This window comes from Vibrio sp. V15_P4S5T153 (genome assembly GCF_963874485.1).
GTDB lineage: Bacteria > Pseudomonadota > Gammaproteobacteria > Enterobacterales > Vibrionaceae > Vibrio > Vibrio anguillarum.
In genome coordinates this window covers 1,455,841-1,513,511 of sequence record NZ_CAWNHR010000011.1, presented here as the reverse complement: position 1 = coordinate 1,513,511, position 57,671 = coordinate 1,455,841, and the positions used below count along the sequence as shown (strand labels likewise).

Annotated in this window: 53 protein-coding genes and 2 tRNA genes (2 of these 55 only partly in view); 36 read left to right on the top strand and 19 right to left on the bottom strand. The window is 44.8% G+C overall.

Translation table 11 applies throughout. The features are described 5' to 3' along the window. Nucleotides 1-1,876, bottom strand: the 5' portion of a protein-coding gene (gene glnD, locus AACT42_RS08860; protein WP_094132477.1) for a bifunctional uridylyltransferase/uridylyl-removing protein GlnD. It extends 749 nt beyond the left edge of the window; 1,876 of the gene's 2,625 nt are visible here — the first part of the coding sequence; its start codon is at nt 1,874-1,876; its stop codon lies beyond the left edge, outside the window. Nucleotides 1,877-1,993: 117 nt separating this feature from the next. Then, nucleotides 1,994-2,836, bottom strand: a complete 843-nt coding sequence (map, locus tag AACT42_RS08855; protein WP_081245045.1) for a type I methionyl aminopeptidase — start codon at nt 2,834-2,836, stop codon at nt 1,994-1,996. A gap of 384 nt (nt 2,837-3,220) precedes the next feature. Here map and rpsB point away from each other — a divergent pair, with 384 nt between their 5' ends. The 21 genes from rpsB to AACT42_RS08750 all read left to right on the top strand — a co-directional run bounded on the left by rpsB (nt 3,221) and on the right by AACT42_RS08750 (nt 25,791). Further along, nucleotides 3,221-3,952 carry a 30S ribosomal protein S2 gene (rpsB, locus tag AACT42_RS08850; protein WP_013856204.1) on the top strand — a complete coding sequence of 244 codons (732 nt, stop codon included), beginning with the start codon at nt 3,221-3,223 and terminating at the stop codon, nt 3,950-3,952. A gap of 128 nt (nt 3,953-4,080) precedes the next feature. Next, complete coding sequence (gene tsf, locus AACT42_RS08845; RefSeq protein ID WP_013856205.1) at nt 4,081-4,926, top strand: translation elongation factor Ts; 846 nt, start codon at nt 4,081-4,083, stop codon at nt 4,924-4,926. Between the two features lie 152 nt (nt 4,927-5,078). Then, entirely contained in the window at nt 5,079-5,810 is a 732-nt protein-coding gene (pyrH, locus tag AACT42_RS08840) for a UMP kinase (RefSeq protein WP_010320123.1), read from the top strand. A gap of 35 nt (nt 5,811-5,845) precedes the next feature. After that, nucleotides 5,846-6,403, top strand: coding sequence for a ribosome recycling factor (gene frr / locus AACT42_RS08835; RefSeq protein ID WP_010320122.1), 558 nt, complete (start codon nt 5,846-5,848; stop codon nt 6,401-6,403). A 95-nt stretch (nt 6,404-6,498) separates the two neighbouring features. Further along, complete coding sequence (locus AACT42_RS08830) at nt 6,499-7,254, top strand: isoprenyl transferase (RefSeq protein ID WP_094132475.1); 756 nt, start codon at nt 6,499-6,501, stop codon at nt 7,252-7,254. A gap of 13 nt (nt 7,255-7,267) precedes the next feature. Continuing rightward, nucleotides 7,268-8,110 (top strand): phosphatidate cytidylyltransferase, encoded by an 843-nt coding sequence (locus AACT42_RS08825; RefSeq protein ID WP_013856208.1) that lies wholly within the window; start codon nt 7,268-7,270, stop codon nt 8,108-8,110. Between the two features lie 48 nt (nt 8,111-8,158). Then, a complete protein-coding gene (gene ispC, locus AACT42_RS08820) occupies nt 8,159-9,367 on the top strand; it encodes a 1-deoxy-D-xylulose-5-phosphate reductoisomerase (RefSeq protein WP_088732790.1) in 1,209 nt (402 codons plus the stop codon). Continuing rightward, on the top strand, nt 9,364-10,722 hold the full coding sequence (gene rseP / locus AACT42_RS08815; RefSeq protein ID WP_094132473.1) for a sigma E protease regulator RseP: 1,359 nt from the start codon (nt 9,364-9,366) through the stop codon (nt 10,720-10,722). The genes ispC and rseP overlap by 4 nt, the downstream gene beginning before the upstream one ends. A 48-nt stretch (nt 10,723-10,770) precedes the next feature. After that, on the top strand, nt 10,771-13,203 hold the full coding sequence (bamA, locus tag AACT42_RS08810) for an outer membrane protein assembly factor BamA (RefSeq protein ID WP_094132471.1): 2,433 nt from the start codon (nt 10,771-10,773) through the stop codon (nt 13,201-13,203). A gap of 15 nt (nt 13,204-13,218) precedes the next feature. Then, nucleotides 13,219-13,728: an OmpH family outer membrane protein gene (locus AACT42_RS08805; RefSeq protein ID WP_013856212.1), complete on the top strand. Its 510-nt coding sequence runs from the start codon at nt 13,219-13,221 to the stop codon at nt 13,726-13,728. A 7-nt stretch (nt 13,729-13,735) separates the two neighbouring features. Continuing rightward, a complete protein-coding gene (gene lpxD / locus AACT42_RS08800) occupies nt 13,736-14,767 on the top strand; it encodes a UDP-3-O-(3-hydroxymyristoyl)glucosamine N-acyltransferase (protein ID WP_094132469.1) in 1,032 nt (343 codons plus the stop codon). A gap of 116 nt (nt 14,768-14,883) precedes the next feature. Then, nucleotides 14,884-15,315, top strand: coding sequence for a 3-hydroxyacyl-ACP dehydratase FabZ (gene fabZ / locus AACT42_RS08795; protein WP_026027636.1), 432 nt, complete (start codon nt 14,884-14,886; stop codon nt 15,313-15,315). A 1-nt stretch (nt 15,316) separates the two neighbouring features. Continuing rightward, nucleotides 15,317-16,105, top strand: a complete 789-nt coding sequence (lpxA, locus tag AACT42_RS08790; protein ID WP_064625809.1) for an acyl-ACP--UDP-N-acetylglucosamine O-acyltransferase — start codon at nt 15,317-15,319, stop codon at nt 16,103-16,105. 105 nt (nt 16,106-16,210) lie between these two features. Continuing rightward, complete coding sequence (gene lpxB, locus AACT42_RS08785; protein WP_094132467.1) at nt 16,211-17,359, top strand: lipid-A-disaccharide synthase; 1,149 nt, start codon at nt 16,211-16,213, stop codon at nt 17,357-17,359. Between the two features lie 65 nt (nt 17,360-17,424). Then, nucleotides 17,425-18,036, top strand: a complete 612-nt coding sequence (gene rnhB, locus AACT42_RS08780) for a ribonuclease HII (RefSeq protein ID WP_081245052.1) — start codon at nt 17,425-17,427, stop codon at nt 18,034-18,036. Nucleotides 18,037-18,117: 81 nt separating this feature from the next. Then, nucleotides 18,118-21,597: a DNA polymerase III subunit alpha gene (dnaE, locus tag AACT42_RS08775; RefSeq protein ID WP_094132465.1), complete on the top strand. Its 3,480-nt coding sequence runs from the start codon at nt 18,118-18,120 to the stop codon at nt 21,595-21,597. 47 nt (nt 21,598-21,644) lie between these two features. Continuing rightward, nucleotides 21,645-22,604 carry an acetyl-CoA carboxylase carboxyl transferase subunit alpha gene (gene accA, locus AACT42_RS08770; protein WP_013856219.1) on the top strand — a complete coding sequence of 320 codons (960 nt, stop codon included), beginning with the start codon at nt 21,645-21,647 and terminating at the stop codon, nt 22,602-22,604. A 132-nt stretch (nt 22,605-22,736) separates the two neighbouring features. Next, the gene (tilS, locus tag AACT42_RS08765) at nt 22,737-24,047 is read left to right on the top strand and encodes a tRNA lysidine(34) synthetase TilS (protein WP_094132463.1); all 1,311 of its coding nucleotides are present in this window, start codon (nt 22,737-22,739) and stop codon (nt 24,045-24,047) included. A gap of 60 nt (nt 24,048-24,107) precedes the next feature. Beyond that, nucleotides 24,108-24,419: a c-type cytochrome gene (locus AACT42_RS08760; protein ID WP_026027913.1), complete on the top strand. Its 312-nt coding sequence runs from the start codon at nt 24,108-24,110 to the stop codon at nt 24,417-24,419. Nucleotides 24,420-24,529: 110 nt separating this feature from the next. Next, entirely contained in the window at nt 24,530-24,868 is a 339-nt protein-coding gene (glnB, locus tag AACT42_RS08755; protein ID WP_010320105.1) for a nitrogen regulatory protein P-II, read from the top strand. Between the two features lie 80 nt (nt 24,869-24,948). Further along, entirely contained in the window at nt 24,949-25,791 is an 843-nt protein-coding gene (locus AACT42_RS08750) for an endonuclease/exonuclease/phosphatase family protein (RefSeq protein WP_176429074.1), read from the top strand. A 7-nt stretch (nt 25,792-25,798) separates the two neighbouring features. On the opposite strand, the gene AACT42_RS08745 is transcribed toward AACT42_RS08750, so the two are convergent. From AACT42_RS08745 to gloB, 3 genes are all read right to left on the bottom strand, one after another. Then, complete coding sequence (locus AACT42_RS08745) at nt 25,799-26,485, bottom strand: YIP1 family protein (protein ID WP_013856224.1); 687 nt, start codon at nt 26,483-26,485, stop codon at nt 25,799-25,801. Continuing rightward, nucleotides 26,482-28,053 carry a lytic transglycosylase gene (locus AACT42_RS08740; protein ID WP_017043992.1) on the bottom strand — a complete coding sequence of 524 codons (1,572 nt, stop codon included), beginning with the start codon at nt 28,051-28,053 and terminating at the stop codon, nt 26,482-26,484. The genes AACT42_RS08745 and AACT42_RS08740 overlap by 4 nt, the downstream gene beginning before the upstream one ends. Before the next feature lie 72 nt (nt 28,054-28,125). Further along, nucleotides 28,126-28,884, bottom strand: coding sequence for a hydroxyacylglutathione hydrolase (gene gloB, locus AACT42_RS08735; RefSeq protein ID WP_094132459.1), 759 nt, complete (start codon nt 28,882-28,884; stop codon nt 28,126-28,128). 36 nt (nt 28,885-28,920) lie between these two features. On the opposite strand from gloB, the gene AACT42_RS08730 reads away from it, so the two are divergent. Further along, complete coding sequence (locus tag AACT42_RS08730) at nt 28,921-29,685, top strand: methyltransferase domain-containing protein (RefSeq protein WP_013856227.1); 765 nt, start codon at nt 28,921-28,923, stop codon at nt 29,683-29,685. Here AACT42_RS08730 and rnhA read toward each other — a convergent pair. Further along, complete coding sequence (rnhA, locus tag AACT42_RS08725) at nt 29,670-30,137, bottom strand: ribonuclease HI (RefSeq protein ID WP_013856228.1); 468 nt, start codon at nt 30,135-30,137, stop codon at nt 29,670-29,672. The two genes, AACT42_RS08730 and rnhA, sit on opposite strands and share 16 nt — an antisense overlap. Before the next feature lie 56 nt (nt 30,138-30,193). On the opposite strand from rnhA, the gene dnaQ reads away from it, so the two are divergent. Beyond that, a complete protein-coding gene (gene dnaQ / locus AACT42_RS08720) occupies nt 30,194-30,937 on the top strand; it encodes a DNA polymerase III subunit epsilon (RefSeq protein WP_094132457.1) in 744 nt (247 codons plus the stop codon). 8 nt (nt 30,938-30,945) lie between these two features. Continuing rightward, nucleotides 30,946-32,196, top strand: a complete 1,251-nt coding sequence (locus AACT42_RS08715; protein WP_161441835.1) for a TIGR03503 family protein — start codon at nt 30,946-30,948, stop codon at nt 32,194-32,196. 93 nt (nt 32,197-32,289) lie between these two features. Here AACT42_RS08715 and fadE read toward each other — a convergent pair whose 3' ends face one another. After that, nucleotides 32,290-34,734: an acyl-CoA dehydrogenase FadE gene (gene fadE, locus AACT42_RS08710; RefSeq protein ID WP_017049704.1), complete on the bottom strand. Its 2,445-nt coding sequence runs from the start codon at nt 34,732-34,734 to the stop codon at nt 32,290-32,292. Nucleotides 34,735-35,081: 347 nt separating this feature from the next. Here fadE and lpcA point away from each other — a divergent pair, with 347 nt between their 5' ends. Then, nucleotides 35,082-35,657: a D-sedoheptulose 7-phosphate isomerase gene (gene lpcA / locus AACT42_RS08705; protein ID WP_094132455.1), complete on the top strand. Its 576-nt coding sequence runs from the start codon at nt 35,082-35,084 to the stop codon at nt 35,655-35,657. Nucleotides 35,658-35,720: 63 nt separating this feature from the next. Further along, complete coding sequence (locus AACT42_RS08700; RefSeq protein WP_010320094.1) at nt 35,721-36,554, top strand: class II glutamine amidotransferase; 834 nt, start codon at nt 35,721-35,723, stop codon at nt 36,552-36,554. A 110-nt stretch (nt 36,555-36,664) separates the two neighbouring features. On the opposite strand, the gene purN is transcribed toward AACT42_RS08700, so the two are convergent. Then, nucleotides 36,665-37,306: a phosphoribosylglycinamide formyltransferase gene (gene purN / locus AACT42_RS08695; RefSeq protein WP_017047307.1), complete on the bottom strand. Its 642-nt coding sequence runs from the start codon at nt 37,304-37,306 to the stop codon at nt 36,665-36,667. Between the two features lie 3 nt (nt 37,307-37,309). Beyond that, complete coding sequence (gene purM / locus AACT42_RS08690; protein ID WP_010320092.1) at nt 37,310-38,350, bottom strand: phosphoribosylformylglycinamidine cyclo-ligase; 1,041 nt, start codon at nt 38,348-38,350, stop codon at nt 37,310-37,312. Nucleotides 38,351-38,518: 168 nt separating this feature from the next. Between purM and upp the strand changes: the two genes are divergently transcribed. Next, complete coding sequence (gene upp, locus AACT42_RS08685) at nt 38,519-39,145, top strand: uracil phosphoribosyltransferase (protein WP_026027908.1); 627 nt, start codon at nt 38,519-38,521, stop codon at nt 39,143-39,145. A 138-nt stretch (nt 39,146-39,283) separates the two neighbouring features. On the opposite strand, the gene rluF is transcribed toward upp, so the two are convergent. Continuing rightward, nucleotides 39,284-40,261, bottom strand: coding sequence for a 23S rRNA pseudouridine(2604) synthase RluF (gene rluF / locus AACT42_RS08680; protein WP_094132453.1), 978 nt, complete (start codon nt 40,259-40,261; stop codon nt 39,284-39,286). Between the two features lie 391 nt (nt 40,262-40,652). After that, complete coding sequence (locus AACT42_RS08675; protein ID WP_010319399.1) at nt 40,653-40,793, bottom strand: DUF3149 domain-containing protein; 141 nt, start codon at nt 40,791-40,793, stop codon at nt 40,653-40,655. 275 nt (nt 40,794-41,068) lie between these two features. Between AACT42_RS08675 and AACT42_RS08670 the strand changes: the two genes are divergently transcribed. After that, nucleotides 41,069-41,145 (top strand) — tRNA-Pro (locus AACT42_RS08670). 719 nt (nt 41,146-41,864) lie between these two features. Next, on the top strand, nt 41,865-44,516 hold the full coding sequence (locus AACT42_RS08665; protein WP_094132451.1) for a beta-N-acetylhexosaminidase: 2,652 nt from the start codon (nt 41,865-41,867) through the stop codon (nt 44,514-44,516). Nucleotides 44,517-44,581: 65 nt separating this feature from the next. Here the strand turns inward: AACT42_RS08665 and AACT42_RS08660 are convergent, their stop codons facing one another. Together AACT42_RS08660 and AACT42_RS08655 are read right to left on the bottom strand one after the other, a co-directional pair. Further along, nucleotides 44,582-45,031 (bottom strand): DUF411 domain-containing protein, encoded by a 450-nt coding sequence (locus AACT42_RS08660; protein WP_081245276.1) that lies wholly within the window; start codon nt 45,029-45,031, stop codon nt 44,582-44,584. 13 nt (nt 45,032-45,044) lie between these two features. Beyond that, complete coding sequence (locus AACT42_RS08655) at nt 45,045-47,570, bottom strand: heavy metal translocating P-type ATPase (RefSeq protein ID WP_176429081.1); 2,526 nt, start codon at nt 47,568-47,570, stop codon at nt 45,045-45,047. Between the two features lie 238 nt (nt 47,571-47,808). On the opposite strand from AACT42_RS08655, the gene gltX reads away from it, so the two are divergent. Both gltX and AACT42_RS08645 read left to right on the top strand, forming a co-directional pair. After that, nucleotides 47,809-49,236 carry a glutamate--tRNA ligase gene (gene gltX / locus AACT42_RS08650; protein WP_094132448.1) on the top strand — a complete coding sequence of 476 codons (1,428 nt, stop codon included), beginning with the start codon at nt 47,809-47,811 and terminating at the stop codon, nt 49,234-49,236. A 260-nt stretch (nt 49,237-49,496) separates the two neighbouring features. After that, entirely contained in the window at nt 49,497-50,483 is a 987-nt protein-coding gene (locus AACT42_RS08645) for an OmpA family protein (protein ID WP_176429080.1), read from the top strand. Between the two features lie 104 nt (nt 50,484-50,587). On the opposite strand, the gene AACT42_RS08640 is transcribed toward AACT42_RS08645, so the two are convergent. From AACT42_RS08640 to AACT42_RS08630, 3 genes are all read right to left on the bottom strand, one after another. Next, nucleotides 50,588-51,094, bottom strand: a complete 507-nt coding sequence (locus tag AACT42_RS08640) for a Fe3+-citrate ABC transporter substrate-binding protein (RefSeq protein WP_094132444.1) — start codon at nt 51,092-51,094, stop codon at nt 50,588-50,590. A 165-nt stretch (nt 51,095-51,259) separates the two neighbouring features. Further along, a tRNA-Arg gene (locus AACT42_RS08635) sits at nt 51,260-51,336 on the bottom strand. 54 nt (nt 51,337-51,390) lie between these two features. Then, a complete protein-coding gene (locus AACT42_RS08630; RefSeq protein ID WP_013856243.1) occupies nt 51,391-52,524 on the bottom strand; it encodes a flagellar assembly protein FlgT in 1,134 nt (377 codons plus the stop codon). 161 nt (nt 52,525-52,685) lie between these two features. Here AACT42_RS08630 and AACT42_RS08625 point away from each other — a divergent pair, with 161 nt between their 5' ends. Continuing rightward, nucleotides 52,686-53,321 (top strand): FlgO family outer membrane protein, encoded by a 636-nt coding sequence (locus AACT42_RS08625; protein ID WP_013856244.1) that lies wholly within the window; start codon nt 52,686-52,688, stop codon nt 53,319-53,321. Between the two features lie 9 nt (nt 53,322-53,330). After that, the gene (gene flgP, locus AACT42_RS08620) at nt 53,331-53,762 is read left to right on the top strand and encodes a flagellar assembly lipoprotein FlgP (RefSeq protein ID WP_017043110.1); all 432 of its coding nucleotides are present in this window, start codon (nt 53,331-53,333) and stop codon (nt 53,760-53,762) included. Nucleotides 53,763-53,860: 98 nt separating this feature from the next. Here flgP and AACT42_RS08615 read toward each other — a convergent pair whose 3' ends face one another. The 3 genes from AACT42_RS08615 to flgA form a co-directional block, all read right to left on the bottom strand. Continuing rightward, complete coding sequence (locus AACT42_RS08615) at nt 53,861-54,286, bottom strand: flagella synthesis protein FlgN (RefSeq protein WP_094132030.1); 426 nt, start codon at nt 54,284-54,286, stop codon at nt 53,861-53,863. A 31-nt stretch (nt 54,287-54,317) separates the two neighbouring features. Then, the gene (gene flgM, locus AACT42_RS08610) at nt 54,318-54,638 is read right to left on the bottom strand and encodes a flagellar biosynthesis anti-sigma factor FlgM (protein ID WP_013856247.1); all 321 of its coding nucleotides are present in this window, start codon (nt 54,636-54,638) and stop codon (nt 54,318-54,320) included. Between the two features lie 128 nt (nt 54,639-54,766). Beyond that, complete coding sequence (gene flgA / locus AACT42_RS08605) at nt 54,767-55,513, bottom strand: flagellar basal body P-ring formation chaperone FlgA (protein WP_013856248.1); 747 nt, start codon at nt 55,511-55,513, stop codon at nt 54,767-54,769. 77 nt (nt 55,514-55,590) lie between these two features. Here flgA and AACT42_RS08600 point away from each other — a divergent pair, with 77 nt between their 5' ends. From AACT42_RS08600 to flgB, 3 genes are all read left to right on the top strand, one after another. Beyond that, complete coding sequence (locus AACT42_RS08600) at nt 55,591-56,517, top strand: chemotaxis protein CheV (protein WP_013856249.1); 927 nt, start codon at nt 55,591-55,593, stop codon at nt 56,515-56,517. A 10-nt stretch (nt 56,518-56,527) separates the two neighbouring features. After that, entirely contained in the window at nt 56,528-57,355 is an 828-nt protein-coding gene (locus tag AACT42_RS08595; protein ID WP_064625794.1) for a protein-glutamate O-methyltransferase, read from the top strand. A gap of 266 nt (nt 57,356-57,621) precedes the next feature. Next, nucleotides 57,622-57,671, top strand: partial view of a flagellar basal body rod protein FlgB gene (gene flgB / locus AACT42_RS08590; protein ID WP_013856251.1) — the 5' end (the start) only. Its footprint extends 346 nt past the window's final position; 50 of the gene's 396 nt are visible here — the first part of the coding sequence; the start codon lies at nt 57,622-57,624; its stop codon lies off the right edge, out of view.

Below are 57,671 nucleotides of genomic sequence, written 5' to 3'. Positions count from 1 at the left end.
GGTTGTGGCGAATGCGATCGCGCACATCTACCGGGTTTTCAAGCCCACGCCTAAGTGCCCGCTGTGTTGAGTGATATAGCTCTGCCAGCAAGGTGCGTTTCCAACTGTTCCAAAGCTCAGGGTTAGTAGCGCAGATGTCCGCGACAGTCAGGCAAACAAGATGTTCGAGATACTCTTCATCGCGCACTTTTTTGGCAAATTCGGTAATGACATCAGGGTCGTAAATGTCGCGTCTTTGCGCCGTTACCGACATCAAGAGGTGGTTTTGTACCAGCCAAGAAACTAATTTTGCTTCAGGTTTTGATAAACCGTGTTCAATACAAAAATCATAGGCTTCTACCGCACCGATTTCAGAGTGATCGCCGCCACGCCCTTTGGCAATGTCGTGAAAAATAGCGGCCAGAATCAGCATCTCCTTTTTCTGGAGGCGTGGGTAAACTTCGCAACAGATGGGGTGTTTATCGTGATTTTGTGCGTAGCTAAAGGTATTGATGTGTTTGAGAAGACGAATGCTGTGTTCATCAACCGTATAAACATGGAATAGGTCGAACTGCATTTGTCCAACAATTTGGCTCCATTGGGGAAGATAAGCGGCGAGCACGCCTAATTTATGCATCAGGCTGAACGCACGATGTAGTGCGTTAGGGTGACGTACCAATGCCATGAATTTTTCACGCGCTTCGGGAATGGTGTGCAGGAATTTATTGAGCCGCCTTCTGGCTGTACGCAACTGGCGCATGGTTGTGGGTGCGACACTTTCGATGCTGGAATCATTGGCGATATGAATAAACATATCTAAGATCGTTTCAGGGCGAGCTTGGAAAAGCGCGGGTTTACGAGCTTCTATTAAGTTGCCACGACGTTGAAAATCATCATCTAAAATTTCTGCCACGGCTTCTTCGCCGTTATTGAGTATGGCTTGATCAAACAGACGCAGGAGCATTTTGTTGAGTTCTGCAACACGACGTAGCGTACGGTAGAACTCTTTCATCATCATCTCGACTGCGCGATTCCCTTCACCCGTAAAGCCCAGATGTTCTGCCACTTGAGCTTGATGAGCAAAAATAAGCCGATTGTCATAGCGTTTTAATTCAATGTGCAGCGCAAAGCGCACGCGCCATAAAAAGTCTTGGCACTCTACTAGCTCACGATATTCAGCATCAGTTAAAAAACCAAAACGACTCATTTCAAACAGTGATGTTGCACCAAAGTGACGTCTAGCGACCCAGCTTAAAGTATGAATGTCCCTCAAGCCTCCAGGAGTCGATTTGATATCGGGTTCAAGGTTATAAGTGGTGTCATGGTAACGAGCGTGTCGGTCGCGCTGCTCTTGAATTTTGGCGCGGTAAAAGGTTTCGCTTGGCCAAAACGATTCGGAATGAATCAACATCTTGAGTTTATAAAATGTCTCTTCGCTACCACATAATAGCCGAGCTTCTTGTAAGTTTGTTGCGACGGTTAAATCTTCACGGCCAATTTCAGCGCACTGTTGCACGGTACGCACGGCATGGCCTACTTCTAAACGCAAATCCCACAGCAGGGTAATAAATTCACTAATTTTACTGCCGAGTTCAGCGGGTAAAGTATGATTGGAGACGACCAGAATATCGATATCCGAAAGAGGATGAAGTTCACCGCGGCCATAGCCTCCGACGGCCACTAAACTGATGTCTGGAACCTGCGAAAATGAATAATGTTCCCATAACCTGTAGAGCAGTTGGTCCATATATTCAGAGCGGCCTAGTACCAGGTCGTTGACCGGATGGTGGTGCAAAAATTGATGTTTCTGATACTGAGTGAACTGTTCAAGTTGTTGTTTAAGCTCGCCGATAGTGAGTTGTGTGTCAGTAAAGGTGAGGGGAGACTGAAAAGGCATAACGGCAATCCATGCTAGTGATATGTCACAACGTAGACTGACTGTATCAAATCACTGCAGATAAAAAAATATCCCTGCAAGAGGGATATTAATTGATAAGGTTTTGGTTCGATGTAATTAGGCGTTATGCATCAGACGTGGAATGGTTTCTTCTTCACGCAGCGTCAGCACTTCACAGCCAGTGGCGGTAACCAAAATGGTGTGTTCCCACTGCGCTGAGTTTTTGCCATCGGCGGTGTAAACCGTCCAATTGTCTTCATCATCAAGGCGGCAACCAAATTTACCCGCATTAATCATTGGCTCGATAGTGAAAATCATCCCTTCACGCAGTACGGTTCTGTCGCTGTTTTTATAGTGAACCACTTGTGGTTCTTCATGAAATTGAGCGCCAATACCGTGGCCGCAATAATCTTTCACAATCGAAAATTTAAGGCGTGGGTTATTTTTATTATTGGTTTTAATGTGTTTTTCGATCGCAGTACCAATCTCACCCAATTGAACTCCGGGTTTGACCTTCTTCATGCCGATATAAAGACACTCTTGCGCAACAAGACATAGGCGCTTATCTGCTGGCGACACTTCACCGACAAAGAACATCTTTGAGGTATCACCGTGGTAGCCATCTTTAATAACCGTGATATCAATGTTCAGAATATCACCCTCTTTCAGTACCGCTGGACGCTGTAATTGCCCATACTGCGTATCTTGAGTTGCCGGAATACCGTGACAAACAATGTGATTGATAGAGGTACAGATCGATTTAGGAAAACCGTGGTAATTCAATGGTGCTGGAATAGCTTGCTGTACTTCAGTGATGTACTTGTGGCAGATCTGGTCAAGTTCTTCAGTGGTGATGCCCACTTTTACATGCGGTTCAATCATCTCAAGGACATCGGCAGCCAGTTTACCCGCGACGCGCATTTTGGCTATTTCTTCAGCAGTTTTGATTTTTACAGACATCGGCTTTCTCTATGCATTAATTCTTAAGCACTTAACTGTGCGAATGGGCGTTATTCTAGCAGTGCATGGATGAATCGCAAGGGATCCCTGTCGGTAAGTAAGAATTGTTTGCATAACTACAGCTTACCTAAGCCATGATGTGTCGTATTTTTTTCTAGCCAGAGAAGGGCTAAATATGGTATAAAGCGCGCCGGAATCGAAGTGCGTTTTCTTCTGAAATGACGAAGCCCACCTTCCTTTCTAAACACATTATCTTTAAATCACACACATTCCGACACGTGTTCCGGGGTGCTCCAACAATAAAACTATCGGCAACAACCGAATAGATGTTAGGGGTCGGATACATGGGGAATGTGGAGGCCTAACCCCATAGAGGATTTTTAAATGGCAACTGTATCAATGCGCGACATGCTAAAAGCTGGTGTTCACTTCGGTCACCAGACTCGTTACTGGAACCCAAAAATGAAGCCATTCATTTTTGGTGCTCGTAGCCGTGTTCACATCATCAACTTAGAAAAAACTGTTCCTATGTTCAACGAAGCTCTAGCTGAGCTACAAAAAGTTGGCGAGAAAAAAGGTAAAGTTCTTTTCGTTGGTACTAAACGCGCAGCATCTGAAGCTGTTAAAGAAGCGGCTATCGCAAGCAACCAATTCTACGTTAACAACCGCTGGTTGGGCGGCATGCTAACTAACTGGAAAACTGTTCGTCAGTCAATTAAGCGTCTAAAAGAGCTTGAAATTCAAGCAACAGATGGCACTTTTGATAAGCTAACTAAGAAAGAAGCTCTAATGCGTACTCGTGAAATGGAGAAGCTAGAGAAATCTCTTGGTGGTATCAAAGATATGGGCGGTCTACCTGACGCACTATTCGTTATCGATGCAGATCACGAGCACATTGCAGTTAAAGAAGCAAACAACCTAGGTATCCCAGTTTACGCTGTTGTTGATACTAACTCTAACCCAGATGGCGTTGACTACATTATCCCTGGTAACGACGACGCAATCCGTGCAATCCAGCTTTACCTAAATGCTGTTGCAGAAACGGTTAACGAAGGTCGTAACAAAGATGCAGCTGCACTTGCTGCTGCAAAAGACGGTTTCGTAGAAGCAGAATAATAGCGGCTCTGAGTCACACTTGATTATATGTGTCACACGATTGATGCATTGAACAAGTTATAGTTAGCATCAGGGGCCAAACAATCGGCCCCTGATTTTTACCACCAGAATCAACTGAGGAATAGAGAATGGCAACTGTAACTGCTGCTCTAGTAAAAGAACTGCGCGAGCGTACTGGCGCAGGTATGATGGAATGTAAAAAAGCGCTTGTAGAAGCAAACGCTGACATCGAACTAGCAATTGAAAACATGCGCAAAAGCGGCGCAGCTAAAGCAGCGAAAAAAGCAGGTAACATCGCAGCTGAAGGTACTATCCTAATTAAAGAAGCTGATGGTTTTGCAGCACTTCTAGAAGTGAACTGCCAAACTGACTTCGTAGCAAAAGACTCAAGCTTCCTAGCGTTCGCTAACGAAGTTCTAGCGGTTGCACTTGCTGAGCGTCTAGATATCGCAGCACTTCAAGCTAAATTTGAAGAAGCGCGTATTGCTCTTGTTGCTAAAATTGGTGAAAACATCACTATCCGTCGCGTTCATTACATCGAAGGCGCTAAAGTAGGTTCATACCGCCATGGCGACCGTATCGGTGTTGTGGTTGCTGGTGAAGCGGATGAAGAGACCATCAAACACGTAGCAATGCACGTTGCTGCTGCAAAACCTGAGTACGTGAACCCTGAAGATGTACCAGCAGAAGTTGTGGCTAAAGAGCGTGAAATCCAAATCGAAATCGCAATGCAATCTGGCAAGCCAGCAGCAATTGCTGAGAAAATGGTTGAAGGCCGCATGACTAAGTTCACAGGTGAAGTATCACTTACTGGTCAAGCGTTCATCATGGATCCTTCTCAAACTGTTGGCGCAATGCTGAAAGCTAAAGGCGCAACCGTTACTAACTTCGTACGTCTAGAAGTTGGTGAAGGTATTGAGAAAGCTCAAGAACTTAGCTTCGCTGAAGAAGTTGCAATGGTTCAAAAAGGTTAATCCTAGCGATTTTGCCTAAAAAGAGACCGTAGCCAAGGCTGCGGTCTTTTTACGAATGGCATATTGAGACTAATTGTGATGATTTAGAATTCAGTATTCAGTTTTAAATCATGACTGTTAATTAACAACTCTCTATTTGGAAGGTAAGCTCCATGACTACGAACCCTAAACCAGCCTATCAACGTATCCTGTTAAAACTTAGCGGTGAAGCGCTACAAGGCGAAGAAGGTTTTGGTATTGATCCTGCGGTGTTAGATCGCATGGCACAGGAAGTAAAAGAACTGGTTGAACTGGGTGTTCAAGTGGGTGTTGTCATCGGCGGCGGTAACTTATTCCGTGGCGCAGGTCTTGCTGAAGCGGGCATGAACCGTGTTGTGGGCGACCACATGGGAATGCTGGCAACCGTAATGAATGGTTTGGCAATGCGTGATGCTTTGCACCGTGCTTATGTGAATGCGCGCGTGATGTCTGCCATTCCTCTTAAAGGTGTGTGTGACGATTACAATTGGGCCGATGCTATCAGCCAACTACGTCAAGGCCGTGTTGTGATCTTCTCAGCGGGTACTGGTAACCCATTCTTTACAACTGATTCTGCTGCCTGTTTGCGCGGTATTGAAATTGAAGCGGATGTGGTTCTAAAAGCGACAAAAGTAGATGGCGTATTTAGTGCAGACCCAGTGGCAAACCCAGACGCAGAACTGTATGATAAGCTGTCTTATACAACCGTGCTTGAAAAAGAGCTAAAAGTGATGGACTTGGCCGCGTTTACGCTAGCGCGTGACCATAAAATGCCAATCCGCGTATTTAATATGAACAAACCGGGCGCACTACGTCGCGTGGTAATGGGTGAAGCGGAAGGTACACTAATTAGCACCGCTGACTAATCACTCCAAAACAAAAAAACAAGTAGGTGATATTTGTGATTAACGAAATCAAGAAAGACGCTCAAGAGCGTATGGATAAGAGCGTAGATGCCCTGAAAAACAACCTTTCTAAGGTACGTACCGGTCGCGCTCACCCAAGTTTACTCTCCGGCATTTCTGTCGATTACTATGGTGCTTCGACACCGCTGAATCAAATCGCTAACGTTGTAGCTGAAGATGCACGTACTCTCGCGATCACTGTTTTTGATAAAGAGTTGACGCCAAAAGTTGAAAAAGCGATTTTGATGTCTGATTTGGGTCTAAACCCAATGTCTGCAGGTACGGTTATTCGTGTACCACTACCACCACTGACCGAAGAACGTCGTCGTAATTTGGTGAAAATTGTTCGTGGTGAAGCCGAAGGTGGTCGCGTTGCAGTTCGCAACATTCGTCGTGATGCCAATGGCGACTTAAAAGCTCTACTGAAAGATAAAGAAATCTCTGAAGACGAAGATCATAAAGCTCAAGAAGAGATTCAAAAACTTACCGATGTAGCGATTAAGAGAATTGATGAAGTTCTTGCTGCAAAAGAAAAAGAGTTAATGGAAGTTTAATTCGCTCTTTTTAGCCTTTCTAAAACGCTGTGCTCACAGTGCAGCGTTTTTTTATGCTATTTTGCCCTATCAGTTTGGTAATCAATTAATTTCTTATGCAAAACTCATCCCTCTCATCTGATGTATTACCCCAACACATCGCAATCATTATGGACGGAAATGGCCGTTGGGCTAAAGCACAAGGTAAACCTCGTGTATTTGGTCATAAGAATGGTGTAGCAGCGGTCCGAAGAACGATTTCTACTGCAGCGAAATTGGGTATTAAAGCCGTTACTTTGTTTGCCTTTAGCAGTGAAAATTGGCGGCGTCCGGAAGCTGAAGTGGGCGTGTTGATGGAGTTATTTATTACTGTGCTATCCACAGAAGTAAAAAAGCTGCATAAGAACAATCTGCGTCTTAGAGTCATTGGTGATAAAACACGTTTTAGCTCACGCTTACAAACAAAAATCGCTCAGGCAGAAGAGTTAACCTCATCAAACAGTGGCATGGTCGTTAATATCGCCGCAAACTATGGCGGAAAATGGGATATCACAGAAGCAATGCGCTCTATCGCGGTCAAAGTGGCGAACGGTGAGCTTTCTCCTGATCAGATTGACGAGACGTTGATTACACAGTCGCTAACGATGTCTGATATTCCTGAAGTGGATTTGCTCATTCGTACCAGCGGTGAATGTCGTATTAGTAATTTTATGTTGTGGCAATTGGCCTATGCAGAGATGTACTTTACGCCGATTTACTGGCCTGAGTTTGGTGAAGAAAGTTTAATTGAAGCAGTGACTTGGTTTGTTAACCGTGAACGCCGTTTTGGCTGCACAGGGGAACAGGTTAAGGCATTGATGGAACAGAAATAAAGGATCCATTAGTTTGAAGCAACGAATTATCACGGCGCTCATATTAGCTCCACTGGTGATGCTGGGCATTTTTGAACTGCCACTCCCCCTATTTATGGCCGTTTTGGCCCTTGTGGCGCTCGTCGGTGTATGGGAATGGACGCAGTTTATCGATTCGACATCTAGGTATCTGGCGCTGTTGCCAGCCATTATTATTGGTGGAGCAAGTTACCTACTGATTTCCCCTGATGCAGTTAGCCTAGCCAGCATGAACTCGAATCACTATGTGATATTAAGTATTGGGGTGGCTTGGTGGCTGTTTTCTAGCTTTTTAGCTATTACCTATCCTAAATCCCGCCCATGGTGGGAAAAGTCTAATCTACTTAGGCACCTCTTTGGTGTGCTTACGCTACTTCCTTTCTTCTGGAGCGTCCTTTTTTTACGCGCAGAAGCCTTTTTGAGTGAGCCATACCACGGTGCTAAGTTGGTGCTATTTGTCTGCTTAATTGTTTGGGCTGCAGACAGTGGCGCTTATTTTGCGGGCAAAAGTTTTGGTAAGCACAAAATGGCACCAGCAGTCAGTCCAAATAAAACCATTGAAGGGTTGATTGGTGGCATTATTACGGCATTGATTGTGGCGTGGTTTACTGCTGATTGGTTTGATATCCGGTTTACAAACACGCTGTCGATGGTCGGTATTACATTAGCGACTGTGATTATCTCTGTGCTCGGTGATCTGGTCGAAAGTATGTTTAAGCGCGTTTCAGGAATTAAAGACAGCAGTAATATTATTCCTGGGCATGGTGGCGTTTTGGATCGTATCGATAGCCTGACGGCTGCATTTCCTGTTTTTGCTCTACTGTATTTCATTTTCTAATGCTTGGGTTAAGCTGTCTTACCCCAATCTTAATTCACGGTTGTTGCTATGCGTAAGTTAACGATTCTCGGGGCCACAGGTTCAATTGGGGCAAGCACATTAAAAGTCGTGGCTCAAAATCCCGAACACTTTTCCGTTGTGGCTTTAGCCGCGGGAAATAATGTCAATAAAATGCGTGAGCTATGCCAGCGTTGGCAGCCAGTTTATGCGGTAATGGCAAACCAAAAGGCGGCGGATGAGCTTTTAGCTCAATTGCAGTCACTGAACTTAAAAACAACCGTATTATTTGGTGAAGACGCCATGTGCCACGTCGCCGCATTAGATGAGGTGGATACGGTGATGGCGGCGATTGTTGGTGCAGCAGGTTTGTTACCAACCATGGCCGCGGTAAAGGCGGGCAAGCGTGTTTTGTTGGCAAACAAAGAAGCCTTGGTGATGTCTGGCCAGTTGTTTATTGATGCGGTCGAAAAACACGGTGCGGAATTGCTCCCTGTCGATAGCGAACATAACGCGATTTTTCAATGCTTACCCCCTGAAATTCAAGGCTCTTTGGGTCGCTGTGATTTACAAGAACATGGTGTGCAACATATTCTGCTCACGGGTTCTGGCGGCCCTTTTCGCTATAGTGATTTATCCTCGTTAGCTGATGTTTCACCACAGCAAGCGATTGCTCATCCTAACTGGTCGATGGGGCCGAAAATTTCGGTTGATTCCGCTACCATGATGAACAAAGGTTTGGAATATATTGAAGCTAAGTGGTTGTTTAATGCATCGAAACAGCAATTAAAAGTGTTAATCCACCCACAATCGGTGATCCACTCTATGGTGCAGTACCGCGATGGTTCGGTGCTTGCGCAAATGGGGGAACCCGATATGTCCACGCCAATTGCTTTAACTCTCTCTTATCCAGAACGCATTACTGCGGGTGTTCCGGCACTGGATTTTACCAAATTAAGTAATTTGAGTTTTATGGATGTGGACTACGAGCGTTATCCTTGTTTGGGACTGGCGATTGATGCTTGCTATCAAGGGCAACATGCCACCACCTCTTTAAATGCAGCCAACGAAATAGCCGTTGAAGCTTTTTTAAATAAGCAAATTCGTTTTACCGATATCGCACAAGTTAATGAACGTGTATTGTCAAAAGTGTGTGCAGCACATACTCAGTTACATTGCTATGACTTGGAAAGCTTGTTAGAGCTCGATAGAATGGCGCGCACTATTGCCCAGCAAATCATACAAGAGCATTTATTATGAGTGGTATTTTGTGGAATTTCGTCTCTTTCATCATTGCGTTAGGTATATTGGTTGCTGTGCATGAATTTGGCCATTTTTGGGTAGCACGTCGCTGCGGAATTAAAGTCGAAAAATTTTCCATTGGCTTTGGTAAATCACTTTGGAGCCGAATAGCCAAAGATGGCACCGAGTACAACCTCTCAATTATTCCTCTCGGCGGCTACGTTAAAATGCTCGATAGCCGTGTTGATGATGTTCCAGCTGAATTAAAACCCTTAGCTTTTGACCAAAAACCATTATGGAAACGTGCCGCTGTCGTGAGTGCTGGGCCTGCTTTTAACTTTTTCTTCGCCATTTTTGCCTATTGGCTCGTGTTCTTAATTGGTGTCCCAGCGGTAAAACCTGTGATTGGCGAAATTGCCCCGCAATCAATCGCCGCTCAAGCGGGTTTAGAGTCAGGAATGCAGATCAAAGCAGTCTCAGGAGTGAATACCTTAGATTGGGAATCGGTCAATATGGGGCTGATTAGCCATATTGGTGATGAACAATTAACGCTCACCGTCGGAACCAATAATGAAATTGGTGTGGATGAAATCAAAACATTAGATATCCGTTCTTGGAACTTTAACCCAGAAACAGAGTCTGCTATGGGAGCGTTGGGTTTTAAACCATTTGTCCCTGAAATATCGCTGACGCTAACCAATGTTTCTCAAGGCAGCGCCGGAGAGAAGGCCGGGTTAGAAGTTGGCGACACCTTGATCGAAGCCAACGGTGCGAAGATAAACCATTGGCAGCAAGTTGTGGAGTTGATACAAAGCCATCCCAATCAGCCAGTTTCATTGGTTGTTGTGCGTGATGAACAACGCTTGACTATCGAGCTTACGCCTGACGTTCGTGAGTTACCGCAAGGCAAAACGATAGGTTTTGCGGGAATCGCTCCTAAAGTCGCAGAATGGCCGGAAAGTTATCGATTTGAGCTGCAATATGGTGTATTTGAATCAGTCGGAAAAGCGGTTGAAAAAACACAGCAAGTGATCAACCTAACCGTCAGTATGTTGAAAAAACTGGTGGTCGGTGATGTGGGGTTGAATAATCTGAGTGGGCCAATTTCGATTGCCAAAGGAGCTGGAACTACCGCTGACTATGGTTTGGTCTATTTCTTGGGTTTTCTGGCTCTGATTAGTGTCAACTTAGGCATTATCAATCTAGTACCACTGCCAATGTTAGATGGCGGACACTTACTGTTTTTTGCAATTGAAGCCGTTATTCGTCGTCCTGTCCCAGAGAAGATTCAAGAAATGGGATACCGAATTGGTGGGGCGATCATCTTTTCTTTGATGGCTGTGGCAATATTTAATGATTTTAGTCGCCTGTGATTTGTAACCATTAGGCAGAAGTTGTAGCAAGGAATAACAAGAATAAATATGGCAATGAAACAGATCCTTTTCGCGACACTATTGGCAACCAGCCTCTCAGCACATAGTGCCGAGAATTTCGTAGTGCAGGATATTCAAATTGAAGGGCTTCAACGCGTTGCGCTCGGCGCTGCATTGCTTAAAATGCCCGTTCGAATTGGTGATACCGTTGATGCACAAGATGTCGCGGATATTATCAAAGCACTTTACACTTCGGGCAACTTTGAAGACATCAAAGTATTACGAGACAACAACGTTCTGATCGTTCAGGTTAAAGAACGTCCAACCATTGCAAGTGTTTCCTTCTCTGGAAATAAAGCGATCAAAGAAGAGCAGTTGCAGCAGAATCTTGATGCATCCAATATCCGCATCGGTGAAGCGCTCGATCGTACGACCTTGAGCAACATTGAAAAGGGGTTGGAAGATTTTTACTACAGCGTGGGTAAGTACAACGCGACCGTAAAAGCGGTGGTGACACCTTTACCTCGCAACCGTGCTGACCTTAAATTTGTGTTCAGTGAAGGGGTTTCTGCGAAAATCCAGCAAATCAACTTTATTGGCAATGAAGTGTTTAGTGACCAAGATTTACTGTCACGCTTCAATTTGAATGTCGATGTTGCGTGGTGGAATTTCCTCTCTGATGATAAATACCAAAAGCAGGTCTTAGCCGCTGATATTGAAGCTTTGCGCTCTTTCTACCTCGACCGTGGCTACTTAAAGTTTCAAGTCGATTCCACGCAAGTTGCTATTTCTCCTGATAAAAAAGGCGTTTATATCACTTTAGGCATTAGCGAAGGTCAGCCTTATAAAATCAAAGACGTTAAATTCCGCGGAGAGCTGATTGGCAAAGAGGCTGAATTTACCGCTTTGATCCCGTTTGAAGCCGAGGAAACCTATAACGGCTCACTGGTGACCAAGCTTGAAGAAGATGTAAAACGAGTATTGGGTGAAGCTGGCTATGCTTATCCTCAAGTTCGAACCATCCCAGAATTTAATGATGAAACGCAAGAAGTTTCCTTGGTTGTTCATGTGGAAGCGGGTAAGCGTATCTATGTCCGTGATATTCGCTTTGTCGGTAATAACTCAACCAAAGATGAAGTTTTGCGCCGCGAAATGCGTCAAATGGAAGGCAGTTGGCTGAGCTCTAAAGCGATTGATACAGGTAAGAGCCGTTTGAACCGTCTTGGCTTCTTTGAAACAGTGGATGTGCAAACCGTACGTGTACCTGGCAGTGAAGATCAAGTCGATCTGGTGTACAACGTGAAAGAGGCCAACTCAGGTAGTGTTAACTTTGGTGTCGGGTATGGTACAGAATCAGGCGTGAGTTTTCAGGTTGGTTTACAACAAGACAACTTCATTGGTTCAGGTAATCGAGTTGGCATCAATGCCATGATGAACGACTATCAAAAGAACATCAGTTTAGATTACCGTGATCCCTACTGGAACCTTGATGGTGTCAGTTTGGGTGGTAAGATTTTCTATAACCAATTTGAGGCTTCTGAAGCTGGTATTGTTGATTATACCAATGAAAGCTACGGCACAAGTTTAACGTGGGGTTTCCCATTTGACGAATTAAACCGTTTTGACCTCGGTATCGGTTACACGCACAACAAGATCGGTAATATCGATGAGTATGTGCAAGTTAGTCAATTCTTACAGTCTCAAGCGAGTAATCGTAGCGATGATGGCAGTTTGATCACCAATGACTTTGACGTCAACATCTCATGGACGCGCAATAATTTAAACCGAACCATTTTCCCAACGGCGGGGAATCACCAACGCGCTTTCTACAAGATGACCGTGCCGGGTTCAGACGTAAAGTATTTCAAAGCGCAGTACGATGTTCGCCAGTATTTCCCATTAACCAAAAAACATGAGTTTTCACTCTTGCTAAGAGGACGCTTAGGGTATGGTAATGGTTACGGGAAAACGGATGGTAACGATAACTTGTTCCCATTCTATGAAAACTATTATGCAGGTGGCTTTACCACTTTGCGTGGTTTTGGATCTAACTCGGCTGGACCGAAAGCGATTTATAACGATGCGACAGGCTGTAATGGCAATAATGGTGGCAACAACCGCTGCTATAGTGCAACAGATGACTCTGTCGGTGGTAACGCGGTCGCGCTAGCCAGTGTAGAGCTGATTGTACCGACGCCATTTGCCTCTGATGAAACTCGTAGCCAAATTCGCACCAGCATCTTCTTCGATATGGCCAGCGTTTGGGATACAGAGTTCGATTACAAAGATGTGAAACTCGGTTATGGTGATCAGTATTATTACGATTACTCAGATCCAATGAATTACCGTTCCTCTTATGGTGCGGCACTACAGTGGATGTCACCTATGGGGCCATTGGTATTTTCAATTGCCAAACCTATTAAAATTTATGAAGGTGATAATGAAGAGTTCTTCACTTTCACGATCGGCAGAACATTCTAATTAGAGGAAAGTATTTTGAAAAAAGCGATTCAAGCGGCAGGATTGGGCCTAGTTGTACTGAGTTCATCATTTTTTGCGCAAGCCGCTGAGGCGGCGCAGAAAGTAGGTTACATTAATACCGCGCAAGTATTCCAAGCATTACCTCAACGAGAAGTTGTGCTGCAAAAATTACAAGAAGAGTTTAAAGATAAAGGGGCAGAGCTACAGTCAATTCAAGCTGAAGCAAAAACCAAAATTGAAAAACTTAAACGTGATGGCGAACTGCTAGGTCAAGATGAGATCGAGAAGCTGCGTATTGAAATTGGTCAATTAGACAGCAAGTACAAAATCAAAGCGCAAGCGTTAGAGCAAGCCTCAGCGCGTCGTGAGAGTGAAGAGAAGCAAAAACTCTTCATGGTGATTCAAGACGCTGTGAAGAAAGTTGCGGAAAAAGAAGGTTATGACATCGTTGTTGACGTGCAAGCTATGCAATATGGTAAGCCGGACTACAACCTATCAGAGAAAGTAATTAAACAACTAAAATAATATTATTATGGCAAAACTGACTTTAGCCGAATTGGCAACCATCACCGGGGGAGAGCTGTTTGGTGATGGCTCTGCGACAGTTTCCGCTGTCGCACCTATGGATAAGGCGCAGGAAGGTTACGTAACTTTCCTCTCTAATCCCAAATATAACAAACACCTTGGTCAATGCCGCGCAACGGTGATTATGGTCAAGGCTAGTGAACGTGAATTGTGTACAACCAATGTATTGGTCGTCGCTGATCCATACGTTGCTTTTGCAAAGGTGGCGCAAGCGCTGGACACGACACCGCGACCTGCGAGTGATATCAGCTCTTCTGCGGTTGTTGCACCGGATGCCCAGCTAGGGCAGAACGTTTCTATTGGTGCAAACGCGGTCATTGAGACGGGCGTGCAGCTGGGCGATAACGTCTCCATTGGTGCTGGCTGTTTCATCGGTAAAAACGCCAAAATTGGCGCTAACACCCAGTTGTGGGCAAATGTCAGCATTTACCACGAAGTGGAAATTGGCTCGGCGTGCCTTATTCAGTCAGGTGCCGTGATTGGTTCTGATGGTTTTGGCTATGCCAATGAGAAAGGTGAGTGGATTAAAATTCCGCAAATTGGCACAGTCCGGATCGGTAATCGAGTTGAAATCGGTGCCTGCACGACAATTGATCGTGGCGCATTAGATGACACGATTATTGAAGATAACGTCATTCTCGATAACCAATTACAGATTGCACATAACGTCTGTATTGGCTATGGCACTGCAATTGCTGGCGGTACCATCATTGCTGGTAGCACCCACATAGGTAAATATTGCATTATTGGTGGCGGTGCGGTGATCAATGGCCATATCGAGATTGTCGATGGGGTCACTATTACTGGCATGGGGATGGTGATGCGTAGCATCACCGAGAAAGGCATGTTCTCTTCTGGTATTCCGTTGCAACCGAACAAAGAATGGCGTAAAACTGCCGCTCGCGTTCACCGTATCGAAGATATGCACAAGCGACTTAAAGCACTTGAAAAGTACTTAGAGCAGGAAGCGGAATCCTAATTCTACTTTTTCCCGATTAGGCTCGCCAATTGCGAGTCTTTTTCGTCTATAATGCCAAATAATTTTTGAAAGTTTTACTGTATAGGAATATGACTTTGACGACTGAAACGAAAACGATGCACATCACTGAAATTCAGAGGCTGCTTCCTCACCGTTACCCATTTCTGTTGATTGACCGTGTAATTGACTTTGAAGAAGGCAAATACCTTGTTGGCTTGAAAAATGTGTCAGTTAATGAACCTCAGTTCACTGGTCATTTTCCGCAGTTACCTATTTTTCCAGGTGTACTGATTTTAGAAGCAATGGCACAAGCAACGGGCCTGCTAGCATTCAAAACCTTTGGTGCACCGAAAGATAACGAATTGTATTACTTTGCTAGTATTGATAATGCGAAGTTTCGTAAACCTGTAGGCCCTGGTGACCAACTGATCATCGAAGTGCAGTTCATTAAAGAGCGTCGTGGTATTGCGTTATTTAATGGCGTAGCGAAAGTTGATGGTGAGGTTGTGTGTTCAGCTGAAATGAAATGTGCTCGTAGAGAGTTTTAATATGATTCATGAAACTGCACAAATCCACCCAAGTGCGGTGGTTGAAGATGGCGCTATCATCGGAGCTAACGTCACTGTTGGTCCATTTACTTACATCACCTCTGGGGTAAGCATTGGCCAAGGTACGGAAGTGATGTCACATGTGGTCATCAAAGGAAACACCGTCATTGGTGAAGATAACCGTATTTTCCCTCACGCCGTCATTGGCGAAGAGAACCAAGATAAGAAGTATGGTGGTGAAGATACACGAGTCGTCATTGGTGATCGCAATGTTATTCGTGAAGCGGTGCAAATTCACCGTGGTACTATGCAAGATAAAACACAAACAGTTGTTGGCAACGACAACCTATTGTGTGTGAATGCCCATATTGCACACGATGTGATTGTTGGTAATCATACGCACATTGGTAACAACGCAATTCTTGGCGGCCATGTGACGGTCGGTGACTATGCGGGTGTTATGGCGTTGTCGGCGATTCATCCTTTCTGTAGTGTTGGTGCTTATGCCTATATCGGTGGTTGTTCTGCTGTTGTGCAAGATGTCCCTGCTTACGTGTTAGCACAAGGTAACCATGCTTCACCATTTGGCCTTAACCTTGTTGGTTTGAAGCGAAATGGTTTTGAAAAAGCCGAAATTCGCGCGCTACAAAAAGCGTATAAAGAGATTTACCGATCAGGTAAAACGCAAGCAGAGGTCTTACCTATATTGGTTGAGATGGCGAAAGAGTACCCATCGATTCAGCGTTTTACTGATTTACTAGAAAAAACTGAGCGTGGCATTATTCGTTAGTTCGCCACTGAATTTTGATTAATATCCGAAGATCGCTACTTGTTTAGCGATCTTTTGTCTTTTTGACGCCGCATAACGGCTGAGCGGATTCTGTTAGGAAACGATATGCACTCACATGAAAATCCCCTAAGAATCGGTATTGTTGCCGGAGAGCTTTCTGGCGATACATTAGGAGAAGGCTTCATTCAAGCCATCAAGCAGCAATACCCCAATGCACAATTTGTCGGTATTGGTGGCCCTAAGATGATTGCTCAAGGTTGTGAATCTTTATTTGATATGGAAGAGCTAGCCGTGATGGGTCTGGTTGAGGTGCTTGGCCGCTTACCGCGTTTACTAAAAGTTAAAGCGCAGTTGGTGAAGTATTTTAAAGCCAATCCGCCGGATGTGTTTGTTGGTATTGATGCACCAGATTTTAATTTACGACTAGAGCTTGATCTCAAAAAAGCGGGCATCAAAACCGTCCACTACGTGAGCCCATCTGTATGGGCATGGCGTCCCAAACGTATTTTTAAAATCGATGCGGCGACCGATCTAGTGTTGGCATTTCTTCCGTTTGAAAAAGCGTTTTACGACAAGTATCAGGTTGCGTGCGAATTTGTCGGCCATACACTGGCCGATGCCATTCCACTGCAACCCGATAAAATCGCCGCTCGTGAACTGTTGAAATTAGAGACAGATAAACAGTGGCTGGCTGTGCTACCCGGTAGCCGAGGGGGAGAAGTCGGTTTAATTGCCAAGCCATTTATTGAAACATGTCGACAAATCAAACAGAAATACCCTGATATTGGTTTTGTGGTAGCTGCCGTCAATCCCAAACGTAAACAGCAGTTTGAAACCATTTGGCAGGAGATCGCCCCAGAGCTTGATTTTGTTATTGTTGAAGATACCGCGCGCAATGTCATCACGGCCGCAGATGCTGTACTGCTTGCCTCTGGCACGGTCGCACTGGAGTGTATGTTGCTCAAACGGCCGATGGTGGTGGGATACAAAGTGAACTGGCTCACCGGATGGTTGGTTCAGAAGCTTGCGATAACCGAATTTGTTTCACTACCCAATATTTTAGCCGGAGAAGAACTGGTTCCTGAGTTCATTCTTGATGAATGCGACCCGCAACATCTGTTTCCTGCGGTCGATAGCATGCTCAGCCGTGATAATTCCTCTTTAATTGAACGTTTTACTGAAATGCATCACTGGATCCGCAAAGGTGCGGATCAACAAGCCGCCAAAGCGGTTTTAAGCTTGATTAACCATTAACCATTAACCAAACCATTAACGATTAAAAAGAGCGATTGAAAAATAACGAGAGGAAAATAGACGAGATGGCAGAACAAACACTGACTCCTTTTGAATACCCTAAGGGCTACGTTTTGATTGCAGGAGTGGATGAAGTTGGCCGAGGTCCATTAGTGGGCGACGTAGTGACTGCCGCGGTAATCTTGGATCCGAATAATCCGATTGAAGGTTTGGCCGACTCGAAAAAGTTATCAGAAAAAAAACGCCTAGCGCTTTTTCCTGAAATTCAACAAAAGGCGCTCGCTTGGTCTGTTGGCCGCTGTTCACCAGCTGAAATTGATCAGCTTAATATTCTTCAAGCGACTATGGTGGCGATGCAACGCGCGATTGCAGGTCTAGCGATTCAACCTGATTTGGCTTTAATTGATGGCAACCGTGTCCCACAATTACCGATGCATGGTATCGCAGTCGTCAAGGGTGATATGCGTGTGGCGCAAATCAGCGCCGCCTCAATCATTGCCAAAGTGGTACGCGATAAAGAGATGGAAGCGCTCGATAAATTGTACCCACAATTTGGCTTTGCTCAACATAAGGGCTATCCAACTAAAGCGCATTTTGCCGCGATCGAACAACATGGCGTCATCGCAGAGCACCGTAAAAGCTTTAAGCCAGTGAAACGCGTGCTGGGAATTGACTAATTGCGGGTGTCAGCCACGAGCAGATTCGCGTAGAATAACCGCCAAATCTTGTACCAAACCTAGCATCTAGGATTTTATTGCATGCCAGAACCAAAGTTTGTCCACCTTCGTGTCCACAGCGACTTTTCTATGATCGATGGCTTGTCCAAAGTGCCACCGCTTGTGAAAAAAGTGGCCGAGATGGGGATGCCTGCCGTAGCGTTGACCGACTTCACGAACTTATGTGGTTTGGTCAAATTTTATGGTACCGCTCATAACTGTGGGGTAAAGCCGATTATCGGTGCAGATTTTGTCATGCAATCCGAGGAGTTTGGTGATGAGCTCACCAAGCTGACGGTTCTAGCGAGTGATAATGTTGGTTACAAAAATCTGACCTTACTGATCTCCGATGCTTATCTACGCGGTCATGTGCAACACCTACCTGTGATTGATAAAGCGTGGCTAGTGAAATATGCCGAAGGCTTGATTGTGCTTTCGGGGGGAAAAAGTGGTGAAATAGGCAAAGCACTGCTTAAAGGTAATCAGGCGTTAGTCGATAAATGTGTCGAGTTTTATCAAACTCATTTTGTCGATCGTTTTTACCTTGAATTGACTCGCACAGGGCGAGCCGACGAAGAGAGCTATCTGCACTTTGCTCTAGAATTGGCTGAAAATAACGATCTGCCCGTCGTTGCAACCAATGAAGTGGTGTTTCTCAGCGAAGAGTTTTTTGAAGCGCATGAAATTCGAGTAGCGATTCATGATGGCTACACCATGGAAGATCCTCGTCGGCCAAAAAATTACAGCCCACAGCAATATTTGCGCACCGAAGCGGAAATGTGTGAGCTGTTTGCCGACATTCCTGAAGCGCTGCAAAACAGTGTTGAGATTGCCAAACGGTGTAATGTTACCGTCCGTTTGGGGGAATATTTCTTGCCCGCCTTTCCAACGGAAGGAATGAAAGAAACCGAATACTTGGTGATGAAATCACAAGAAGGCCTTGAAGAGCGTCTTGAATTTCTGTTCCCCGATCCTGATGTTCGCGCACAACGTCGCCCTGAATATGATGAACGGCTGCAAATAGAGCTCGAAGTGATTAATAACATGGGGTTCCCCGGTTATTTCTTGATTGTGATGGAGTTCATCCAGTGGTCAAAAGATAACGATATTCCGGTGGGACCGGGGCGCGGATCGGGTGCGGGTTCATTGGTGGCTTATGCGCTCAAAATTACCGATTTAGATCCACTACAATATGATTTACTTTTCGAACGTTTCTTGAACCCAGAACGGGTCTCAATGCCCGATTTTGACGTCGATTTCTGTATGGATAAACGTGACCAAGTTATTGATCACGTTGCTGAAATGTATGGTCGTGATGCGGTATCACAGATCATCACCTTTGGTACTATGGCTGCCAAAGCGGTCATTCGTGACGTGGGACGCGTGCTTGGTCATCCGTTTGGATTTGTCGACCGCATTTCAAAGCTTATTCCACTAGATCCAGGAATGACACTCGAAAAGGCGTTTAAGGCTGAACCCGCGTTACCTGAGCTGTACAACAATGACGAAGACGTCAAAGAGCTGATTGATAAGTGCCGAATTCTAGAAGGTTGCACGCGTAACGCCGGTAAGCATGCGGGCGGGGTGGTGATCTCCCCAACCACCATTACCGACTTTTCGCCGATTTATGCGGATGCTGAAGGGCATTTCCCCGTCACTCAATTTGATAAGAACGATGTTGAAACCGCAGGCTTAGTCAAGTTTGACTTCTTAGGTCTACGTACCTTAACCATTATCGATTGGGCACTAGGGCTGATTAACCCGCGCTTACAACGAGAAGGCAAAGAGCCCGTTCGTATTGAAGCTATCCCGTTAGAAGACCCAGTTTCATTTCGTGTATTGCAAAATTCTGAAACCACCGCGGTATTCCAGTTAGAATCGCGCGGCATGAAAGATCTGATCAAACGTCTCCAGCCAGACTGCTTCGAAGATATCATTGCACTAGTGGCCCTGTTTCGCCCTGGGCCTTTGCAATCTGGGATGGTGGATAACTTTATCGACCGTAAACATGGCCGAGAGGCGATCTCCTACCCAGATGAAAAATGGCAACATGAGTCATTAAAAGAAATTCTAGACCCAACCTACGGCATCATCTTGTACCAAGAGCAAGTGATGCAGATCGCCCAAGTCCTAGCCGGATACACATTAGGCGGCGCGGATATGCTGCGCCGTGCGATGGGTAAGAAAAAGCCAGAAGAGATGGCCAAGCAGCGGGCGATTTTTGAAGAAGGTTCGATAAAAAACGGCGTGGATGGCGAATTGTCGATGAAAATCTTCGACTTAGTAGAAAAATTCGCCGGTTACGGGTTTAATAAATCGCACTCTGCGGCTTATGCTCTGGTTTCTTATCAAACCTTATGGTTAAAAACCCACTACCCAGCCGAATTTATGGCGGCCGTAATGACGGCCGACATGGACAACACCGAAAAGGTGGTTGGCTTAGTGGATGAATGTTTGCGTATGAATCTTAAAGTGTTACCACCGGATATTAACGCCGGCTTGTACCGCTTTAACGTCGATGAAAATGGCGCGATTGTCTATGGTATTGGCGCGATCAAAGGTGTGGGTGAAGGGCCGATTGAAGCGATTTTAGAAGCGCGCACAGCAGGCGGCCATTTTAAAGATTTGTTTGATTTTTGCGCCAGAATTGATCTGAAAAAAGTCAATAAGCGTGTGATTGAAAAGCTTATTTATGCGGGTGCTTTGGATCGTTTAGGCCCACACCGTGCTGCAATGATGGCCTCATTAAATGATGCTGTGAAAGCGGCCAGCCAATTCCACCAAGCTGAAGCCTTTGGTCAGGTTGATATGTTTGGTGTATTGACTGATGCGCCAGAAGAAGTAGAACATAAATATACGCAAGTCCCCGAGTGGCCTGAGAAAGTTTGGCTTGAAGGTGAGCGCGATACATTAGGCCTTTATTTGACCGGGCATCCAATAAACGCACATATTAAGGAACTTGCGAAGTACACCAGTTGTCGACTAAAAGATGCCACGCCAACGCGACGCGATCAATCCGTCACTTTAGCGGGGTTAGTGATTGCTGCTAAAGTCATGACCACCAAGCGTGGCACGCGGATTGGCATCATGACGTTAGATGATCGTTCAGGACGTATGGAAGTGATGTTATTCTCTGATGCGTTAGAGCGGTATGCAGAGCTGTTAGAAAAAGATAGAATTTTAGTGATTTCTGGACAGGTCAGCTTTGATGACTTCAATGGTGGCCTTAAAATGTCGGCGCGCGAAGTCATGGACTTGGGCAGTGCGCGTGAAAAATATGCCCGTGGCTTGTCGATATCGATTGAACAATCACAGATAGACAGCCAGTTTTTTGAGCGCTTTAGTCAGATCTTAGAGCCTCACCGAGCAGGGACTATACCTGTCAATGTATACTACCAACGCGCAGAGGCGAGAGTGCGACTCACTCTTGGTACGCAGTGGCGTGTAACCCCAAGTGATACATTGTTAGACGAATTGAAACAGCTACTTGGCAAAGATCAGGTAGAACTCGAATTTAACTAAAATTTGGCGTCAAATATGTTGAACGCTGAGTATAAAAGGATCGGTAGATGAGCCTAAATTTTCTAGAATTTGAAAAACCAATTGCTGAACTTGAGGCTAAAATTCAGGCGCTACGCGACGTGTCTCGCCATGGTGGTGATAAGTCCGTTGATCTCGACAAAGAGATAGAACAGCTAGAAAAGAAAAGCTTAGAGCTTAAGAAGAAAATCTTTGGTGATTTAGGGGCATGGCAAGTGGCTCAATTGGCACGCCATCCACAACGCCCTTACACGCTTGATTACATCAACCATGTCTTCACTGAGTTTGACGAGTTGGCTGGTGATCGCGCTTTTGCTGATGACAAAGCGATTGTCGGCGGCATCGCTCGTTTAGAGGGACGTCCGGTGATGGTGATTGGTCACCAAAAAGGACGTGAAACGAGAGAAAAAGTAAGACGTAACTTCGGAATGCCAAAACCAGAAGGTTATCGTAAAGCACTGCGTTTAATGAAAATGGCTGAACGTTTTGGCATGCCTATTATTACCTTCATTGATACCGCAGGTGCCTATCCTGGTGTTGGCGCTGAAGAACGTGGCCAATCTGAAGCGATTGCTACAAACCTAAAAGTGATGTCAGGCTTGAAAGTGCCTGTAATTTGCAATGTTGTTGGTGAAGGTGGCTCTGGTGGTGCTTTGGCGATTGGCGTGGGTGACTACGTGAACATGCTGCAATATTCCACTTATGCGGTAATTTCGCCAGAAGGATGCGCTTCAATCTTGTGGCGAGATTCAGATAAAGCACCGCAAGCGGCTGAAGCGATGGGCTTAGTCGCTCCTCGCTTAAAAGAGCTTGAGCTGATTGATGAAATTATCGAAGAACCATTAGGTGGCGCGCATCGCGATCCAATACAAATGGCCGCCAATATGAAAGCAACACTGCTAAAACAGCTTGCTGATTTAGAGCCGCTGAATGAAGAAGCATTATTGGCTCGTCGTTATCAACGTTTGATGAACTACGGCTACTGCTAAACAGCAGAGCGGACAATAAATAAAAAGGGTTGGATTCTGTCCAGCCCTTTTTTATCTGCCCGATTTCAAGGCTGGTTTGCTTGGCGCGTTTCAAGGTAAACTGGCATCAATTCCTCTTAGCACTGAAAACCCATGTCTGAACTTTATTCGCTATTTTCACACGTTATCAATCGTCATCGCTTAGCAAGCAGCCAATTAGTCTTGGGTTTTAGTGGTGGCATGGACTCGCGGGTGATGCTTGAACTATTGGCGCAATATCGTGACGAAACCTCCTGTGAGTGCTGCGCTGTTTATGTTCATCATGGATTAAGTCAACATGCAGATGCGTGGGCCAAACAGTGCCAGCGCTGGGCCCAACACGCCGCGATCCCTTTTTTTATTGAACGGGTGCAACTCGATACCGCTAGCGGTGAAAGTGTGGAGTCATTGGCGCGTACGGCGCGTTACCAAGTTTTAGCGAAATACATTAACACTGACGATTTGTTACTAACTGGACAGCATAGCGATGATCAGATCGAGACATTTTTGCTCGCGTTAAAGCGTGGTAGTGGACCCAAAGGACTCTCTTCGATGGCACAAGCGATGCCATTTGGCGCGGGGAAAATCGTCCGTCCTTTGCTTGCGGCGACTCGCGTACAGATCGAAAGCTTTGCCGTAACCCAGAATTTGGATTGGGTCGAGGACGAAAGTAACCAAGATACCCGTTTTGATCGTAATTTTATCCGCCATCACATCACGCCAGTTCTTACGCAGCGCTGGCCGCATATTCACCAAGCGGTTGCTCGTAGTGCGACATTGTGTGCTCAGCAGCAGGTGTTGCTTGAAGAGCTGCTACAAGAGGCAATGCAAGAGGCAAAAATGCCTGATGGTAGTTTATCAATTACCGCGCTTTCTCATCGCAGCGAATTAGCACGCTATCAATTGCTAAGAATGTGGCTTGCTCAATTGGGGGAGCCAATGCCGACTCAAGAACATTTAGCGATGATTTGGCAACAAGTGGCGTCTGCGCGTATTGATGCGAATCCTCGTCTTAAACTAGGGCAAAGTGAGATCCGCCGCTTTGACCAAAAGCTATATTGCATCCAAACTTATCAAGACATTTCAGATTGGCAGGCGATGATCGTGCCCGATCAATCATTAACCTTGCCTGATGGACTAGGAAATCTGAGGTTATCGTCTCATGGTGGTAGCAAGGAAATAGCCTTGCCTGATAATTGCCATCAATTAAGCGTTACGTTTAATCCTGAAGGGCTGGCAGCATGCCCTGTCGGACGAGTGGGAAGTCGAAAGCTAAAAAAATTGTTCCAAGAGTATGGCGTGCCCAGTTGGTTACGACGAAGAACGCCAATATTGATGCATCGGAATCAAGTGGTTGCGATTGCAAATTTATTTGTTGATCGTGACTTCAGTGGGCAAGATTGTGAACTCATCTGGGACAAATGAACGCTTTTCATGCAAAATTCGTATAAAACATACCATGAATATGGACATAAAGGTGGAGCAATGAAAAAAGTCGCGATTGGAATAGTTATGGGTTTTACGTTGTTAGCGGGAAGCGCGTTTGCTGGAGATCCAGCCGCAGGGCAAGCCAAAGCGGCTATCTGCGCGGCGTGTCACGGCGCAGACGGGATAGCCCTTATTCCGGGATATCCAAATCTAAAAGGGCAAAATGAGCAATACCTTATCTCATCAGTTAAAGCCTACAAGAATAAAGAGCGTAATGGTGGTTTAGCCGTCGTAATGCAAGCGCAAGCGGCAATGCTCAGTGATGCCGATATTGAAAACTTAGCGGCCTATTTCGCAAGTCTTAAGTAAATGGCAGTGAACGGGTTTCAATCAGCCCAGGCGTTGCTTGGGCTTTTTATTGATTGTTTTTTTTTGCTAGCAGATAATGCCACCAATTGACGAAAGTGTAAGGGATGAACATGAAAAAAATCGAAGCCATTATTAAGCCATTTAAACTTGATGACGTCCGCGAAGCGTTAGCTGAAGTCGGGATCACGGGTATGACTGTTTCTGAAGTAAAAGGATTTGGTCGTCAGAAAGGGCATACTGAATTGTACCGTGGCGCTGAGTACATGGTGGATTTCTTACCTAAAGTGAAGCTTGAAATTGTAGTGACTGACGATGTCGCTGATCGCTGCGTTGACACCATTATTGAGACGGCGCAAACGGGAAAAATTGGTGATGGTAAAATTTTCATTACCAATATTGAACGAGTGGTACGAATTCGTACCGGTGAAGAAGACGAAGACGCTATTTAGCCGTACACCGAGAAGAAGGGAGCCAATGGCTCCTTTTTTGTCTCTTTATTAATACATCCCTACCAATTTTGTTGAACGTTATGAAAAGAAAATATCTGCTTGTTTTGCCGCTGTTGCTGATTACCGCGGCTGTGGTTAGTTTTTTCTCTATTTTTACTATTCCTTCAACGCCGCAATTGTTGACTATTGATGGGAAAAACGCTTCATCTCCACTGATTTGTTACGATAATCCAAACGCTCGCGCAATTGATGTGCGTGGTCAGCTTAATGTACTGGTTTGGAATATCTATAAACAAAATAGAGCAACATGGCAAAGTGAGCTGGATAAATTCAGCCAAGATGCCCAATTGGTGTTGCTACAAGAAGCGAGCATGACCTTGTTATTGAAAGAGTGGATCAGCCAAAAGCAGTGGGGGGGGACGCAAGCGGATGCTTTTCGTATTTTTGGTGAATCAGCCGGAGTGTTAAATCTTGGCAAGCAGATGCCAGTATTAGCGTGTGCTTACACCGAATTAGAGCCTTGGTTGCGCTTACCCAAATCGGCGATTTACGCCCTATATCGTTTAAGTGATGGTCAGACTCTGGCGGTTGTAAACCTGCATGCAGTGAACTTTACCTATGGAACGCAAGAGTATACCAATCAGCTGGAAGCGTTACTCGTTCAATTAAAAACACATCAAGGGCCGGTGATTGTCGGTGGCGATTTTAATAGCTGGAGTCAAGCAAGAATGGACACATTAACCACTGCATTAAATCGTGTGGGTTTGAAGGACGTGTCGTTCGAACCCGATCACCGTGTTCAGTTTGTGACGGGCTTGGTGCTTGATCATCTTTTTTATCGTGGTTTAACACTGCTCAATGCAAAAGCGCCCGTAACGGACGCTTCTGATCATAACCCACTATTGGCGAGTTTTAGTTTATAACCACTTTCTAACTGATGGCGATGTACAGCGCCCAAATCAGGTAATAGCCAATCCAAGGCAGCGCCGAAATCACCAGAGCTTGGCCGCGTTCCAGCTCTGTCCATGCGCCCACCGCCGCGTAGCCAAGTACGATGTACCAAGGCAAAAGCAGTGGGAAGGAGCTGGCAAATTGAGACCAATCATTAGTCAGTGGCAACTTAATTAGGCCATTTAAACTATTAAGGTCAGCAGCGTAAGTCATCACGTGGCCATGTTTGAGTAATAAGCTCGCGTAACTGGCGAGATCGCCCAACACGGCTGGGAAAGTGATGACAGCACTTGCGGCAAACCAACGCCAGAAACCGTGCTGATGTTGGCTCTGCTTGGTCGCCAAATTGAACCATAATGCCAACATGAAAATCGTTAGCGTGCGGCCTACCACATCACTGATAATTTCGCTTGCCATCAAGGTGTTGGCATCTAACATTTCAAGCTGAGCGGGGTTGATCATAGCCAACTGCGCCGAGAGCCCAGCTTTTAACCATTCAAGGTTAACTACGTCAAAATAAGCCCCCCAAAATAGAAAGGGACTCAGGATTAAAAAGAGATAAGGTTGCCAACCCCACATGCCGCGTTGATAAAGGGCTAAAAAACAAGACGTGGGGGAACGGAAAATATCCACCAACATGATTAACGGGTTACTGGAAGGATTCATACACTGACCTTAGTGACATCGACGTAGAGCTTGAGTTTTTGACCCGGCTTTAAGTACTTTTGGTTTGCAAGCTCGTTCCATTTTACAATGTCGAGGCTTTTGACTTTAAACTTATTAGCGATGGCGCTGAGTGTATCGCCGCTACGCACTTGATAAAAGACGGTGCGAATGATGGCACCCTCACTGCTATTTTTCCAAATGACCAGTGTTTGGCCAATCTTCAATGTGTCTCTTGGCCCCATACCGTTCCATTTTGCTAAGGACTGATGGGAAACATTGTGCTGTTTGGCAATGCTCCATAAGCTATCACCTTTGGCTACCGTATGAGACAGCTTATACTGACCACGGGCCATCGCTTGCGTTTTTGCCAAGCGGTTACTGGCACTGAGTGCGTATGCTTTTTCGTCTTTTACGGATGTTGGGATCATTAAATACTGCCCAACGCGAATGACGTTGCCATTGAGATTGTTGGCCGTCTGAATCACTTTGCTGGTGGTATTGTGCTGTTGAGCAATCACACTCAAGCTATCGCCGGATTTTACCTTGTAGCGTACTAACTTCATCCCCTTACCGCGATTCTCTTCAACTTTCTGAGCAAAGCGTTCCACTTTATCTACTGGGATAAGCAGTTGATGAGGTCCCGTCGGCGAGGTCGCCCATTGATTGTAAGCTGGGTTGTAACTTTGCAACTCTTTCACGCTCATTCCGGCGTAATTGGCGGCAATGGCAAGATCAAGCTGTTCTTGAGGGTCGACTAACGTTAACACTGGTTTGTTAGCGATTGCTGGGATTTCAATGCCATATTTTTCTTGATTGGCAACAATATCGGCCAGTGCGAGTAATTTAGGGACGTAGCCTGTGGTTTCATCGGGTAAGTCGAGTGAGAAAAAGTCGGTTGGTTTACCAGCCTTGTGATTTTTACGAATCGCGCTAGAGATCCGCCCACCACCGCTGTTATAGGCGGCAATCGCATGGCTCCAATCACCATCAAAACGCTTATTTAATGCAGTGAGATAATCCAAAGCCGCATCGGTGGCGGCGTCTACATCTCGTCTTCCGTCATACCAAAAATTTTGCTCTAGGCCATACATCTCTCCCGTACTCGGCACAAATTGCCACAGCCCCGCAGCGCTACCGTGTGAGTAGGCAAAGGCATCAAACGAGCTTTCAACAATAGGTAAGAGTGCTAACTCAAGTGGTAAGCCGCGCTGCTCAATTTTCTCAGTGATAAGGTAAAGAAATGGCTTTGCTCGCTCGGCAACAGTTTGTAGGTGATTAGGGTGTTTAAGATACCAAGTTCGATAATAATTCACTGATTTATGATCTGGGATATCCATCGACAACTGCATTGCGATGCGCTGCCATACGTCCGCTTGCTCTTGTGGCGTGATCACTTTCGGCGTTGTCTTTTTTGCAGATGACGACTTTTGTTTAGCCATCTCTTTTTGTGTCTGAATCTGAGGGCTATTTGCCTCTTTGGCATTTGGCGCTGTTGTTTGGTCTGTTGGCTGAGTGATTTGGCACCCCGCTAACAAGAGCACCATCACCCAGCTAAATTGAAATCGCATCTATCTCAGCCCTTTGACTTAATGGCTGCTGATAATACTTGGCACTTTATTGCTATGACAAGCAGCAAATCGTCAAAATTCGTTCTTCCACTCACGTAACGCGGTAAAAATTGATAGAGGATCGGTTTGTTGAGTACGATTCGCGACGGATTTCATCACACTCTCTTGCTGGGTCCGCAAAAATGGATTGATCCATTTTTCTTGGCGGATCGTGGTCGGTAATGTCGATTTCTGCTGGGCTCGGAGCCGGTTGACGGTATCTCGATACTGTTGAAGTTGGTCATTATCGGGCTCAACGGCTAAAGCAAATGCGACGTTACTTGCGGTATATTCGTGCGCGCAATAGACCTCAGTCTCTTCTGGCAATGCGGCAAGTTTACACAGTGACGTAAACATTTGCTCCATTGTGCCCTCAAAAACACGGCCACACCCTGCGGAGAACAGTACATCGCCACAAAACAGTTTATTGTCACCGACATAGCCAATGTGACCTTTTGTGTGTCCTGCGAGATCAAGCACCATAAAGATTTCATCGAATAGTTCTAGCTGATCGCCAGCTTCAACCGCGTGCGTTAAGGTAGGAATAGGTTCATGAGCGGGACCAACAACGTTAATGCTGGGAAACTGGCGAACCAGTTCTGCAACACCACCAATGTGATCATGGTGATGGTGGGTAATTAATATTGCTTCGAGCGTTAATTGATGCTTCGAGAGGTACTCAAGCACTGGTGCTGCATCACCGGGATCGACCACAGCACAACGCTGATCGCTATTTTGGATCAGCCAGATGTAATTATCATTAAATACGGGTATGCTTTTGATCTGTAACATGAGTATCTCCAATCACCGAGGTGAAATAGGTTATCGATGAAGCCAGCGCGTAGCGAAAAAAAATTAGATAAGCCTCATTCTTGGTCCCAACTTAAAAATGGCCAGTGGGTTAGTGATTCTATTCAGACTCGGCTTGATGAATGGTGCTCTAAATTATTTGGCTATCATATGCTTAAGCTCGGTGGTTTGAGTTGTGAGCTTGCCAGTTGCAACTGCAATATTCAACACCAAGTTCATCTTGATATTGAAAACCCACTCCATACGGTGATTGCCGATAGCTACGAACTGCCTTTTCTTGAAAAGAGTTTTGATGTGGCTATTTTAGCGCACCAACTGGATTATTGTGGCGATCCGCACCGTATCTTACGCGAAGTTGATCGCGTGATGATGGATGATGGCTACATCATTATTACGGGGTTTAATCCAATCAGTTTTACGGGGATCGCAAGTTTGATGCCTTGGCGAAAACATAACTTACCTTGGAGCGGTCGTATGTTTACCGCTAATCGGATTAAGGACTGGCTGAGTGTCTTGAACTATCAAGTGATTGACTGTGACCAATATGCCCTTTTCCCGATGCAAAAATATCAACCCATGTGGGCGTGGTTGGAAAATGGTATTGGCGACTGGGCCGCTCCATTTGGTAGCCTGTATTTCATTGTAGCGCGCAAACGTACTTATCCCTTGAAACCGATTAAACCTCATTGGCGTTTTAAACGGCGTCTTTCGCCAGTTAGCCTGAACTACCGTTTATCAACTCAGAACCAAGATAAGGCCTGTGACCCTTATTCGGATGCTTGATACCCAATATCGTCTTCGGTTGGGTTTTCTGCTGCATTGCGTGCTAATTCATCGCACATTTCATTTTCACGATGACCCGCATGGCCTTTCACCCAGCGCCAGTCAATGGTATGGCGGGCGCTTTCTTTATCGAGTGCTTGCCATAAATCGGCATTCTTCACTGGTTTTTTATCCGATGTTTTCCAACCGCGTTTTTTCCAGTTGTGGATCCACTGAGTAATACCTTGACGAACGTATTGGCTGTCTGTGGTGAGAATAACATTACATGGCTCTTTCAGTGTTTGCAGTGCAACCACTGCCGCTAACATTTCCATTCGGTTGTTAGTGGTGAGTCGGTAGCCTTTGGCTAACGTTTTTTCGGTTTCTTTGTAACGAAGGACAACCCCATAACCACCCGGGCCAGGATTACCTAAGCAAGATCCATCAGTGAAAATTTCCACCTGTTTTGTCATGATTTGATACTATTAGGTTACGCACATTATTGGCATAGTCTGACATACATATCCTTATGAATACTAGCAGCAATTCCCAATCCCAACGTATCGTCGTTCTCGATACGGAAACCACGGGTATGAACCGTGAAGGCGGCCCTCACTATGAAGGACACCGCATTATTGAAATCGGTGCCGTTGAAATTATCAACCGCAAGCTGACAGGCCGTCACTTCCATGTCTACCTGAAACCCGATCGTGAGATTCAGTTAGAAGCGATCGAGATCCACGGTATTACCGATGAGTTTTTGATGGACAAACCGCAATATCGCGATGTGCATCAAGAGTTTTTAGATTTCATCAAGGGAGCTGAGCTGGTGGCGCACAACGCTCCCTTCGACGTCGGTTTTATGGATTACGAGTTTCGCAAGCTCGACGCTAAAATCGGTAAGACGGAGCAGTATTGCAAAGTGACCGATACGCTTGCTATGGCAAAGCGTATTTTCCCCGGCAAACGCAACAATTTGGATATACTTTGTGATCGTTATGGTATCGATAACTCACATCGTACCTTGCACGGTGCATTGCTTGATGCGGAGATATTAGCAGACGTTTATCTGCTGATGACAGGTGGGCAAACCTCTTTACAATTTAATGCTGGAACGCGCAGTGATGGCAGTGTGGGAGGAGAGTCAATAAAACGAGCTGTCGCAGGTCGGAAAAAGCTAAAGGTTTTACATGCTTGTGCCGATGAACTACAAGCACACCAAGAAAGATTGGATCTAGTCGAAAAGAGTGGAAGTTGCCTTTGGCGTCAGTAGGAGAAAATATGTTGAGGATAATGGTGGCTATTGCTGCGCTGATGTGGAGTATTGGCGTTTTTGCGGCAAATCCCTCCTCGATGTCGCTACTCGATAATCGTTTCCGTGTGGATCCAACCATTTCACAAATTACTTTTGTCGTGTATCGCGAAAAGTCATCTCAGCCAGTGGTGCTTGTGCGGCCAGATGGTAAGAAATATTACGCGTGGCGGTACGATGAGAATATGCGTTGGTATCAAGAACCCACAATGGATATCATTTCAATTGATAAGCCAATGCCTGGCCCTTGGCAGGCTATAGGAAAGGTTTCGCCACAAAATAGCATTAAGCTAATCTCACACTTGCAATTGGATACAGATGTATTTCCTAGCCGTTTGTATCATGGTGAAGAATTAAAATTTACAGCTCGCTTAACCTCCGACGGTAAGCCTTTATTGTTGAGAGACTTTCTCGATAGAGTCAACTTAAAAGTGACTTTTACTAAGTTCGTTGAAAATGAAGAAGAACTGATCAAAGAAGCGCGTCCATTACCGGAAGTGATTGGTGAATTTGCTGATGATGGACGTGGTTTAGATGAACGTCCTGGTGATGGTGTATTTACGGTTGCGTTACCTATCACTCCAGTGCCGGGTAAATACCGTGTTAGGATCACTTCTGGTAACGGTGTATTTTTACGCGCTCAAGAGCAAGAAGTGTTAGTTTACCCTACGCCAGTGTCGACTACCTTTATCCAGTCCCGAGTAGATGGCGCGCCGCACCAAATTGTGTTTGCAGGTGAGTTAGGCATGGTTGAACCCGGATCGATAGCGGCGCATGTTGAGCATGCCAATATTTATGATGATATTTTTGCTACTGAAGGACTATCCGGAAAAGAGTCACTCAAGCTTAATTTGGAAATTCCATATAAAGGGGATAACGGTAACTATCGTTGGTCTGGAAGGTTGTATGCGACAGAGCTCGCTAGCCAGCGCCCACTTTATTTCCCACTTTCAGAGCGTACTTACAGCGTGGTGGATGATGTTAACATTGAGGAGACTCGCCGTTTGCAGATGGAAGAAGAGATTAAGCAGCGTAGGCTTGAACAGGAGCAACTTATTATTCAGATGAGAGAAGAGGCAACGAGTCGCAGTATTATGTTCATTGTTATTGGTAATATTGGTGCGATATTGATTGGGCTTTTGGCGTGGTTTGTGATGCGTAAGATTAAAGCGAAAAAGACGTTGCAACCCGAATTACAGTTGAATATGCCGAAGAAATAACAAGGGATGTTGCCGAGTTGGCAACCTCTTGATTCTGTATTCTAGTCATAGAAAAGGGCACTTAAAGCGCCCTTTGACATTCAATAGATTGACTTACGCAACATCATTTATTGCCGGATATTGAGGCTTTGCGGCCAGTTCCTGTGGCGCAAAATCATCGACATTAATGGTATACAAACGATGAGCCTCAGCTTCCGTTAATAGCTGTGCTTCTTGTTCGGTTAGAATTTTTTGTTGTAAGCCAATGGCGGCCACTTCATCTAAACGCAAAAATGGACGGCGTTGATTGGTGACGCTGCACACTTTATCGAACAAAGGCTCTGCACGTAAAATGATGTCCAGTGCTTGTTCAATCTTACCCGCCGCATTATGCGCCGTTGGGGCGAGATATTGGTTGCGACCGATGCGTGAACGAGTTTCACTCGGTGTTTGCAGGATCTGCGCAACTTGGCTATCTAATTTATCACTAGGTGCTTTGCGTACTCGACCAATCGGCATCAACAATATACGAAGTACCTTACCAATCGCTTTATTCGGGAAGTTGGCTAAGAATTCATCAATGGCGACTTCCGTCTGCTTCAAACTGTCTTGTAGACCCCAATGAACCAAAGGAAGATCCTCCACGGGACGACCATCATTTTCAAAACGCTTAAGTGTGGCAGAACTGAGGTAGAGTTGGCTCAAAATATCGCCAAGGCGTGCTGACAAGCGCTCTTTACGTTTGAGAGAGCCTCCCAATACAGCCATCGAAATATCAGAAAGCAGTGCTAAGTTAGCGCTGTAACGGTTTAGTTGTTGGTAGTAGCGTTTGGTTGCATCATTAGTCGGTGCAGATGAACCCAAACCATCGGTGACACCAAACCAAATACTGCGCACAAGATTACTCATGGTGAAGCTGACGTGACCTGCAAGAGCGGCGTCAAATTTCTCAACAGCATCAGAATCTTGTGAATAAGCGGCGTTCATTTCTTCTAAAACATAAGGATGACAACGGATAGCGCCTTGACCAAAGATGATCATTGAGCGAGTCAGAATATTGGCCCCTTCGACGGTTACGGCAATCGGTGCACCTTGGTAGCTGCGAGCTAAAAAGTTAGCAGGACCAATACAAATGCCTTTCCCGCCCACGATATCCATTGCATCAATAATGCTGCGTTGACCACGGTGGGTACAGTGGTATTTGACTATAGCGGAAATGACCGAGGGTTTTTCGCCCAGATCAATACCAGCTACGGTTAAATTGCTCGCCGCATCCATCACATAAGCGTTACCACCTAAACGTGCTAATGGCTCTTCGACACCTTCCATATGGCCAATTGGTTGCTTAAATTGACGACGAATCCGAGCGTAAGCTCCTGTTGCTAGCGCCGCAGTTTTAATTCCGCCCGTCGAGTTAGAAGGTAACGTAATACCACGTCCAACCGATAAACACTCTACAAGCATACGCCAGCCTTGTCCTGCCATGCTTGGTCCGCCAATAATGAAATCAAGCGGCACAAATAAGTCGTTAGCACGTGTCGGACCATTTTGGAATGGAACGTTCAATGGCATGTGGCGATTGCCAATTTCAACTCCTTTTAAGTGGGTTGGGATGAGCGCACAAGTGATGCCAAGCTCTGTTTTATCCCCAAGTAAGCCGTCAGGATCGCGCAGTTTGAATGCTAGGCCTAATACGGTTGCAACCGGGGCGAGCGTGATGTAGCGCTTGTTCCACGTTAGGCGCATCCCTAACACTTCTTTTCCTTCCCATTTCCCTTTACATACCACGCCAAAATCAGGAATTGAACCTGCATCGGAACCCGCTTCTGGGCTGGTTAATGCAAAGCAGGGAATCTCTTTACCTTCCGCTAAACGTGGCAGGTAATGGTTTTTCTGATCTTCAGTACCATAATGTTGTAAAAGTTCGCCCGGGCCTAAAGAGTTCGGTACACCAACGGTGGATGAAAGCACTCCAGATACACCCGTTAGCTTTTGTAGCACAATGGATTGTGCATAAGCTGAAAACTCCAAGCCGCCGTATTGTTTTTTAATGATCATGGCGAAGAATTTATGATCTTTTAAATATTGCCAAACCTCAGGAGGTAAGTCGGCTAATTCATGCGTAACTTGATAATCGCTAACCATGGCACACACTTCGTTGACTGGTCCATCAATAAAGGCTTGCTCTTGTGCACTTAATGTCGGCGCTGCAATTTTGTGTAGTTTGTTCCAGTTCGGTTTGCCTTTAAACAGTTCAGCTTCCCACCAAACGGTTCCTGCATCTAATGCCTCTTTTTCGGTTTGTGACATTGCTGGCAGCACTTTTTTGAACAGTGTTAATGCTTTTTCGCTAATCACGCTTTGACGGATAGAGGGAACGGCTAATAAAGCGATAGCCGCTAAATATAGCAACCATCCAATCACCCCGGTGTAATCCAGCAGGGTAAGAACCACCATGGTTACCGTTAGCGCAACTAATGCGCTAAAAAGTGACATTCGGTGGTAGAGGCACACACCGAACACGGTGAGAAAACCAAGTATAGAGAGCAAGATGTCCATAATTTCATTCCTTTGAGACTGTATTCACGCCATTGCGGCTGATTTTTCTCAGTGCATTGGAAAGTGTTGTTAGTCGTCTCGTTTGTGTAAGTGGTCTAACCAGTGCTAAGTGTAATCAAATTATTAACGAAATGTAAAACCTTGTATTGTTCAAAAAGTGATCCATGTAGGGCAAAACCTCAAAATAAACAACTCATAGAGGGCTTTTGGGAGTGGGAAGCGGGAGAAAACAACAATTCTTGAAGTCGAACTATCGACAGAAAGGATGGTTTGGGTAAACTCAAGCCTGTTACTGGCTCTTGATTGATGGAGCCTATCGGTAAACAGATTAAAAAGAGAATATATCTATGTACCAGGATTTAATTAAAAGTGAATTGACCGAAGCGGCTGACGTGCTAAACAAATTTCTTAATGATGAGCATAACATCGCTCAAATTGAGGCCGCCGCAAAACTGATTGCCAACTCATTTAAGCAAGGCGGAAAAGTGCTCTCTTGCGGCAATGGCGGTTCCCACTGTGATGCAATGCACTTTGCTGAAGAGCTAACGGGGCGCTATCGCGAGAATCGTCCGGGTTATCCTGGTATTGCTATTTCAGATCCAAGCCATTTGTCTTGCGTTAGCAATGATTTTGGTTACGATTTTGTATTCTCTCGCTATGTGGAAGCGGTGGGTTCAAAAGGCGATGTCCTGTTTGGCCTATCGACTTCTGGTAATTCAGGGAACATTTTGAAAGCGATTGAAGCGGCCCAAGCTAAAGGGATGAAGACCATTGCACTGACCGGTAAAGATGGTGGGAAAATGGCAGGTTTAGCGGATATCGAGATTCGTGTCCCGCACTTCGGCTACGCGGATCGTATCCAAGAAATCCATATCAAGATCATCCACATCGTTATCCAACTGATTGAAAAAGAGATGGCGTAAGAAGTTCAACACCGTTCTTTTCTTTTAATGTGTTTGTGGTTGCAAAAGGGAGTGCATTAAACCATGTGTGAATTGCTCGGTATGAGTGCCAATGTGCCGACTGATATTTGCTTTAGTTTTACTGGGTTGATTCAGCGTGGCGGCAACACGGGGCCGCATCGTGATGGTTGGGGAATCACTTTCTATGAAGGGAAGGGGTTTCGCACCTTTAAAGACCCTAACCCTAGCTTTCAGTCAAAAATTGCAGAGCTTGTGCAGAGTTACCCTATAAAAAGTCGGGCAGTGGTTAGCCATATTCGTCAAGCAAATCGCGGTGGGGTGAATTTGGAAAATACTCACCCATTCACTCGAGAATTGTGGGGGAGATATTGGACGTTTGCTCACAATGGGCAATTAGCGGATCACCAGCAGCTAGAAACTGGGCGCTATCGCCCTGTTGGTGAAACGGATAGCGAGCAAGCTTTCTGTTGGTTGTTAAAGCAGTTAGAAGCGCGTTATCCTGAACCGCCTCAAGATATGCTCAGCATGTTTCAATTCGTTGCGAAGTGTTGCGATCAACTTAAGCAGCAAGGTGTGTTTAATATGCTACTTTCTGATGGTGAGTTTGTGGTGACCTATTGCACGAATCATCTGTACTGGATTACTCGACGAGCTCCCTTTGGGAAAGCAAGTTTACTTGATGAAGATGTCGAGATTAACTTCCAAGAAGAAACAACGCCTGATGATGTTGTGTCAGTGATTGCGACTCAGCCACTGACGGGAAATGAAACTTGGCAACGAATGAAGCCAGGCGAATATGCGATTTTCCATTATGGCGAATACGTTGATGGCAATGCGCAGTCCTTAGCTGACATTCCGTTTGCCGCGGCAAAGCCAGGCTGCCAAGCACCCATTTAAGTTTTTTATTCTTAAGCTTGTCTATTTACTGCTGTTTGAATTGTATTTGAGATGACAATAAAAAAGGTTGCTGTTGAGGCAACCTTTTTCGCACTATTTAGAGATACGATTTATTCATCGAAAGCATAACCATGCATGCCAAGTAATTGTCCATCTAAATAGGCTTTACCTTCACGCATTTCCAAGCGTCCTTCAACGAACCATTGTGCCACTAGTGGGTAAATTCGATACTCTTGAGCTTGGACACGTTGAGTCAAAATCTCAACGGTATCTTCATCAAAAATAGGCACTTTTGCTTGTAGAATGACTGGGCCACCATCAAGTTGTTCAGTCACAAAATGCACACTGGTGCCATGCTCTTCATCACCTGCGTGAATCGCGCGTTGGTAGGTATTCAACCCAGGATATTTAGGAAGTAAAGAAGGATGAATATTGAGCATCCGTCCTAAATAGTGACGCACAAACTCACCACTCAGAATACGCATGTAGCCAGCAAGAATGATTAAGTCAGGCGCGTATTGGTCAATTTTCTCCATCAATACCGCATCAAACGCATCTCGCGTGTCAAAGGCATTTGGGTCAATATGCACCGCCGCCGCACCTGCTTTTTTAGCTCGTTCTAAGCCATAAGCAGTTGCTTTGTTTGAAAAAACAGCCGTTACTTTGCCATCTTTAATTTTCGTTTCACACGCATCAAGGATAGCCTGTAAGTTGGTGCCATTTCCTGAAACTAAAACAACAATACTTTTCATCAGTTATTTGATCTCTACTTGCTCTTCATCGAGTTGAGCTTCAGCAATATGACCGATAACCCACGCATTTTCGCCTTCCGCTTGCAGTAATTGAACCGCCGCTTGTGCTTGATCCATTGGAAGCGCAACAATCAGTCCGACACCACAGTTAAATGTGCGGTACATTTCGTGAGTGGTTACATTCCCTTTTTCTTGCAGCCATTGGAAAATAATTGGCCATTCCCAGCTATTGCCGTCAATCACCGCTTTCGTCCCTTGTGGAAGAACGCGAGGAATGTTTTCCCAGAAACCACCGCCAGTAATGTGTGAAATGGCGTGAATATCGTGCTCGGCGATCATCTTAAGCGCTGATTTGATGTAAATCTTGGTTGGTGTCAGTAAGTGCTCACCAATCGTTTTGCCGGCCAAGTCTTCATTTTTGTCGGCACCTGATACTTCGAGGATCTTGCGAACTAATGAATAGCCGTTTGAGTGAGGGCCGCTAGAGCCAACCGCAATCAGAGCATCACCTGCTGCTACTTTTGAGCCATCGATGATCTCTTCTTTTTCAACCACACCGACACAAAAGCCAGCGACATCGTAATCTTCACCTTCGTACATACCCGGCATTTCAGCGGTTTCACCACCGATCAAAGCGCAACCTGCTTGCACACAACCATCGGCAATACCCGACACCACATCAGCAGCTGTATCTACATCCAATTTGCCCGTGGCATAGTAGTCCAAAAAGAAAAGCGGTTCAGCACCTTGAACAATCAAATCGTTAACACACATTGCAACCAAGTCAATGCCAATGGTGTCGTGCTTATTCATATCCAATGCGAGGCGAAGTTTTGTGCCAACTCCATCGGTGCCAGAGACTAAAACAGGATGTTTATATTTGGTTGGTAGCTCGCAAAGCGCGCCAAAACCACCAATGCCACCCATAACTTCAGGGCGACGAGTGCGTTTGACGGCGCCTTTAATTCGTTCAACAAGTGCATTGCCTGCATCAATATCTACGCCAGCATCTTTGTAACTAAGAGAAGTGTTATTACCGCTCACGGGGAAGTCCTCGGTCATAAGTTGGATATGAAAACGGCGCTATTCTAACAGGGCTTAAAACAAAAAGGAAAACGTTTGCGTCAGTTTTTTTGTTTATAATTGGCACTGAAATTAGCATAAAAAGTGTGTACAATTCGAAGGTTTGTTTAAATGTCGTCGGAGATGAAAATGAAAGTTGTTGAAGTTAAACACCCTCTAGTTAAGCATAAACTTGGGTTAATGAGGGAAGGGGATATCAGCACTAAGCGTTTTCGTGAGTTAGCTACAGAAGTGGGTAGCCTACTAACTTATGAAGCAACCTCAGACTTTGAAACAGAAAAAGTGACGATTGAAGGCTGGAATGGCCCAGTTGAAATTGATCAAGTCAAAGGTAAAAAAGTAACGGTAGTACCTATTTTGCGTGCTGGTCTTGGCATGATGGACGGCGTTTTGGAGCACATTCCAAGTGCGCGGATTAGTGTTGTTGGCATCTATCGTGATGAAGAAACGCTTGAGCCTGTCCCTTATTTCAACAAACTCGCTTCTAATATTGAGGAGCGAATTGCGCTTGTGGTTGACCCAATGCTGGCAACTGGCGGTTCCATGATTGCGACGATCGATTTGCTCAAGGAGCGCGGCTGTAACCAATTTAAAATTCTCGTTTTAGTTGCAGCGCCTGAAGGCATCGCGGCGTTAGAAAAAGCGCACCCTGATGTTGAGCTCTATACGGCGGCAATTGATGAGAAATTGAATGATAAAGGTTATATCGTTCCTGGTCTTGGCGATGCTGGTGATAAGATTTTTGGTACGAAATAAGCGTTAATTTTATGCTGTCTTAAAGGAGAAACGAAAGTTTCTCCTTTTTTATAGTTGCTTCGGTTTTTTATAGTTGTTTCAGTGATGCGTCATTACGGTCATTTTATTGCTCAACAGAATTAACGCATTGTTCGATGATTATTTTTTAAGACTTAACGTACTGCTTTTTCTGTGGCTATTAGCTGGCGCACCTTGTGATGAATTTGTGGGTCGGCGCGGTGCTCTTTTTGTATTTGGAGCATGGCGAAACTCATCGGCATTGCGTCCTTGGAACGTTTTTGGCTTTTGATTTCTGCGTGCCGTCGAGGTTTGATTTTGCTCACGACTATCAAACAGTTTTGCATCGGTAGCTTTGCGAATACGCTTACCCGTCACATCAAGCTTGGACGCGCCTTCCGTACCGCAAGAACTCTCACACATTGCTAATATTTCAGCGACTTCCTCGTCGCTTAAATAACGCCATTCACCATTCGGGATACCGTCTAGGCTGATGTTCATAATACGAACTCGGCGTAGTTTAAACACTTCGTAACCTAAGGCCTCACACATACGACGAATTTGACGGTTTAACCCTTGTGTTAACACAATTCTAAAGGAGAACTTCGTTTCTTGGGTTACTTTGCAAGGCAGTGTCACCGTATCAAGAATTTCCACACCAGAGGCCATCTTATGTAGAAATTCGTCGGTGATGGGTCTATCTACTCGGACGACGTACTCTTTTTCATGGTTATTACCAGCACGTAATATCTTATTGACTATGTCACCATCGTTAGTCAGAAAGATCAGTCCATCTGATGGTTTATCTAATCGACCTATCGGGAAAATACGTTTGTGGTGGCCAATAAAATCAACAATGTTACCTGGAATATCGCGCTCTGTTGTGCAGGTGATTCCAGTCGGTTTGTTAAGGGCAATGTATATCGGTTTTTCTTTTGATTTTAATGGATTACCATCAATACACACCTCATCGTTCGGCGTGACTTTAGTGCCCATTTCCGGCAATAGTCCATTGATGGTTACTCGGCCTTGTTCAATTAACTTATCGGCCTCTCGACGAGAACAGAAACCAGTTTCACTGATGTATTTGTTTAAACGGATGGTAGCTTGTTGTGACATAGGTTGCTCTTACGTTTCCCAACGGCGGTGAATAAAAATAAAGCAACACTCTGAGTGTTGCCTAGTAACGTTGCAATATTTTAGCAGTTAATATTAATTAACCAAGGCGTTTTTAATGACACTCATGGTTTCCAGCCTTTCCCCATCACTTTTCCTCAACAAGATATAGACGGCATTGACGCCTTTATTTATGCGAAGAGGGAATGCTTTTATTTGTATGAGAAAATGGAAACTATTTTGAGACAGGTGTTCTTATCGAACCGATCTTGAGTAGCCGAATGATGCCATTCATCAAGAAGATAGAGTTATTAACGCGATAAAAAACCGGAGCAGACAGATAATCGACCCCGGTGCATAGCGTCACACTATTTTTCAATAGGTGCTAAGCGATCTAGTGAGGAGATTTGTCATTCATCACTTTATAAATGAAGAAACCGCCATAAAACAGCATAAGACCAAAAGCACCAAAGATTACTATCATTGAAGATAGTCCCACAGCATTACCAAATAGGAGATCAAGCCAAAAGTCCATGTTTCCTCCAAAGTTTCGAAGACACAGCCAAGTTAAAGTTTGCTCTGTTTGCTGACACTGATCTGGATCAATTATGTTGCATAGGTTAACTTGATGTTTCTATTGGTGTGTAATTAGTCACGTTTTTATGTGTATTTGATGGTGATTTAGCCAATGAGTTTGTTATTTGATGGAAATAAGATTAAAGGCTTGCGTCTTAGTTTTAGATGAGTAATATACGCATCCGTTCTAGGCAAAAAGCTCGGAACTGCTCGCTAAGTGCAGAGCAAAAATTTCGGTGAATAGCGCAGCTTGGTAGCGCATCTGGTTTGGGACCAGAGGGTCGGGGGTTCGAATCCCTCTTCACCGACCATATTTAAAAGCCTCGCAGTAATGCGGGGCTTTGTTACATTTGGAAACGGTAAGTTTTCGTTACCAAATAGAAAGGGGGGTTCGCCTCTTTCACTATCTGGTTCTTCACCGATCACATTAAAGGCCTCGCAGTAATGCGGGGCTTTGTTGCATCTGGATGTGATCATTTTCATTACCAAAGAGAAAGGGTTTTCCTTTTCCTCTTTCTCTATCAGGCTCTTTCACTGTTCACCCTTCTCCGAGCAAATTCAACTATTGAAAATAGCAGTCAATATTCCACGATAATAAATAGCATTAGGATGTGTAAAAAACGTCACTTTAGCGCATTTTGACGTTTGATGAGTCATTACAATTTATGACCTATATCACGATTTAACCTGTCAAATCCCTTTAATGGACTTCTCGCCTTGTAGTGAGTAGTGATCTCTATTCATAAATTCATTTTTGTTATGCATTTTTATGTGATCTTTCTCAAGTTAAACTCGTCAAATAATAAATTACGGTTTTGACGTCAATTTTAACTTATTGATTTTAAATGGTTTTGTTTTGATTGTATTTTAGAGGATTTGAACTGGATCACTTCGTGTAGCTAATTATTTTACGCTTAGAAATAACTCCTTGTATGGTGAATGCCTTAGGTCACAAGCCTTTATGCTTGTTGCTGTTTTGAGTCCTTTTAACAGGATATTGGGTTTTTATTTTAAAGGTAGGGTGAGTCAAATGTTGAAACCTAGTTTGATTGCTGTTTCGGTTATCGCCACATTATCAGGTTGCTCTTTGTTGCAATCACCAGAGCAGAAAGTAGTCGATGCGCTGGCGGAAAATTTGGATATTCATTACACCGTATTAACCAATCACGGGGCAGATGAAGGATTGGCATGTCAGGCTCTCGAAGCAGAATGGGCATCGTGTAATAAAGTGAACATGACCTTGGTTAACCAAGGTGAAGCTGTGAATTCAAAGCAGTGGGCTATCTATTTCCACAGCATTCGACTGATTCTGGATGTTGAAAATGATCAATTCAAAATTACCCGTTTAACGGGTGATTTACACAAACTTGAACCTACTGATAAATTTGATGGTTTTGCTGCGGGCGAAGAGGTTGTTTTGCCTCTGGTCTCTGAGTATTGGCAGTTGTTTGAAACGGACTTTATGCCGCGTGTATTCGTTGCGGCGCCCAATACAGAGCCTAAACTTATTGTATCTCTTAACACAGAGGATACGTCGTCATTTGTGCGTGGGCTTGAGGGCGACAATATCAAACGCACCACCAGCGATAATAATGTGTTTGCCACGGCCATCAACCGATTTGAGAGAAATAGCGATGTATCACTGCAAGATGTATCAACGGCTCTGTTACCAACGCCTCTAAAAACAACGCTTGGTCAAGGTGTTGTTGACATTACTCGCGGCCTTAAGCTTGATGTGAAGGACTTTGCGACGGATCAGTTTTCAGCATTGCAGGCGCGTGCTAAAACGATTGGGCTGAAGCTTGATGGAGAGTTGGCGGTTGGTGTTGCGATTACACCGAGCGAATTTTCTGACCAGATGGCGACATCGGGTGCTTATGAGTTGGAGATTGCACCGAATGCTATCTCTATTCGTGCATTTGATGAGGCGGGAGCTTTCTACGCCGTTCAATCTATTTTGAGTTTAGTGGATAGCCAGAATGTCACAGCGCTGCCAGTGATCCACATCGAAGATGCTCCACGTTTTGATTACCGTGGTGTGATGGTGGATGTCGCACGTAACTTCCATTCTAAGCAAGCGATTTTGACCACGTTAGATCAAATGGCGGCTTATAAGATGAATAAATTACATCTTCATTTGACCGATGATGAAGGTTGGCGTTTAGAAATTCCGGGCTTACCTGAATTGACCGACATTGGTGGGCAGCGCTGCTTTGATTTAGATGAGAAAAACTGCTTGCTGCCACAGCTTGGCTCCGGTCCAAATTCTGATAACTTTGGCTCAGGTTATTTTAGTCGAGCCGATTACATTGAAATCCTCAAACACGCTAAAGCGCGCAATATTGAAGTGATTCCTGAAATTGATATGCCAGCCCATGCTCGCTCTGCGGTTGTTTCAATGGAGGCTCGTTTTGATCGTTTGAGCCAAGAGGGGAAAACCGAACAGGCTAGCCAGTATCGCTTGATGGATCCTCAAGACAGCTCCAATGTTACGACGGTTCAGTTTTATGATAAGCAGAGTTTTATTAACCCTTGTTTAGACTCGTCTAAACGTTTTGTGGACAAGGTGATCACTGAAGTGGCCTTGATGCACATTGAGGCGGGCATGCCTTTATCGACTTGGCATTTTGGTGGCGATGAGGCGAAAAACATCAAATTGGGCGCGGGTTTCCAAGATATTAATGCGACGGAAAAAGTCAGTTGGAAAGGTAACTTAGATCTTTCACAACAAGATAAACCATTTGCGAAATCGCCACAGTGCCAAGCATTAGTCAGCCAAGGAGTAGTAAGTGACTTTGCTCATTTACCGAGTTATTTTGCTGAGCAAGTATCGGAAATTGTCGCCGATAAAGGGATTGAGAATTTCCAAGCATGGCAAGATGGCTTGAAATACAGCGAGGGAGAATCCGCTTTTGCCACGCGCAATACACGTGTGAACTTTTGGGATGTCCTCTATTGGGGCGGTACAAGCTCTGTTTATGAATGGGCAAAACAAGGTTACGACGTAATTGTTTCTAACCCTGATTATGTCTACATGGATATGCCTTATGAGGCGGATCCTAAAGAGCGCGGTTATTACTGGGCCACCCGTGCGACCGATACGCGCAAAATGTTTGGTTTTGCACCGGAAAATATGCCGCAAAACGCTGAAACTTCATTAGATCGTGATGGTAATGGTTTTGTCGGTAAAGGAGAGGTGACGTCGAAACCATTCTACGGCTTGTCAGCTCAATTGTGGTCAGAAACGGTTCGTAATGATGAGCAGTATGAATATATGGTTTTCCCTCGAGTGTTGGCTGCCGCTGAACGTGCTTGGCATAAAGCGGAGTGGGAAAACGACTATAAAGTAGGGGTTGAATATTCTCAGCAAACCAACTTAGTCAATAAGTCTGCACTGAATCAAGATTGGACTCGTTTTGCTAATATTGTTGGGCAACGTGAGCTGGCGAAACTGGAAAAAGCTGGCATTGATTATCGCCTGCCAATTCCCGGAGCTAAGATTGAAGCGGGTAAATTGTCGATGAATTCGTCATTCCCAGGTGTTGAGCTGCAATACTCATTAGATGGTCAACAATGGCTTACTTACTCGAGCATCGAACAACCGAAGGTGTCCGGTGAGGTCTGGATCCGTTCTATCTCTGCTTCAGGCGAGCGAGTCAGCCGAGTAACTAGCGTTAAATAACTGTAGCCATATCAAGGCACCCCAATGAAAGCCTCCGCATCTGTCGGAGGCTTTATTACATAAAATCAATTACCTTCGTGGTGAGCAAACTCAAACACCTGACCTTGCTCGTTAAAAGCAAAAACCGAATAGGCTTCTTTCTTATCACCAGATTCCATACCTGGAGAACCGATTGGCATGCCGGGCACGGCTAACCCTTTGGCATTTTTCGGTGGATTAGCGAGAAAGGCTTGAATGTCTGTGGCTGGAATGTGACCTTCGAAAACATAGCCGTCGATAACGGCTGTATGGCAAGAGGCGAGCTTGGGTGTAATGCCCAATTGTTGTTTTATCGCCGTCATATCTTCTTGCAATTGCTCGTTAACCTTAAATCCTGCTTGTTGCATGTGAGTGGACCACTCAGTACAGCAGCCACAATAAGGGGATTTGTAATTGGTCATCTCGGTCACCGTGGCGAATGCGGAGTAGCTCATAAGAGACAAGGTGCTAAGCATAGCGGCTGTGATCATTTTCATTTTTATCTAACCTCTAAGAGTGAAAAGGGGATTTAAATAGACGCAAGCGGTTAGCGTTGCTCACGACTGTGATTGAGGACAAAGCCATTGCCGCTCCTGCAACTACAGGGCTAAGTAAAAAGCCAAAAGCGGGATAAAGCACACCAGCGGCAATGGGAATGCCGAAGGTGTTATAAATAAACGCGCCCAATAGGTTCTGCTTCATGTTTTTTACCGTCGCTTTAGAAAGAGCGATAGCATTGACTACGGCAAGCGGTGAGGAGTTGAGCAATGTCATTTGCGCACTCTCTATTGCGACATCACTGCCACTGCCCATTGCGATACCAATATCGGCTTGCGCAAGGGCTGGCGCATCATTAATACCATCACCGACCATGGCGACGATTTGGCCTTTCTCTTGTAACTGCACGATTTTTTGTGCTTTTTGATCCGGAAGTACTTGAGCAATCACTTGCTGTATGCCTAGCTGTTTGGCTATTGCAGTGGCCACGCTTTGGTTATCTCCGGTTAGCATCACGGTACGAATGTTCATTTTGTTCAGTGTGCTGATAGCTTGTGCAGCGTTAGGTTTGATTGGATCAGCAATTGCGATGAGACCTTTGAGTTCACCGTTAATGGCAACCGCGACCGGTGTCCAAGCTTGTTCTGCGTAGTGTTCAATGGTCGTTTGTGCTTGAGTAAGAGGAACGTCCAGTGACTCAAGGTGCGATAAAGAGGCAACGACGACGGAATCACCGCCAATATTTGCCATTAGCCCTTTGCCTCTTAGGTTGGTAAATTGCTCGACTTCGGCGCTGGTTGATACCAGCGGTTGCGCATAATGGCAGATAGCCTTGCCAAGAGGATGTTCAGAGCGCAGTTCCAAAGCGTAAACAAGGGTTAACAATTTGCTATCTTCAATTCCCCACGTGACTAAGTTCTGAACGGTTGGCTTGCCTTGAGTGAGCGTACCTGTCTTATCAAATACTACAGTGGTGATTTTGCTTGCCGATTGCAATACATTGGCATCTCTGATCAAAATACCCATTTCAGCGGCTTTGCCAACTCCTACTGTAACCGAGAGTGGAGTAGCTAGACCCAAGGCACAAGGGCAGGCAATGATCAATACTGTTGTCGCAACCACTAGCATATAACTGGCCTTAGGTTCAGGGCCTACAAAGTACCAAATCAGAGCGGAAAACAGGGCAATCATAACCACTGTCGGTACAAAAATAGCGGATATCTGATCTGCCAGTTTGGCGATGGCTGGTTTACTGCTTTGCGCCTGACGCACCATGTGGATGATGCGCGAGAGCATGGTTTGCGCCCCTACGCCGGTGGCTTCGATGACTAAGCTGCCATCATGATTGATGGTACCTGCCGCAATGGCATCGCCTGCCACTTTTAGGACGGGGATCGGCTCGCCAGTGAGCATGGATTCATCAACATAAGATTCACCGCTGAGGACTTTGCCGTCTATCGGCACTTTTTCTCCCGGTTTTATGCGCAGTTGCATACCAAGTTGTACTAATTCAACCGCAATCTGTTGATCGCCTTGCGCCGTGATGCGTGTTGCTTGTTGTGGCTGCAAGTTAATTAAGGCTTGCAAGGATTGAGTTGTCTTCGCTTTGGCTTTCGCCTCAATGTAGTGGCCCAGTGAAATCAAACCGATAATCATCGCGCTGGCTTCAAAGTAAACATGACGCGAGGCGACGGGAAACCAAGTTGGGTAAATCACTACCAACATTGAATAGGCCCAAGCTGCTCCGGTTCCTAGGGCGACTAAGCTATCCATGGTGGCGCGCTTATGAGTTAACGCAAGCCAAGCATGGCTAAAAAAGTGGCGGCCAGCGGTGGCTAATAGGGCTAAGCACACAATGCCGATAACGCCCCAGTATATTTGTTGCTGAGTGGTCACAATCATCATGCTGCCACCAAGAAGGCCCCAAAGCATTAACGGGATACCCATCATTAAACCTAGTTGTGCATTGGTTTTATGCTGCTTCTGTAAATCAAGTGATTGCTGTTTTTGTTTTTCTTGTTGTTGGGCTGGGTCATCGACTCGCTCTGCACGGTAGCCTGCATGAGTAATGGCATTGAGCAATTGCAGTTCAAGGTTAGCGATATCTGCTTGCGAGAGCACTAAGGCGCTTTGTTCCGCTAAATTGATTTGCGCTTTTTGTACTCCGTTAACGCTTAGAAGTGCTTTTTCCACCGAAGAAACACAGCTTGCGCAAGTCATTCCTTGAATCAGTAAGTGGGTACTAACCAAACCCGTTGTTGAGACTTCTGTCTCTGGTGCGAGTGGCTGTGTGTCGCTAACCAAGGTTGTGGGTTGCGATGAGGGCAGAGGATCGCTGTTCGTGCTGAGCAAGGCTTGATAGCCTAAGGATTCGATAGCGGCGATGAGTTCACTTAAAGAGGCCGAAGTGCTCAGTTCGATGAATGTGGGTGACAGTTGGTGGATTTGTACCTCAAATTCTTGCTTGAGATGCTGCTCAAGTTTCTTCGCGCAACCCATGCATTTCAGCCCTGATAAAGGCAATTGAAAGCGTTTCATTGATAAATTCCCCGTAAACCAACTCAATAGCTAGAAGCATAAACCTTACCTTTAGGGCAAGGTCAAGTTCCACTAAAGGAAAGTTAAGCGAGTTTTAAGCGTTATTCTTGAGTGCAGAAAAACGAAAGGCAATCGAGGATTGTAGATTTAGCCGTCAGTGGTAAAATGTCGCCACTTTTTATCCTGGTACTTGCAGTGGACATGTTCTCCGCTGTCTTTTTATCCCTAAGGAAATCAAATGACGGTTAAAACTCGTTTTGCTCCTAGCCCGACAGGCTATCTTCACGTTGGTGGTGCGCGTACTGCACTTTACTCTTGGCTTTATGCAAAAAGCCAAGGTGGTGAGTTTGTTTTGCGTATTGAAGACACCGACCTAGAGCGCTCGACGCAAGAAGCCGTAGACGCGATTCTTGAAGGTATGACTTGGCTAGGTTTGAATTGGGATGAAGGCCCATATTTCCAAACTAAACATTTTGATCGTTATAACGAAGTTGTCGATAAGCTGCTTGTTGAAGATAAAGCCTACAAATGTTACGCCTCTAAAGAGCTGTTAGATGAAGTTCGTGCCGAGCAAGAAGCGAACAAAGAGATGCCGCGCTACGATGCTGATCACCCAAAAATCAAAGCGGTTAACGACGCCGCAAAAGAAGGGGATCCGTGTGTTATCCGTTTCCGTAATCCTAAAGAAGGCAGCGTAATTTTTGACGACCAGATCCGCGGCCGTATCGAAATCTCCAACAGCCAGATGGATGATCTGATCATTCGCCGTACCGATGGCTCACCCACCTATAACTTCTGTGTGGTGGTGGATGACTGGGATATGGGGATTACTCATGTCGTTCGTGGCGAAGATCACATCAACAACACACCTCGTCAAATCAACATTTACGAAGCGTTAGGTGCTCCTGTACCTGTGTTTGCGCACTGCGCAATGATCTTAGGTGACGACGGCGCGAAGCTATCTAAACGTCATGGCGCTGTTTCTGTGATGCAGTATCGCGATGAAGGTTATCTGCCTGAAGCACTGAATAACTATTTAGTTCGTCTAGGTTGGTCTCATGGCGACCAAGAAATTTTCTCGCGTGAAGAGATGATTCAGTTCTTCAGTTTAAATGCTATTAGCAAATCGGCATCTGCATTTAATACTGATAAGTTGTTGTGGCTGAACAATCACTACATCAAAACATCAGAGCCTGAATATGTCGCAAAACACCTTGAATGGCACTTTGAGCAACAAGGCATCAATAAAGACAACGGCCCAGCATTAGCTGAGATCGTTAAACTGGTTGGTGAACGCTGCAATACCTTGGTTGAACTTGCTGCTCAATCTCGTTACTTCTTTGAAGATTTTGCTGAGTTTGATGCTGATGCGGCGAAAAAACACTTACGCGGTGTGGCGAAAGAGCCGCTAGCACTTGCTTTAAGCAAATTAGAAGCATTGAGTGACTGGACAACGGAAAACCTGCACGCTGTCATCGCTCAAGTGTGTGAAGAGCTTGAAATCGGTATGGGTAAAATAGGCATGCCGCTGCGCGTTGCTGTCACTGGCGGTGGTCAATCGCCATCGGTTGATGCTGTTATGCAACTGATCGGCAAAGAGCGTGTCATTGCTCGTATCAATATGGCATTAGCCTTTATTGCTGAGCGTGAAGCGAACGCTCAATAAGTCAATCATACGAACAACGCTTTGAACCGCAGCTTATGCTGCGGTTTTTCTTTATATCGGCTTTGTTAAATCCTTTGGTGTAGAGCACTGACAATATTTCACAAAACGATGACAGAGAATAAACTAATGCGCTATTTAAGCTTTCTTTACATACAGTATAGTGGTTCCGAGTTATGTAGGTATGTGTGTAGGCGAAAAGTAAACCGTTTTTTGGGTACCGCAACCGCATTATGATAACGATAAATAGGAAAGGAAAAAGTATGAAAAAGTTAGCAGCAGCAGTTTCAATGGCGCTTGTTTTTGCATCTTCTGCCGCAATGGCTGAAGTATACGTAGGTGCTAAAGTTGGTAAATCTTGGCTTGATGACGCTTGTCGTGCTGGAGATGTGTGTGAAGATGAATCTTCTACCGTCGGTGCTTACCTTGGTTACCAAGCGTTTAATTGGCTTTCATTAGAGGCCGGTTACGATTACTTGGGCAAATTTAGTGGTGCGGGGCTGAATGATGAAAAAGTAACGGCCATTACACTCGCACCGAAAGTCAGCCTTCCTTTGACTGATGCCATTGCCTTATATGCTAAAGTCGGCGGTGCTTATGTTGACTATGGCAATAAAGATGATTACTCATATTTAGGTGCCGCTGGTATTGAGTTCAACACCGATAATAACGTCACTTTACGTTTGGAATATCAAAGCCTCACCGATATTAATAACGATCTTGTCCGAGCGGCAGGTAACTCGGCTACCTTAGGTGTTTCGTATAAATTTGGTGGAAGTAAAGCAGAACCTGCGCCAGTCATCGTGCAAGAGGTGTTTGTTGAAGAAGTTGCACTGCCAGTGGTTGAGCCTGTCGTTATTCCCCAAGAACCTGAAACAGTTGTTAAGCATGTGCCATTTCAACGTTTGGACAGCAGTAGCTTTGCCCATAACAGCACTAAGCTAACAGCAGAGAGTACTAACCAGCTCGATAAACTAGTGAAATATTTGCAAGCTTACCCACAAGCTGATGCTGAAATTATTGGTCATACTGACTCAACTGGCGCTGCGGCTTACAACCAGAAACTATCAGAAAAACGCGCACAAGTTGTTGCTGATGTTGTGATTGCTAAAGGTGTGGATGCGAACCGTCTTACCGTAAAAGGTGAAGGGGAAAATAGCCCAATCGCATCGAACGATACAGTCGAAGGTCGAAAGCAAAATCGTCGTGTTGATATCGTTATTCCAAGCTTTGATTATGAAGTGAAATAATAACGCTTAAGTATGAGAAAATAGAGAAAGCCCGTGAAAAACGCGGGCTTTCTTCTTGTAAAACAATGGATTTGAGCCTCTAACCGCTCCGGTATCACTTCACGTTATTTCAAATCAATACTATTCAATCGGCCCATGTAGAGAAGAATATCCAAGTCTTCTTTATAAGCCTCTAATAGCGCCTTTTTCGTCTTGGTATAAGCGGCAAGCTTGCCATGCTTGTTGATCGAACAAACGACGCTTTGAAATATACAGTTACCTTTTTCATCATAGTGTCTCCAAGCCGCGATATAACAAGGATCCCGAGCTTCCGGGTTATCGAGCGTTGGTCTGGGTTTGTATATGATTTTAGGTTCTAAACTGTGTGGTAGACGAGTCATCAAATAGGGATCTTTGAGCAGACGACGCCAATGTTTGCCCCACATCTCTGAACCTAATTCATTACGCAGCTTTATCGCCTTTTTAAGCCCCTTTTTCTCACCAATACGTATGTAGCCGACAGAACGGTGCAACACCGTATCGTCCGGCGTATGGATATGAATTTTATAGGCGGTCTTTGCTTTAGAGATAAAGCGGTGACCAGTATTCGTGATTAGATTACTCTTTTTCATGATCGTGTCTATCGATAAATCTGTTAATACTAATTCTAGATTATTTGACATAGAACTTACAGTAATCACTGTATATGAATAGTAGTGGCTCAAATCAATATTAGGTCAATTTTTCGTCAGAAAAAAAAGCCTCAATACCGGTTGGGTGTTGAGGCTTTATCAAAATGGCGCTCCCGACAGGAGTCGAACCTGTGGCCTGCCCCTTAGGAGGGGGCCGCTCTATCCTACTGAGCTACGGGAGCAAGGTGAGCTAGTTTACTCAATAATTTTGTGAAGTTAACTAGTTAAAACGAAAATTAAAGCTGTTTGTGCATAACATCGCCAATTTGTATGCTAGAGGCGAGATTTTCTTGATCAACACTCAGCTCTGCTTCATTTTCATAGACGCGAGTAACCGTAAGGGTAATATCACTTTGAGTCACTTTATTTCGTGGTAGCCCTTTCTGATCAATGAATGAACCTGTATGCCACAACTGCAATTGGTCACCGGTTTTAACGCCATGAACACGTCCTAAATCTATCGTGATGGTATTACCATATTTAGCCACAACCTCGGGGAGAGTTATTTTACATGAAAGCTCCGATTCAAGATCGAGCATGATATTTCGGCTGACACGCAGCATCATGCTGCCAAAGGTTGAAGCCCAAAAACGTGCACTGCGCGTATCTATCTGACTGGTTTTGGCGAAGGGCCATTTAGCGACTTCTCTATAATGCCTAGTCATGACTTCTTGGCCTGTTTTGCCATCAAACACTTGGATTTGCATAGCAAATTGACGGTTAATCACATCATCGGCGAGTAATTTTTGCTCTATCGTGGCAGTTAAATCGGTGATGGTTCCCCCCAAAATGTACTGTGCCCCCGTGTCCTCTGCAATCATGGTTAAGCGTTCTGGGTGCTGTTTTTCAATTGCATAATCTGTGGTGCCAACCGACACAAAACTGCGAGATTCTTGATCGAGTTGGCGGTTGAGTACCTGTGCAAAATCATCTCCCACACTGTAAATTTGCCCCATAACCGCCTGTTGTGGCGATGCAAGATCAATGTTACCCACTAAAAACGTTTTCTTATATTGGCTAACGTGGCAACCTGTTGCCGAAGGATAAATATCAATTCGAGCTTTAACATACATCACTCCCCGACGTGTTTTATTCTCTTCGACTAACACATAGCGTACTTCATGGTTAGTAAACTGGTACTCTTTACGGTCTGATTCCAGCAGTGGTCGCAAGTTACTGATACTACCGATGTCTGCCCCGGCAAAGTTTACCGCCTTATAGATGGCATCTTCCAATGCATTGAGGCGAGCGACTTCCTCTGAGGAAACAATGGCTGACGATCCGGTCACTTCATACCAAGCAGCATTAACGGCCTGAGAAAAGGTAATGGTGCAACATATTGAAAATAAAACAGAAATAATTTTTTTCATTGTTATTTACCAGTTGGGTATAAATTTTGCTTTTAAAATCTTAGCTGATGTAGGCAGTGCGTTTTGAAAGTGTAACAAGTTTTGAAAAGCAAAGAGTGTTCCAAGTTTTTTAATCTGAAGTTTGGAATCAAGATTGCCTCAGTATATCTGGAGATAAGAGAATGAAAAAATGGCTTTCGATAGTGCCAGCAGTTTTGTTAACTGCTTGTGCCTACGCCCCGATTTATAACGGTAAAGAGCCATACAATGGTTCACAGTTTATGCTAATGGAGAGCCCACGTCACACGTTGGACTTCTTTGTTGAAAGCATGACAGAAGATTTGATGGTGTCCAATACTAGTGTTTCTGCTCGCACTCCTATTGCTGTAACATCGTTTGTGGACCTGCAAAGTATGGATGCGACTAACTGGTTGGGTAACTCGGTTTCTGAAGGATTTATTCATCAGTTTCAGCGTCGAGGATTTAAAGTGGTTGATTTCAAAACCACAGGCTCGATTCAGGTAACGCAGCAAGGTGATTTTGCTTTCAGTCGTGACTGGAAAGACCTCGCTCAAGAGCAGGAAATCCAATACATACTGACAGGCACAATGCTTCGTCAAGAAGGCGGTGTATTAGTCAATGCTCGTGTTGTGGGAATGCAGTCTCGTGTTGTGGTTGCTACCGCACAAGGCTTTTTACCTGCTGATCGTATTGGTCGTGATCTTGATACGCTCAACAGTATCCGTACACAAGATGGTGTGTTAATTCGCTCTGACCCTACGATTAAGCAGCCGTATACTGTTATCTTGCGTCCATAGGAGAAACCAATGAAAAAATGGCTATTACTTCTAGTGACTATCATGATGGTGGGTTGCCAGCCATTGCAAACCATGCGCGCTGATGAATGGTTGACGGCGGTAGGTTATGCCAATATCAGTGAGCAAACTGGGCGTAGTGTGGATGAAAAGCAAGTCCGTGCAATGCGTGCCTCTAAAATCGATGCTTATCGCGAACTGGCAGAGCAAGTCTATGGAATGCGAGTGAGTGGTCGTGCTGAACTACAAGATCAGCGATTGGGCACAGAGCTGACGTCGGGAGCGGTTGATGGTGTTATCCGCGGAGCAGAAGTGGTCCGCAGTTATAAGGTGGGTGACAGTTATGTTACTGAGTTACGTCTCGATATCCGTAAGATGGATAAACTGCGTGACTACGGCGAAGTTCAGCAAGTACCAGAAAAACGTCAACAAACACTCTTCTAAATCTTCCTTCTCTCCAGATCGAAAAAGCGGCAAAGTTTGCCGCTTTTCTGTTTAATTCGTTTCAGCTTAAAAAATTTAGTCACTCAGCTGCATGTTGGTTACGCTTTAATATTGGTCCCTAAAGTGGACACAGTGTGGGTTTGCCCACCAGCGTTATACGTCATGCCAATTTTTCCGTGGCTTTGCTGCATCAAATTATTGAGTTTATTAAAACTGAGTTGTGCACGTTGTAGCGCTTCACCATTAACAAGGTTTGCTTGCTGGCAATCGTGAACAATGGAACGAATTTGATCAACGATTTGCGACAGGAGTACATCTTCAGCCAGGCTCACGACATGAGGATGTTTCGCAATTCGGAGGTCAGTTTGTTGAAGTTGTCCAACTAAGGTCATCTTTTGTTTGGCAATAGCTTCGATTTCACTTGATGAACGGCCCGTAATTGCTAACTTTTCTTGTTCAAGTAGCGAAGAGAGTTCTAGTGCATTTTTCAATTGGAAATCGACTAAGTCTTTTAATACAGCCATTGTATGTTGCCTTAATTAGTCAAAAGTAGGGCTAGTTAAAACCACCCAACTCTTTTTCAAATTTAATCATATTATCAGCCAACTTTTCTGGGTCGACTCTATATGAGCCATTGGCTATCGCATCTTTAATTGCAGCGACTTTGGCACTATCAAAACTTGGCTGAGATACCATTTGGTTGTGCATTTCACCAATGGCCTTACCTTGGGTACTAAGTGATACCGCATCTTGATTTTGAGGTGAACGAGTGACCGAGCCGGATGTCGATGGAGATGCATTCGATTCAGTACGAGCATTACTACGATTTGTCGTCGTTAATGTTTGCCCCGAACGTATGTTATCAATACCTGCCATATGTGAGCCTTATTAATAATAATGGAAACCTGTACAGTCAATATCGACGGTGCTTGTGATTACTTTAGCTTTTTTTTCTGTTTCACTTTCTTAACAACGTAAACACATTTAGAAGTGTAATGAAAGCGTTAAAATTGAACCGTGACTTCGCCAATACCGGTTACTTGTGCATCTATTATACGGTTTGATTTATCATTTTTCACTTTTATCTGCTCACCAAAAATACCATCACTTAAAGCGGTTCCTTTGGTTGTGATGATCATTCCCTGCTTGACTGCTTGAATCATAACGTTTTCATTACGACATACGACGCATATATCATCTTGCTCAACGACATCGCCAATACGCATGTTTTTTTTCACTTTAGCTCCGACGATACGATTTATATCGGAAAAACCTTGTCGTCTAAAGCGGTGTAAGTCTACCATTGTAATCAAGACATCTTGCTGCGTAATTTGCTGCCCACGAGAAATGGGTACGGCAACGGTGACAAGTGGCAGTGAAATGGTCAGTCTTACAGGAACATAAATTTTCCAGTTATCTTCAATGCATTCAACCAGAACTGTGATATTACTTGCAGAACCATTACTGGATGAGGAAGAGGTCGATAACGGTGTGGGGCAGTCGGTGGCATAAATTCGGTCATCAACATTTGCCGCTTTTACGTTTAACTCCCCGCTGGGAGGCCACTCAATAGTTTCTAAAACATGTTGTTCCGCAGCTTGTTGAATGGCTTCAACTTGCGGCAAAGTGGCAGAATGAAGAGAAAAATTAAAGAAAAACAATAAAAAGCCGATAGAGAGATAAAAATTTCTATAGAAAGCTCTACACTTAGTTATGGAAAGTAGATGTAAACATATTTTTGTATGCATCATTCTGTTTCTCTGGTTTCTTCATAGCCTGTAGTAGACTACCACTTTTTTGCATAAAAGTTTGAGATGGAGATGAGCTTATGACGGGTATTCTTGATTCTGTGAATCAGCGTACGCAACTCGTTGGTCAAAACCGATTAGAACTCTTAACGTTTCGTCTAATGGGACGGCAACGTTATGGTATCAACGTATTTAAAGTTAAAGAGGTGCTCCAGTGCCCTAAGTTAACTTTGATGCCCAATTTACATCGCCTAGTCAAAGGTGTTGCTCATATTCGTGGTCAAACCGTTTCTGTCATTGATTTGAGTTTGGCCGTGGGTGGACGTCCCACCGCGGACCTTGATAAGTGTTTTGTGGTCATTGCTGAATTCAACCGATCTATCCAAGCTTTCTTGGTCAGCTCGGTGGATCGAATTGTCAACATGCACTGGGAAGCCATTCTTCCTCCACCAGATGGCTCAGGCAAAGATAACTACTTAACCGCAGTCACCAATATTGATAACGAATTGGTAGAAATTCTCGATGTAGAGAAAATTTTGGCAGAGATTTCTCCGGTTAATGAGACAATGGATTCATCGATTGGTGAATCGATCGCCCAAGTAGAAACAGAAAAAGAGATCATCCGTCGAATTTTAATTGCCGATGACTCAACCGTTGCGCGTAAACAGGTTCAAAGAGCAGTAGAATCAATAGGTTTTGAAGTCGTTGCTGTTAAAGATGGTAAAGAGGCGTATGAAAAATTGATCGAGATGGCAGCAGAAGGGCCAATTTACAATCAAATATCTTTAGTGATCTCTGATATTGAAATGCCTGAAATGGACGGCTATACATTAACAGCAGAGATACGTAGAAATTCAGATTTGAAAGATCTATACGTTATTCTTCACTCTTCACTGAGCGGCGTTTTTAACCAAGCCATGGTTGAGCGAGTGGGTGCAAACTCATTCATTGCTAAATTCAACCCTGATGAGCTTGGGAATGCGGTGAAAGCTGCACTAGTTAACTAAAGAGAAATTAATGACTGCTATAACTATAAGCGATCAAGAATATCGCGATTTCAGCCGTTTTTTGGAATCTCAGTGCGGGATTGTACTTGGAGATAGCAAACAGTACTTAGTGAGAAGTCGCTTAAGTCCACTGGTTGCTAAATTCAAGTTAACCTCTCTTTCTGACTTGTTACGTGATGTGGTTACGGGGCGAAACCGTGAGCTACGAGTTGCAGCGGTCGATGCCATGACCACCAACGAAACACTGTGGTTCCGTGATGCTTACCCATTCACCGTTTTAGCGGAACGTCTATTACCCGAGGTCGCTGCAAATAAACGCCCTATAAAAATTTGGTCAGCGGCAAGCTCTTCAGGTCAAGAGCCTTACTCAATGGCGATGACGGTGCTGGAAACTCAACAGCGCAAGCCGGGTATGTTACCGAGTGTATCGATCACCGCGACGGATATTTCTGCCAGCATGCTGGATATGTGTAAAGCGGGGATCTATGACAATTTAGCACTTGGCAGAGGGTTATCGCCGGAGCGTCGCAAAATCTTTTTTGAGGATGCTGGTGATGGCCGAATGAAAATCAAAGATAACGTTAAGCGTTTAGTTAACTTCCGTCCTCAGAACTTAATGGAGAGCTATGCCTTATTGGGTAAATTCGATATTATTTTCTGTCGTAACGTTTTGATTTATTTCTCACCTGATATGAAGTCGAAAGTATTAAATCAAATGGCTAGTAGCTTAAACCCCGGTGGCTACTTATTGCTCGGCGCATCGGAGTCACTGACAGGATTGACCGATAAGTTTGAAATGGTTCGTTGTAACCCTGGCATCATTTATAAACTCAAATAGCCACATTCTTACGTTGAGTTACTTGCTTACGTTTAGTTATTTGCCCAGCTTTTGCTGGGCTTTTTCTTTCCCCTAATTTCGTTTTGATTGTTGAGATTTACTGAAGTTGTGGGCGACAAGTGGATAAAGCGGCGTATATTTTGCTTACATTTCGACGGATTCTTATTTAGATAAAATTGTTGTAAACACGGTTCGTTTTTTTAAGTTGGTACGTTAATTGCTTTTAATATGAGTAGTAACAGTCAGTTTTTAGTGTAGAGGCAAACATGGCTATTTCTTTTGACAACGCATTAGGTATTCACCAACACACGGTTGG

Bases quoted from the DNA above. Each gene is read 5' to 3' on its own strand.
- map (WP_081245045.1), bottom strand. From the start codon at position 2,836: ATGTCTGTAAAAATCAAAACTGCTGAAGAAATAGCCAAAATGCGCGTC.
- rpsB (WP_013856204.1), top strand. From the start codon at position 3,221: ATGGCAACTGTATCAATGCGCGACATGCTAAAAGCTGGTGTTCACTTC.
- tsf (WP_013856205.1), top strand. From the start codon at position 4,081: ATGGCAACTGTAACTGCTGCTCTAGTAAAAGAACTGCGCGAGCGTACT.
- pyrH (WP_010320123.1), top strand. From the start codon at position 5,079: ATGACTACGAACCCTAAACCAGCCTATCAACGTATCCTGTTAAAACTT.
- AACT42_RS08830 (WP_094132475.1), top strand. From the start codon at position 6,499: ATGCAAAACTCATCCCTCTCATCTGATGTATTACCCCAACACATCGCA.
- ispC (WP_088732790.1), top strand. From the start codon at position 8,159: ATGCGTAAGTTAACGATTCTCGGGGCCACAGGTTCAATTGGGGCAAGC.
- rseP (WP_094132473.1), top strand. From the start codon at position 9,364: ATGAGTGGTATTTTGTGGAATTTCGTCTCTTTCATCATTGCGTTAGGT.
- bamA (WP_094132471.1), top strand. From the start codon at position 10,771: ATGGCAATGAAACAGATCCTTTTCGCGACACTATTGGCAACCAGCCTC.
- lpxD (WP_094132469.1), top strand. From the start codon at position 13,736: ATGGCAAAACTGACTTTAGCCGAATTGGCAACCATCACCGGGGGAGAG.
- fabZ (WP_026027636.1), top strand. From the start codon at position 14,884: ATGCACATCACTGAAATTCAGAGGCTGCTTCCTCACCGTTACCCATTT.
- lpxA (WP_064625809.1), top strand. From the start codon at position 15,317: ATGATTCATGAAACTGCACAAATCCACCCAAGTGCGGTGGTTGAAGAT.
- lpxB (WP_094132467.1), top strand. From the start codon at position 16,211: ATGCACTCACATGAAAATCCCCTAAGAATCGGTATTGTTGCCGGAGAG.
- rnhB (WP_081245052.1), top strand. From the start codon at position 17,425: ATGGCAGAACAAACACTGACTCCTTTTGAATACCCTAAGGGCTACGTT.
- dnaE (WP_094132465.1), top strand. From the start codon at position 18,118: ATGCCAGAACCAAAGTTTGTCCACCTTCGTGTCCACAGCGACTTTTCT.
- accA (WP_013856219.1), top strand. From the start codon at position 21,645: ATGAGCCTAAATTTTCTAGAATTTGAAAAACCAATTGCTGAACTTGAG.
- tilS (WP_094132463.1), top strand. From the start codon at position 22,737: ATGTCTGAACTTTATTCGCTATTTTCACACGTTATCAATCGTCATCGC.
- AACT42_RS08760 (WP_026027913.1), top strand. From the start codon at position 24,108: ATGAAAAAAGTCGCGATTGGAATAGTTATGGGTTTTACGTTGTTAGCG.
- glnB (WP_010320105.1), top strand. From the start codon at position 24,530: ATGAAAAAAATCGAAGCCATTATTAAGCCATTTAAACTTGATGACGTC.
- AACT42_RS08750 (WP_176429074.1), top strand. From the start codon at position 24,949: ATGAAAAGAAAATATCTGCTTGTTTTGCCGCTGTTGCTGATTACCGCG.
- AACT42_RS08745 (WP_013856224.1), bottom strand. From the start codon at position 26,485: ATGAATCCTTCCAGTAACCCGTTAATCATGTTGGTGGATATTTTCCGT.
- AACT42_RS08740 (WP_017043992.1), bottom strand. From the start codon at position 28,053: ATGCGATTTCAATTTAGCTGGGTGATGGTGCTCTTGTTAGCGGGGTGC.
- gloB (WP_094132459.1), bottom strand. From the start codon at position 28,884: ATGTTACAGATCAAAAGCATACCCGTATTTAATGATAATTACATCTGG.
- AACT42_RS08730 (WP_013856227.1), top strand. From the start codon at position 28,921: ATGAAGCCAGCGCGTAGCGAAAAAAAATTAGATAAGCCTCATTCTTGG.
- rnhA (WP_013856228.1), bottom strand. From the start codon at position 30,137: ATGACAAAACAGGTGGAAATTTTCACTGATGGATCTTGCTTAGGTAAT.
- dnaQ (WP_094132457.1), top strand. From the start codon at position 30,194: ATGAATACTAGCAGCAATTCCCAATCCCAACGTATCGTCGTTCTCGAT.
- AACT42_RS08715 (WP_161441835.1), top strand. From the start codon at position 30,946: ATGTTGAGGATAATGGTGGCTATTGCTGCGCTGATGTGGAGTATTGGC.
- fadE (WP_017049704.1), bottom strand. From the start codon at position 34,734: ATGGACATCTTGCTCTCTATACTTGGTTTTCTCACCGTGTTCGGTGTG.
- lpcA (WP_094132455.1), top strand. From the start codon at position 35,082: ATGTACCAGGATTTAATTAAAAGTGAATTGACCGAAGCGGCTGACGTG.
- AACT42_RS08700 (WP_010320094.1), top strand. From the start codon at position 35,721: ATGTGTGAATTGCTCGGTATGAGTGCCAATGTGCCGACTGATATTTGC.
- purN (WP_017047307.1), bottom strand. From the start codon at position 37,306: ATGAAAAGTATTGTTGTTTTAGTTTCAGGAAATGGCACCAACTTACAG.
- upp (WP_026027908.1), top strand. From the start codon at position 38,519: ATGAAAGTTGTTGAAGTTAAACACCCTCTAGTTAAGCATAAACTTGGG.
- rluF (WP_094132453.1), bottom strand. From the start codon at position 40,261: ATGTCACAACAAGCTACCATCCGTTTAAACAAATACATCAGTGAAACT.
- AACT42_RS08675 (WP_010319399.1), bottom strand. From the start codon at position 40,793: ATGGACTTTTGGCTTGATCTCCTATTTGGTAATGCTGTGGGACTATCT.
- AACT42_RS08665 (WP_094132451.1), top strand. From the start codon at position 41,865: ATGTTGAAACCTAGTTTGATTGCTGTTTCGGTTATCGCCACATTATCA.
- AACT42_RS08660 (WP_081245276.1), bottom strand. From the start codon at position 45,031: ATGAAAATGATCACAGCCGCTATGCTTAGCACCTTGTCTCTTATGAGC.
- AACT42_RS08655 (WP_176429081.1), bottom strand. From the start codon at position 47,570: ATGAAACGCTTTCAATTGCCTTTATCAGGGCTGAAATGCATGGGTTGC.
- gltX (WP_094132448.1), top strand. From the start codon at position 47,809: ATGACGGTTAAAACTCGTTTTGCTCCTAGCCCGACAGGCTATCTTCAC.
- AACT42_RS08645 (WP_176429080.1), top strand. From the start codon at position 49,497: ATGAAAAAGTTAGCAGCAGCAGTTTCAATGGCGCTTGTTTTTGCATCT.
- AACT42_RS08640 (WP_094132444.1), bottom strand. From the start codon at position 51,094: ATGAAAAAGAGTAATCTAATCACGAATACTGGTCACCGCTTTATCTCT.
- AACT42_RS08630 (WP_013856243.1), bottom strand. From the start codon at position 52,524: ATGAAAAAAATTATTTCTGTTTTATTTTCAATATGTTGCACCATTACC.
- AACT42_RS08625 (WP_013856244.1), top strand. From the start codon at position 52,686: ATGAAAAAATGGCTTTCGATAGTGCCAGCAGTTTTGTTAACTGCTTGT.
- flgP (WP_017043110.1), top strand. From the start codon at position 53,331: ATGAAAAAATGGCTATTACTTCTAGTGACTATCATGATGGTGGGTTGC.
- AACT42_RS08615 (WP_094132030.1), bottom strand. From the start codon at position 54,286: ATGGCTGTATTAAAAGACTTAGTCGATTTCCAATTGAAAAATGCACTA.
- flgM (WP_013856247.1), bottom strand. From the start codon at position 54,638: ATGGCAGGTATTGATAACATACGTTCGGGGCAAACATTAACGACGACA.
- flgA (WP_013856248.1), bottom strand. From the start codon at position 55,513: ATGATGCATACAAAAATATGTTTACATCTACTTTCCATAACTAAGTGT.
- AACT42_RS08600 (WP_013856249.1), top strand. From the start codon at position 55,591: ATGACGGGTATTCTTGATTCTGTGAATCAGCGTACGCAACTCGTTGGT.
- AACT42_RS08595 (WP_064625794.1), top strand. From the start codon at position 56,528: ATGACTGCTATAACTATAAGCGATCAAGAATATCGCGATTTCAGCCGT.